At 56.3% G+C, this 57,353-nt stretch carries 55 protein-coding genes (1 of these 55 running past the window's edge); 35 read left to right on the plus strand and 20 right to left on the minus strand.

Annotated features, from left to right (window positions below):
• Nucleotides 1-349: 349 nt before the first annotated feature.
• Nucleotides 350-664 carry a nitroreductase family protein gene (locus HQL52_02530; GenBank protein ID MBF0368309.1) on the minus strand — a complete coding sequence of 105 codons (315 nt, stop codon included), beginning with the start codon at nt 662-664 and terminating at the stop codon, nt 350-352.
• A 267-nt stretch (nt 665-931) separates the two neighbouring features.
• Here HQL52_02530 and HQL52_02535 point away from each other — a divergent pair, with 267 nt between their 5' ends.
• Nucleotides 932-1,408 (plus strand): putative molybdenum carrier protein, encoded by a 477-nt coding sequence (locus HQL52_02535; GenBank protein ID MBF0368310.1) that lies wholly within the window; start codon nt 932-934, stop codon nt 1,406-1,408.
• 223 nt (nt 1,409-1,631) lie between these two features.
• Here HQL52_02535 and HQL52_02540 read toward each other — a convergent pair whose 3' ends face one another.
• Nucleotides 1,632-1,937: a YciI family protein gene (locus HQL52_02540; protein ID MBF0368311.1), complete on the minus strand. Its 306-nt coding sequence runs from the start codon at nt 1,935-1,937 to the stop codon at nt 1,632-1,634.
• A gap of 228 nt (nt 1,938-2,165) precedes the next feature.
• Between HQL52_02540 and prfB the strand changes: the two genes are divergently transcribed.
• From prfB to HQL52_02595, 11 genes are all read left to right on the plus strand, one after another.
• Nucleotides 2,166-3,267, plus strand: a protein-coding gene (gene prfB, locus HQL52_02545; GenBank protein MBF0368312.1) for a peptide chain release factor 2 whose coding sequence is annotated in 2 segments (ribosomal slippage) — nt 2,166-2,234 and nt 2,236-3,267 — 1,101 coding nt in all. Because the reading frame shifts where the segments join, the coding sequence is not laid out codon by codon here.
• A gap of 230 nt (nt 3,268-3,497) precedes the next feature.
• Complete coding sequence (lysS, locus tag HQL52_02550; GenBank protein ID MBF0368313.1) at nt 3,498-5,027, plus strand: lysine--tRNA ligase; 1,530 nt, start codon at nt 3,498-3,500, stop codon at nt 5,025-5,027.
• Nucleotides 5,028-5,200: 173 nt separating this feature from the next.
• On the plus strand, nt 5,201-6,445 hold the full coding sequence (locus HQL52_02555; GenBank protein ID MBF0368314.1) for a lipoprotein-releasing ABC transporter permease subunit: 1,245 nt from the start codon (nt 5,201-5,203) through the stop codon (nt 6,443-6,445).
• On the plus strand, nt 6,438-7,238 hold the full coding sequence (locus HQL52_02560) for an ABC transporter ATP-binding protein (GenBank protein MBF0368315.1): 801 nt from the start codon (nt 6,438-6,440) through the stop codon (nt 7,236-7,238). The genes HQL52_02555 and HQL52_02560 overlap by 8 nt, the downstream gene beginning before the upstream one ends.
• A complete protein-coding gene (locus HQL52_02565; GenBank protein ID MBF0368316.1) occupies nt 7,235-8,299 on the plus strand; it encodes a response regulator in 1,065 nt (354 codons plus the stop codon). Before HQL52_02560 ends, HQL52_02565 begins: the two co-directional genes overlap by 4 nt.
• 198 nt (nt 8,300-8,497) lie before the next feature.
• Nucleotides 8,498-11,947: a response regulator gene (locus HQL52_02570; protein ID MBF0368317.1), complete on the plus strand. Its 3,450-nt coding sequence runs from the start codon at nt 8,498-8,500 to the stop codon at nt 11,945-11,947.
• 144 nt (nt 11,948-12,091) lie between these two features.
• Nucleotides 12,092-12,769: a site-2 protease family protein gene (locus HQL52_02575; GenBank protein MBF0368318.1), complete on the plus strand. Its 678-nt coding sequence runs from the start codon at nt 12,092-12,094 to the stop codon at nt 12,767-12,769.
• Between the two features lie 108 nt (nt 12,770-12,877).
• Nucleotides 12,878-13,993, plus strand: a complete 1,116-nt coding sequence (gene trpS / locus HQL52_02580; protein ID MBF0368319.1) for a tryptophan--tRNA ligase — start codon at nt 12,878-12,880, stop codon at nt 13,991-13,993.
• Complete coding sequence (locus HQL52_02585; protein MBF0368320.1) at nt 13,986-15,569, plus strand: pseudouridine synthase; 1,584 nt, start codon at nt 13,986-13,988, stop codon at nt 15,567-15,569. The genes trpS and HQL52_02585 overlap by 8 nt, the downstream gene beginning before the upstream one ends.
• Before the next feature lie 346 nt (nt 15,570-15,915).
• Nucleotides 15,916-16,335 (plus strand): hemerythrin family protein, encoded by a 420-nt coding sequence (locus HQL52_02590; GenBank protein ID MBF0368321.1) that lies wholly within the window; start codon nt 15,916-15,918, stop codon nt 16,333-16,335.
• Between the two features lie 76 nt (nt 16,336-16,411).
• Entirely contained in the window at nt 16,412-17,764 is a 1,353-nt protein-coding gene (locus tag HQL52_02595) for an AmpG family muropeptide MFS transporter (GenBank protein ID MBF0368322.1), read from the plus strand.
• A gap of 239 nt (nt 17,765-18,003) precedes the next feature.
• Here the strand turns inward: HQL52_02595 and HQL52_02600 are convergent, their stop codons facing one another.
• The 7 genes from HQL52_02600 to HQL52_02630 form a co-directional block, all read right to left on the minus strand.
• Nucleotides 18,004-19,932 carry an HAD family hydrolase gene (locus HQL52_02600; GenBank protein MBF0368323.1) on the minus strand — a complete coding sequence of 643 codons (1,929 nt, stop codon included), beginning with the start codon at nt 19,930-19,932 and terminating at the stop codon, nt 18,004-18,006.
• 20 nt (nt 19,933-19,952) lie between these two features.
• Entirely contained in the window at nt 19,953-20,999 is a 1,047-nt protein-coding gene (locus tag HQL52_02605) for a hypothetical protein (GenBank protein ID MBF0368324.1), read from the minus strand.
• 5 nt (nt 21,000-21,004) lie between these two features.
• Entirely contained in the window at nt 21,005-22,018 is a 1,014-nt protein-coding gene (locus tag HQL52_02610; protein MBF0368325.1) for a formylglycine-generating enzyme family protein, read from the minus strand.
• A gap of 500 nt (nt 22,019-22,518) precedes the next feature.
• Nucleotides 22,519-23,472, minus strand: a complete 954-nt coding sequence (locus HQL52_02615) for a class I SAM-dependent methyltransferase (protein MBF0368326.1) — start codon at nt 23,470-23,472, stop codon at nt 22,519-22,521.
• A gap of 66 nt (nt 23,473-23,538) precedes the next feature.
• Complete coding sequence (locus HQL52_02620; GenBank protein ID MBF0368327.1) at nt 23,539-23,961, minus strand: VOC family protein; 423 nt, start codon at nt 23,959-23,961, stop codon at nt 23,539-23,541.
• A gap of 325 nt (nt 23,962-24,286) precedes the next feature.
• Entirely contained in the window at nt 24,287-25,984 is a 1,698-nt protein-coding gene (locus HQL52_02625) for a hypothetical protein (GenBank protein MBF0368328.1), read from the minus strand.
• Between the two features lie 105 nt (nt 25,985-26,089).
• Complete coding sequence (locus HQL52_02630; protein MBF0368329.1) at nt 26,090-27,217, minus strand: glycosyltransferase; 1,128 nt, start codon at nt 27,215-27,217, stop codon at nt 26,090-26,092.
• 48 nt (nt 27,218-27,265) lie between these two features.
• Here HQL52_02630 and HQL52_02635 point away from each other — a divergent pair, with 48 nt between their 5' ends.
• Genes HQL52_02635 through HQL52_02645 form a run of 3 tightly spaced genes read left to right on the plus strand, consistent with a single transcriptional unit; the run spans nt 27,266 to nt 30,716 of the window.
• Nucleotides 27,266-27,652, plus strand: coding sequence for a thioredoxin family protein (locus tag HQL52_02635; GenBank protein ID MBF0368330.1), 387 nt, complete (start codon nt 27,266-27,268; stop codon nt 27,650-27,652).
• Between the two features lie 5 nt (nt 27,653-27,657).
• Entirely contained in the window at nt 27,658-28,686 is a 1,029-nt protein-coding gene (ftsY, locus tag HQL52_02640) for a signal recognition particle-docking protein FtsY (GenBank protein MBF0368331.1), read from the plus strand.
• 38 nt (nt 28,687-28,724) lie between these two features.
• Complete coding sequence (locus HQL52_02645) at nt 28,725-30,716, plus strand: lytic transglycosylase domain-containing protein (protein ID MBF0368332.1); 1,992 nt, start codon at nt 28,725-28,727, stop codon at nt 30,714-30,716.
• Nucleotides 30,717-30,763: 47 nt separating this feature from the next.
• On the opposite strand, the gene HQL52_02650 is transcribed toward HQL52_02645, so the two are convergent.
• Entirely contained in the window at nt 30,764-31,204 is a 441-nt protein-coding gene (locus HQL52_02650; GenBank protein ID MBF0368333.1) for a DNA-binding protein, read from the minus strand.
• A 367-nt stretch (nt 31,205-31,571) separates the two neighbouring features.
• Here HQL52_02650 and HQL52_02655 point away from each other — a divergent pair, with 367 nt between their 5' ends.
• On the plus strand, nt 31,572-31,781 hold the full coding sequence (locus HQL52_02655) for a type II toxin-antitoxin system HicB family antitoxin (protein ID MBF0368334.1): 210 nt from the start codon (nt 31,572-31,574) through the stop codon (nt 31,779-31,781).
• Between the two features lie 58 nt (nt 31,782-31,839).
• On the opposite strand, the gene HQL52_02660 is transcribed toward HQL52_02655, so the two are convergent.
• From HQL52_02660 to HQL52_02670, 3 genes are all read right to left on the minus strand, one after another.
• Nucleotides 31,840-32,100: a type II toxin-antitoxin system Phd/YefM family antitoxin gene (locus tag HQL52_02660; GenBank protein ID MBF0368335.1), complete on the minus strand. Its 261-nt coding sequence runs from the start codon at nt 32,098-32,100 to the stop codon at nt 31,840-31,842.
• A 115-nt stretch (nt 32,101-32,215) separates the two neighbouring features.
• Complete coding sequence (gene thiE, locus HQL52_02665) at nt 32,216-32,836, minus strand: thiamine phosphate synthase (protein ID MBF0368336.1); 621 nt, start codon at nt 32,834-32,836, stop codon at nt 32,216-32,218.
• Nucleotides 32,833-33,471 (minus strand): 7-carboxy-7-deazaguanine synthase QueE, encoded by a 639-nt coding sequence (locus HQL52_02670; protein MBF0368337.1) that lies wholly within the window; start codon nt 33,469-33,471, stop codon nt 32,833-32,835. Before HQL52_02670 ends, thiE begins: the two co-directional genes overlap by 4 nt.
• 224 nt (nt 33,472-33,695) lie before the next feature.
• Here HQL52_02670 and HQL52_02675 point away from each other — a divergent pair, with 224 nt between their 5' ends.
• The 9 genes from HQL52_02675 (at nt 33,696) to tgt (ending at nt 41,803) form a co-directional block, all read left to right on the plus strand.
• Entirely contained in the window at nt 33,696-35,627 is a 1,932-nt protein-coding gene (locus HQL52_02675) for an ATP-dependent DNA helicase (GenBank protein ID MBF0368338.1), read from the plus strand.
• Nucleotides 35,624-36,379: a tRNA (adenosine(37)-N6)-threonylcarbamoyltransferase complex dimerization subunit type 1 TsaB gene (gene tsaB / locus HQL52_02680; protein ID MBF0368339.1), complete on the plus strand. Its 756-nt coding sequence runs from the start codon at nt 35,624-35,626 to the stop codon at nt 36,377-36,379. Before HQL52_02675 ends, tsaB begins: the two co-directional genes overlap by 4 nt.
• Nucleotides 36,376-36,825, plus strand: coding sequence for a ribosomal protein S18-alanine N-acetyltransferase (gene rimI / locus HQL52_02685; GenBank protein MBF0368340.1), 450 nt, complete (start codon nt 36,376-36,378; stop codon nt 36,823-36,825). The genes tsaB and rimI overlap by 4 nt, the downstream gene beginning before the upstream one ends.
• Before the next feature lie 213 nt (nt 36,826-37,038).
• Entirely contained in the window at nt 37,039-37,479 is a 441-nt protein-coding gene (locus HQL52_02690; GenBank protein ID MBF0368341.1) for a CBS domain-containing protein, read from the plus strand.
• Nucleotides 37,480-37,484: 5 nt separating this feature from the next.
• The gene (locus HQL52_02695; protein ID MBF0368342.1) at nt 37,485-38,069 is read left to right on the plus strand and encodes a hypothetical protein; all 585 of its coding nucleotides are present in this window, start codon (nt 37,485-37,487) and stop codon (nt 38,067-38,069) included.
• A gap of 187 nt (nt 38,070-38,256) precedes the next feature.
• Nucleotides 38,257-39,000, plus strand: a complete 744-nt coding sequence (locus HQL52_02700; protein MBF0368343.1) for a hypothetical protein — start codon at nt 38,257-38,259, stop codon at nt 38,998-39,000.
• A gap of 203 nt (nt 39,001-39,203) precedes the next feature.
• Nucleotides 39,204-39,674: a CYTH domain-containing protein gene (locus tag HQL52_02705; GenBank protein MBF0368344.1), complete on the plus strand. Its 471-nt coding sequence runs from the start codon at nt 39,204-39,206 to the stop codon at nt 39,672-39,674.
• A 19-nt stretch (nt 39,675-39,693) separates the two neighbouring features.
• Nucleotides 39,694-40,563 (plus strand): symmetrical bis(5'-nucleosyl)-tetraphosphatase, encoded by an 870-nt coding sequence (locus HQL52_02710; GenBank protein ID MBF0368345.1) that lies wholly within the window; start codon nt 39,694-39,696, stop codon nt 40,561-40,563.
• Nucleotides 40,547-41,803, plus strand: a complete 1,257-nt coding sequence (gene tgt, locus HQL52_02715; protein MBF0368346.1) for a tRNA guanosine(34) transglycosylase Tgt — start codon at nt 40,547-40,549, stop codon at nt 41,801-41,803. The genes HQL52_02710 and tgt overlap by 17 nt, the downstream gene beginning before the upstream one ends.
• A 204-nt stretch (nt 41,804-42,007) precedes the next feature.
• Here tgt and HQL52_02720 read toward each other — a convergent pair whose 3' ends face one another.
• Nucleotides 42,008-42,895, minus strand: coding sequence for an MBL fold metallo-hydrolase (locus tag HQL52_02720; GenBank protein ID MBF0368347.1), 888 nt, complete (start codon nt 42,893-42,895; stop codon nt 42,008-42,010).
• 33 nt (nt 42,896-42,928) lie between these two features.
• Nucleotides 42,929-43,741 (minus strand): HDOD domain-containing protein, encoded by an 813-nt coding sequence (locus HQL52_02725; protein ID MBF0368348.1) that lies wholly within the window; start codon nt 43,739-43,741, stop codon nt 42,929-42,931.
• 491 nt (nt 43,742-44,232) lie between these two features.
• Here HQL52_02725 and HQL52_02730 point away from each other — a divergent pair, with 491 nt between their 5' ends.
• The 6 genes from HQL52_02730 to HQL52_02755 all read left to right on the plus strand — a co-directional run bounded on the left by HQL52_02730 (nt 44,233) and on the right by HQL52_02755 (nt 49,150).
• Entirely contained in the window at nt 44,233-45,036 is an 804-nt protein-coding gene (locus tag HQL52_02730; GenBank protein ID MBF0368349.1) for a PilZ domain-containing protein, read from the plus strand.
• A gap of 106 nt (nt 45,037-45,142) precedes the next feature.
• The gene (gene yajC, locus HQL52_02735) at nt 45,143-45,547 is read left to right on the plus strand and encodes a preprotein translocase subunit YajC (GenBank protein MBF0368350.1); all 405 of its coding nucleotides are present in this window, start codon (nt 45,143-45,145) and stop codon (nt 45,545-45,547) included.
• Nucleotides 45,548-45,633: 86 nt separating this feature from the next.
• On the plus strand, nt 45,634-47,223 hold the full coding sequence (gene secD, locus HQL52_02740) for a protein translocase subunit SecD (protein MBF0368351.1): 1,590 nt from the start codon (nt 45,634-45,636) through the stop codon (nt 47,221-47,223).
• A 53-nt stretch (nt 47,224-47,276) separates the two neighbouring features.
• Nucleotides 47,277-48,182, plus strand: a complete 906-nt coding sequence (gene secF / locus HQL52_02745) for a protein translocase subunit SecF (GenBank protein MBF0368352.1) — start codon at nt 47,277-47,279, stop codon at nt 48,180-48,182.
• A gap of 24 nt (nt 48,183-48,206) precedes the next feature.
• Nucleotides 48,207-48,578, plus strand: coding sequence for a hypothetical protein (locus HQL52_02750; protein ID MBF0368353.1), 372 nt, complete (start codon nt 48,207-48,209; stop codon nt 48,576-48,578).
• A 200-nt stretch (nt 48,579-48,778) separates the two neighbouring features.
• A complete protein-coding gene (locus HQL52_02755; protein MBF0368354.1) occupies nt 48,779-49,150 on the plus strand; it encodes a response regulator in 372 nt (123 codons plus the stop codon).
• 416 nt (nt 49,151-49,566) lie between these two features.
• Here HQL52_02755 and raiA read toward each other — a convergent pair whose 3' ends face one another.
• The 5 genes from raiA to HQL52_02780 all read right to left on the minus strand — a co-directional run bounded on the left by raiA (nt 49,567) and on the right by HQL52_02780 (nt 54,192).
• On the minus strand, nt 49,567-49,872 hold the full coding sequence (gene raiA, locus HQL52_02760; GenBank protein ID MBF0368355.1) for a ribosome-associated translation inhibitor RaiA: 306 nt from the start codon (nt 49,870-49,872) through the stop codon (nt 49,567-49,569).
• Nucleotides 49,873-49,973: 101 nt separating this feature from the next.
• Nucleotides 49,974-51,107 (minus strand): sodium ion-translocating decarboxylase subunit beta, encoded by a 1,134-nt coding sequence (locus HQL52_02765; protein MBF0368356.1) that lies wholly within the window; start codon nt 51,105-51,107, stop codon nt 49,974-49,976.
• 13 nt (nt 51,108-51,120) lie between these two features.
• Complete coding sequence (gene oadA, locus HQL52_02770; GenBank protein ID MBF0368357.1) at nt 51,121-52,920, minus strand: sodium-extruding oxaloacetate decarboxylase subunit alpha; 1,800 nt, start codon at nt 52,918-52,920, stop codon at nt 51,121-51,123.
• 75 nt (nt 52,921-52,995) lie between these two features.
• Nucleotides 52,996-53,235 (minus strand): OadG family protein, encoded by a 240-nt coding sequence (locus tag HQL52_02775; protein MBF0368358.1) that lies wholly within the window; start codon nt 53,233-53,235, stop codon nt 52,996-52,998.
• 78 nt (nt 53,236-53,313) lie between these two features.
• A complete protein-coding gene (locus HQL52_02780; GenBank protein ID MBF0368359.1) occupies nt 53,314-54,192 on the minus strand; it encodes an ATP phosphoribosyltransferase in 879 nt (292 codons plus the stop codon).
• Between the two features lie 498 nt (nt 54,193-54,690).
• On the opposite strand from HQL52_02780, the gene HQL52_02785 reads away from it, so the two are divergent.
• From HQL52_02785 to HQL52_02800, 4 genes are all read left to right on the plus strand, one after another.
• Complete coding sequence (locus HQL52_02785) at nt 54,691-55,095, plus strand: magnetic particle specific iron-binding protein (protein MBF0368360.1); 405 nt, start codon at nt 54,691-54,693, stop codon at nt 55,093-55,095.
• A gap of 251 nt (nt 55,096-55,346) precedes the next feature.
• Complete coding sequence (locus tag HQL52_02790) at nt 55,347-55,682, plus strand: hypothetical protein (protein ID MBF0368361.1); 336 nt, start codon at nt 55,347-55,349, stop codon at nt 55,680-55,682.
• 344 nt (nt 55,683-56,026) lie between these two features.
• On the plus strand, nt 56,027-57,064 hold the full coding sequence (locus HQL52_02795) for a rod shape-determining protein (GenBank protein ID MBF0368362.1): 1,038 nt from the start codon (nt 56,027-56,029) through the stop codon (nt 57,062-57,064).
• 120 nt (nt 57,065-57,184) lie between these two features.
• A protein-coding gene (locus HQL52_02800) for a D-alanyl-D-alanine carboxypeptidase family protein (GenBank protein MBF0368363.1) crosses the window boundary here: on the plus strand, nt 57,185-57,353 show its beginning. Its footprint extends 680 nt past the window's final position; the window shows 169 of its 849 coding nt (coding positions 1-169); its start codon is at nt 57,185-57,187; its stop codon lies beyond the right edge, outside the window.

A 57,353-nucleotide genomic window follows, 5' to 3' on the forward strand; every position in this document is an offset into this window, starting at 1 on the left:
GAGGTCATGGCGGGGGAAAGATTTGTCTCCCGCGCCATTTGTTCCCTAAGCTTGCGCACCATTGCTTCGACGTCGATGTTGTCGATGGTCACCAGTTTGTTCCCATGTCGTTGTCCATATGAACAGTTTATCACGGTTTTTTATGAGGAAATTTCCGGCCTTGGAAGACCGTATGTGGCGAAATCGCGTTTCGGGTATAGCCCCCCCTGCACGCCACATTAATCAGGGCGAATAGCGCCTCTCAGGATTGCCTGTGAGGGAAAACACAGGGATACTCTCTACGAAGTCAGCAAAACATTTTCAGACCAAAAAGGCTGTCAAGTCTTATTTGCGGCAGGGTGCTGAATAGTTACAAATCCTGCACCTCTTTGGGGGCCTCACGCCAATAGCGTTGTGGCTCTTTGTCCCAGGCTTTCAGGTCGGCACAGAGAATGACCAGCAGGGAGGCGTCTGTGACCTGGGCCTGATCCCAGGCAACGTTGCGGATTTTTTGACGCAGTTCAGGGTTTCGAACCAACACAAACCGCCAGTGTTGGATGTTGAAGGCGGTGGGGGAGAGAATGGCCAGATTGAGGAGTTGATCGATCTGGGCCGGGCTCATCTGGTGCTGGGGGTCGAAATGTTTGACTGCACGCCGGGTCGCTATGGCTTCCAAGGTATCCATGTCACGCTCCTGGATAAGGGTCCATGAAGGGGGGCTTGCCGGGTCGAGACGACCCAACTCAAGCTTAGCCCAGGCTGGCAGTGGTTTGAAAGAGGCGGTGAGAGGGGGGAGGCGTAAAAAAATTCTCAATGTTGTTTATTCCGTCAGTTTTTTTATTGACCTGGAGTGGACGTTTGGTGGATCATTTTTGACATTATCCTGCATCCATTTCAGCCCGCCCGGGCGTTTTTTCAATTTTTCTCAGTTAATCCGTACGGGAGATTATGGATGGTCGGAAAAATCATTTCCGGTGGGCAAACAGGTGTGGATCGGGCAGCTTTGGATTTTGCCCTGGAGAGTGGCATTCCCTGTGGGGGGTGGTGTCCCAGAGGACGACGGGCTGAGGATGGGCCGATACCGGAGGCTTATCCCCTGAAGGAGACCCCCGCTCCCGTCTATCCCCAGCGTACCGCCTGGAACGTGCGGGATTCCGACGGCACCTTGATCTTGACCCGGGGCGGTCTCAGTGGCGGGACGGCGCTCACGGAAAAGAAGGCCAAGGCCATCGGTATGCCCCACTGGATCGTGGATATGGATGGTGAGGCTGATATCGTTGGCACCCGAGCCTGGTTACGGCAAAACAGGGTCGAGGTGTTGAACGTGGCGGGCCCCCGGGAGAGCGAAAATCTGGGTATCCACGATCAGGCTCTGGCCTTTTTGCGAGCCCTACGCCCTGAAAGCGTTGTGCACACCGTGGTTGAATAGATCCAGAAAAGCCCTCTTGGTGTTTTTTCCATTTGTTGCCGTCAGGTCAACGATCTGATCAAGCTCTCCCTTTTGGCACCCTCTCCCTTTCAGGCGTGGGCCACTCCGGGTTTTGCCTGCGTTGTGGCCCACGCTTGAATTTTCCTTTGTTGTGACCCATGCCAAGCTCTATTTTTGTTGTAGTCCACCCTTGGCCGAGCTTGGGTTTCCGGGTTCTCTTCCCCTAAGAATTGGGTAAAACTTTCTTGAAAGGCTTTACCGTCACCCGGGCATAGACCCCTGCGGCGACATAGGGATCGGCATCCGCCCAGGCTTGGGCGGCGGCCAGGGAGTCGAAACGTGCGATCACCAGGCTGCCGGTAAAACCAGCTTCCCCGGGATTGTCGCTATCGATGGCGGGCAAAGGGCCTGCTACCAGAAGGCGTTGTTCCTGGTCCAAAGCAGTCAAACGGGCCAGATGGGCTGGGCGGGCTGACTGGCGCAGGGGCAGGCTTTTTTCCACATCCTCACTGATGATGGCGTAATACATGGTCGATCAACTCCCTGGGTGGTCGTGGTGTAAGCGGGTTTTGGCAGATCGCGGGGAATGATATAGTGTCGGGTTTGGGGTGGAAACCATTATTTGCGGCCAGGGTTACCTGATTTGGTTGCAGTTGGTGATGCCTGTTGGTTTCAGTTGGGGATGGGATCAAGATAATCATGCCGACCCGGGCCGGGCTTAAGGGCTGGCTTGAGGGATCCAACGGAGAACAGATTGATGGAAGAAAAAAGTGAAAAGGTGTTCGATGCCATCCAGGAGAAGCTGGTTCTCCTAAGGGGGCATCTTTGACTACGACAATGGCAAAAAACGCCTGGAGGAGCTGAATGCCCTCAGCGAAGATCCCGATCTATGGGCCAATCCTGATCGAGCCCGGGATATGATGCGGGAAAAGAGCCTGCTGGAAAAATCCATTGGCGAGTGGGATGCGCTCTCGGCTGAAGTGACCGATGGCCAGGAAATGTTGGCCCTGGCCGGTGAAGAAGAGGATGAGGAGGTGCTGGCTGAGGTGCGGGATCAGGCCAATGCCCTCTTGAGCCGGGTGGAGGCCCTGGAGCTACAGCGCATGCTGTCAGGGGAGGTGGATGCCAATAACGCCTTTTTTGAGATTCATCCCGGGGCTGGAGGCACCGAATCCCAGGACTGGGCGGAAATGCTGCTGCGGATGTATCTGCGCTATTGTGAAAGTCACGGCTACAAGACCGAGGTGGTGGATTATCAACCAGGGGATGAAGCTGGCTGCAAGTCGGTGAGTGTGCGGGTGGAAGGGGATTTTGCCTACGGTTATCTCAAGACCGAGGGGGGCATTCACCGCTTGGTGCGCATCAGCCCGTTTGACGCCTCAGCCCGGCGCCACACCTCTTTCAGCTCGGTTTATGTCTATCCGGAAATCGATGATTCCATCGAAGTGGAAATCGACGATAAGGATCTGCGCATCGATACCTACCGGGCTTCGGGCGCAGGGGGGCAGCACGTCAATAAAACCTCCTCCGCCATCCGCATCACCCACCACCCCACAGGGATTGTGGTGCAGTGCCAGAGTGGCCGCTCCCAGCATCGCAACAAGGAAGAGGCCATGCGGATGTTGACGGCTCGCCTCTACCAGTTGGAGCTGGATAAGCGGGCTGAAGACGCCAAGGCGTTGAACGACGCCAAAACCGATATCGGCTGGGGACATCAGATCCGCTCCTATGTGCTCCACCCCTACCGGATGGTCAAGGATGTGCGTACCGGGGTGGAAAAGAGCAATGCCGACGCCGTGTTGGACGGCGACCTGGACGAATTTATCAAGGCGGCTCTGGCTGACCGGATTGGCGAATAAACCGGTCGGATCGACGGCTTGGGGGGAAGCCGTCGTGGGCCGATCAGGGAAAATGGATCCGGATGAGAGGCGTTTTGAGCCTCCCATGCTGCTTCGGATTGAAACCCCTGCCCGGATTCAAAAGCACGATTCCAGGGGAGCCCGAACACCCAGGAACCCATCGAACCTGATTTTTTTATGCCGCAACGTGGCTCGGGTCCACACCGGCAAACCGCTTATGGAAGAGATTCATGGCCAAGGAAGAAAACCCCCAAATCGCCGCCCGCAAAGTGAAGCTCGATGCCTTGAAGGAAGCAGGCGTCAACCCTTATCCCAACAATTTTAAACCAGCCAACCCCCTGGGCGGTATCACCGAAAAACACGATCATCTCCAAGAGGAAGCCGCCCTGGCCGATGTGCGGGTCAAATCCGCCGGGCGGATCATGCTTTTGCGCCATATGGGCAAGCTGACCTTTGCCCACATCGAAGATGAGAGTGGCCGGATGCAGATCGCGGTGATGCGGGATCTGGTGGGAGCTGATCTCTATCGTACGGTGTTTCGCAAGATCGAGGTGGGAGATATTCTGGGGGTTGAAGGGTTTCTGTTTCGAACCCGTACCGGCGAGTTGACCATTCGGGTGGAGCGGTTTCAACTGCTCTCCAAGGCTGTGCGTCCCCTGCCGGAAAAGTGGCACGGCCTGGAGGATCTGGAGACCCGCTATCGCCAGCGGTATGTCGATCTGATCGTCAATCCCGGCGTTCGGGATCTCTTTCGGGTGCGCTCCAGGGTGATTCACCTGATCCGGGAATTTTTGGTGGAGCGGGATTTTTTGGAGGTGGAAACCCCCATGATGCATCCCATCCCCGGAGGAGCGGTGGCCCGGCCCTTTGTCACCCACCACAACGCTTTGGATGTGGATCTCTATCTGCGTATCGCCCCGGAGCTGTATCTCAAGCGGCTCATTGTCGGCGGTTTTGAGCGGGTGTTCGAGATCAACCGCAACTTTCGCAACGAAGGGCTCTCCGTTCGCCACAATCCCGAATTCACCATGATCGAATTTTATCAGGCCTATGCCGACTATCGGGATCTGATGGATTTGACCGAATCGATGCTGGTTTCCATCGTGCGGGCAGTGAAAGATGGGGCGAGTCAGGTGACCCATCAGGGGCGGGAGATCGATTTTTCGCCCCCCTGGCCCCGTTTGACCCTCTCTGAAGCCCTGGTGCAGCGGGCTGGGGCTGATCCGGAGCGGGTGGGGGAGCGGGATTATCTGCTGGCCTTTCTCAAGGAAAAAGGGGTATCGGTAGATCCCGCCTGGGACGATGGCAAGCTGCTTCTGGAGGCGTTTGAGGCGTTGGTGGAGTCTGACCTGATCCAGCCCACCTTCATTATCGACTATCCGGTTTCGGTCTCCCCTCTTTCCCGGCGTTCCGACAGTCGGCCGGAGGTGGCGGAGCGGTTTGAACTGTTCATCGGCGGCTGGGAAATCGCCAACGCCTTTTCGGAGTTGAACGACCCTGCCGATCAGGCCGAGCGGTTTCAAAAGCAGGTGGAAGCCAAGGATTCGGGGGATGTGGAGGCGATGCACTATGATGCCGACTATATCCGCGCCTTGGAGTATGGCATGCCGCCGACCGGGGGGGAGGGGATCGGTATTGACCGCCTGGTGATGCTCCTGACCGATTCTGCGGCGATCCGGGATGTGCTGCTCTTTCCCCAGCTGAAACCCGAGGTGGTTGATACCAGGCAGGCCGATGCCAAGGAAGCTGGTAAATCCTGAGGGGTTTGGCGGTTGGTTTTTTCAGCGCATGATTTATCCTCTTGGGTGATGGGCGGTTTTGGTGGTTTTTCAGGGGGGAGCCGTTTTGGTGGATCTGGTGGATCTAGTGGCAAACAGTCGAGGTGTGATCGATATCGAAAGGTGTGTTCGAATCGGTCAGGAAGAGAGCGGGTGTGCTCAAAGAGCGCTATGAATGGTTCATCGGTCTTCGCTATCTGAAGGCCAAGCGGAGCCAAAAATTTATCGGTGTCATCACCTTTCTCTCCATGGGGGGCATCGCCCTGGGGGTGGCGGCGCTGATTGTGGTCCTGGCGGTGATGACCGGATTTCGGGCAGAGCTGCAAAAGCAGATCCTGGGGGTGACCAGCCACGTGGTGGTGCAGGCCTATGGGGGCCGGATGAGTGGCTATGAAGGGGTGCTCCAGCAGGTCAAACAGAGCGATGGGGTGGTGGGGGCCTCACCCTTTATTTTGGGGCAGGCGCTTCTCTCCGCAGGGGGGCGTGCCGCAGGGGCCGTGGTGCGGGGGATTGTGCCAGCCCTGGATCGGGGAGTCTCTTCCCTGGCTAAAAATATCAAATATGGCGACGTGGCCCACATTCCCGGTTTCGGTATCGTTCTGGGTCGCCATCTGGCCTCTTCCCTCGGCGTGGGGCTGCGGGATTCGGTGACGGTGACGGTGCCGGTGGGCAATGTCACCGTGATGGGGGCCATGCCCCGGATGAAACGCTTCCGGGTGGTGGGTATCTTTGACTCCGGCATGTACGAATATGACAACACCCTGGCCTATATCCATCTACCGGACGCCCAGGCCCTTTTCCAGATGCGGGATCGGGCCACGGGGGTTGAGGTGCGGGCTGAAAGGCCGGCACTCGCCATGGGTGTTGCTGAAAATCTGCGGACAAAGCTCGGGGAGTCCTTTTGGATCCGGGATTGGATGCAGATGAATCGGAACTTTTTCAGGGCATTAAAGCTTGAAAAGGCCACCATGTTCGTTATCCTCCTCCTGGTGGTGCTGGTGGCGGCTTTCAATATTGTATCAAGTTTGATCATGGTGGTGATGGAGAAGGGCCGGGATATCGCCATACTCAAAACCATGGGGGCTTCGGAATCCGGCATCATGGCCATTTTTGTCATCAATGGCGGGGTGATCGGGCTGTTTGGCACCCTGGCGGGTTTGGGGCTGGGGCTGCTGCTCTCCTTCAACCTGGAAGCGGCATTGGGCTTTATCGAAAAACTTTTCGATATCCAGATCCTTTCGGGAGATGTCTACTATATCGACCATCTACCCAGTGTGGTGACCTTTGCCGATGTTGCTTGGGTGACGGGATTGAGCCTTGTGATCAGCCTTCTTGCAACCCTCTATCCGGCCTGGCGGGCCGCCCGGGTGGACCCGGTGGATGCCCTGCGCTATGAGTGATTCCCCTGAGATCAAGACTCCGGTAAAATCCACCGGTGGGTTGGTGGAAAATTCCCTGGACGGGCTGGAAAAAAATCCCCCTGCCAGCCGAAGCGATACTCCCCTGCTCAGGGCTCGGGGCGTGACCCGAACCTTTTTCACCCAGGCCCAGGAGGTGACGGTTCTCCAGGGGATTGATGTGGATCTCTACCGGGGAGAGATGGCGGCTCTACTGGGCATTTCCGGCTCGGGGAAGAGTACCCTGATCCAGATCCTGGGGGGATTGGACCATCCCACTTCCGGGCGTGTGGAGCTGGATGGAAAAGCGCTTTTCGATCTTTCCAGTCCCCAGCGGGCGGCACTGCGCAACCGACGTATCGGTTTTATCTATCAGTTTCATCGGTTGCTGCCGGAATTTGACGCCTTGGAAAATGTCCTGATGCCCCTCCTGATCGGTCGCATGGATCACAAAAGCGCCGCCGACCAGGCCAAACAGGCCTTGGCTGAAGTAGGGCTTGATCATCGACTCCACCACAAGCCGGGAGAGCTTTCGGGTGGGGAACAGCAGCGGGTAGCCATTGCCCGGGCCATTGTGACCAAGCCTGATCTGCTGCTGGCAGACGAGCCCACCGGTAATCTGGATCGTCAGAACGCTTTGGGGGTTTTCGACCTTCTCAAGCGTCTGAACCGGGAACGGGGTTTGACCTGCCTGATTGTGACCCATAACCATGAATTGGCAGGCGCCATTGGTCGCCGGGTACGTATTTCCGATGGCCGTCTGGTGGAAGATGTCCCAGTGGAGATGGAATCGTGAACGTGGAATTGCTCCTCAAACAGGCTCGGATTCTCATCGTCGATGATCAGTTTCCCAATGTAAAACTCCTGGAAAAGCTGCTGCGCAGTTCCGGCTACACCAACGTCACTTCCACCACCGACCCCCAGGAGGGGGTTCGGCTTTATGGGGAGCAGGGTTTCGATCTGGTGTTGCTGGATATCCGCATGCCCGTGATGGACGGTTTCGAAGTGATGGCCCGGCTGGCGGAGATCGAGAAGGAGGGTTACATTCCGGTATTGGTACTCACCGCCCAGACCGATCGGGAAACCCGGGTGCGGGCTCTGGAAGGGGGCGCCAGGGATTTTCTCACCAAACCCTTCGACCGGCTGGAGGTACTCTCCCGTATTCGCAATCTCCTGGAAGTGCGGCTTTTGCATCGGGAGGTGCGGGATCACAATCTGCAACTGGAGGAGAAGGTCCGCAAGCGTACCGAGGCGCTCTATCAGGCCCGGCTTGATCTCATCCGCCGTCTGGGTCGTGCTTCGGAATATCGGGACAACGAAACCGGCCTGCACATCATTCGCATGAGCAAATGCACCGAGGTGATCGCCCGCAACGCTGGTTGGAACAAAGCCGATAGCGAGTTGATTCTGAATGCCAGCGCCATGCACGATGTGGGTAAGCTGGGGATTCCCGACCGGGTGCTGCTCAAACCCGGCAAGCTGACGGCTGAGGAGTGGGAAGTGATGCAGTCCCATACCTCTATTGGTGCGGCTCTGTTGGCCGGTAGTGAAGATCGCCTGATGGAAACCGCTCGCCAGATCGCCATGAGCCACCACGAACGCTGGGATGGTTCGGGATATCCCTTGGGGCTTGCCGGTGAGCAGATTCCCCCCGAAGCCCGGATTGCCAGTGTTTCCGATGTGTTTGATGCCCTGCTTTCAGAGCGGCCTTATAAAAAACCCTGGACTCTGGAAGAGGCTGTGGCAGAAATCCGCGCCCAGGCTGGTCGGCAGTTCGATCCTGATTTTATCGCGAGCTTCGACAAGTCACTGCCAGAGATGCTGGAGATTCAAAAGGAATTTGCCGATCCGGGGTGAAAATCAGTTTTCAGGGGCCAAGAGAGGTGCCTGTGATCACGATCTCAGGAGGTCTGTTTCTGCCTGAGAAGTGCGTTTTTAGGAAAATATTGAGAGTGATTTGATCGCTTCCCTGCCGGGGAGGATCGACAGCATTTTTCAAGCCTCTGTGTACCAAGAATTATTGGTTATGCAAAAATTTTCAGGGGATAGTTGTCCGTGGTGAGCTTTCAGGAACAATTTCAACAGCTCAGAAGTCGTTTTGCCTCAGGCCTGCCTGGCAAGATTCAGCGGATGGTCGAGGTGGGCCATGAGCTGCAAGCGGGGGAAGCCAACGGCTCGGCGCTGGAGGAGATTCACGTCCTCTCCCATGGTCTGCTGGGAACCGCTGCCTCTTTTGACTATCCAGAAATCAGTGGCTTGATTCGACCGGTCACCCTGCTGGTTCGCAAGTGGATGGAAAATCGGGATACCCTGACCGGGGAGGCGCTGGCCTGGCTCAAAGCCCATCTGATGGAATTGGGCCGAATGGCCAAGGTGATTGCCGATGGGCGGGAAAATGCCCCCTCCCACAATCCCATCCACTATCAGATCGAGGCTTTTCATCCCAGCCGCCCGGTGCTGTTTTATTCTACCGATGACCTCTGGGCTGAAAATTTGGCCCGGGAAATTCAGAAGCGGGCCTGCTCCCCGGAGCGTTGTGACTCTTTGGAAGTGTTACATCGGCGAAGCCATGAAATTTCCCCAGTGGGTATCATTATCGACCTGGACGGGGTTGATCTGCCCGCTTTGACGGCCCTTTTTTCGCCGGATCCCCACAACCTCAAACACACCCCGGTACCCATGGCGGTGGTGGCTGATCGGGAGGATCTCGATATCCGCCTGGCTGCCGTGCGGCTGGGCTCTACCCATTTTTATCCTCGACCGGTGGATCTGCATAAGCTGGTGCGCAACATCGCCCCTTGGAGTCGGGAACCGGTGGAGCGGCCTTTTCGGGTGCTGGTGGTGGATGATGACGACGCCCTTTCGGCGCTCTATCGCACCATTCTCCAGCGTAGCGGCATGGAGGTGGCCACCCTCAATCAGCCCGCCCAGGTGCTTGAGGAGATGGCCCGGTTTGATCCGGAGTTGGTGGTGTTGGATCTCTTCATGCCAGGGTGTAACGGCATCGAGCTGGCCTGTGTGCTACGCCAGCATCCGGGGTATGCCAACCTGCCGGTTTTGTTTGTTTCCGCAGAGCAAAATTTGGGTCGTCGTCTTTCCGACCGTAATCTGGCCCACGAGGATCACCTGATCAAGCCGATCCGTCCCGCTGCACTGGTTCAGGCGGTTTTGGGCCGCATCCGCAAAAACCGCAATCGGGTTCAGGTCACCGAACACCTGCATGCATCCTTGCAGGAGTTGGAAAACATGCAGTTTGCTCTGAACCATCACGCCAGTGTCTGCGCGACCGATATTCGGGGGCGGATCACCTTCGTCAACCAGCGGTTTTGCCAGATCAGCGGCTATTCCCCTCAAGAAATCATCGGTCAGGATTTCAGCCTGCTGCGTTCGGATGATCACCCGCCGGTCTTTTTTGAGCAGATGTGGCAAACCATCAGCCAGGGGCAGGTGTGGCACGGCCAAATTCGCAACCGGTGCAAGGATCAGAGCCATTTTTGGGTGGATGGGACCATCGTGCCCTTCCTGGACGAAGCGGGTCAGCCGTTGGAATTTGTCGCTATTTTTACCGATATCAGTCGTCAAAAGCGGGCTGAGGAAGAGGCCCGGGGCATGGCGCTTTTTGCGGTGATGAACCCGGAGCCGGTGCTGCGCTTTGACCGGGAGGGGATCATCCTGGAGGTCAATCCCGCAGCAACCTCCCTGTTTGGGGTGATCGAAAAAAGCGGGCAGCACCTGGGACAGGTGGTGCCGGGGTTGGCGGGGGTGCGTCTGGATGCCCTGATCCGGGATGACCAGGAGGTGGCACTGGTGACTGAAATGGGTGGGCGCCACTATCATTTGGTGATCCATGGGGTGGGGGATATGGGGGTGGGACACCTCTATAGCCGGGACATTACCGAATGGAAAATGGCTGAGGAGACTCTGGAGGAGAACGAAAATCGCCTTCGGGCCATTGTCGCCAGCGCCCGGGAAGGGATTATCGTCACCAACGAAGAGGGGCGTATCGAGCTTTTCAATCCGGCCGCAGAATGCATCTTTGGCTTGAGTGCCCGGGAGCTTCTGGGTGAACCGACGACCCGGCTGTTCAATCTACCCCCAGGGGCGACCGAAGGGGGGTTGCCGCTGGCCTGTCTCGCCTCTGATGAGGAGGGTGAGGGGTGTGGTGGTGGCTGTGAACTGGAAGGGATTCACCAGGATGGCAGCCGGATTCCCCTGTGGTTTTCAGGGGGCTCCTTTGGCCTGGGTGGAAAACGGATGTATACCGGTGTGGTGAGTGATATCACCCCCCGTAAGCGGGTGGAGACCGAACTGCGCCTGGCCAAGGAGTCGGCGGAAAAGGCCAACCGCGCCAAATCCCTTTTTCTTTCCAGCATGAGCCACGAGTTGCGCACGCCGATGAATGCGGTGTTGGGGTTTGCGCAGTTGTTGGAGTCCGATCCCCTGGAGCCGTTGAGTGAATCCCAGTTGGAGAGTGTGGAGGAGATCATCAAGGCGGGTAACCATCTGCTCTCCCTGATCAATGAAATTCTCGATCTGGCCAAGATTGAGGCGGGGCGGGTCCAGATTACTCTGGAGGAGGTGGCCCTGCGGGATGTGGTGGAGGATTGTTTGAGCCTGGTCTCTTCCCTGGCCAATAAACGGGGTATCACCTTTTCGGTGCCGGACCCCTCTTGTCACTGTGATCGCTTCATGGTCCAGGCGGATCGAACCCGCTTAAAACAGGTGCTGCTCAATCTCCTTTCCAACGCGATTAAATATAATGAAGAGGAGGGGGGGGTCTCCATCTGCTGTGCCCGGGTTTCGGAGGCTTCGAAAGAGGGGGAGAATGCTCGGGTGCGGATTACCGTTTCGGATACGGGGCGGGGTATTCCCGCTGCCGTCATCGACCAGGTGTTCGAGCCTTTCAATCGCCTGGGGGCCGAGGAGTCTGATCTGGGGGGAACGGGGATAGGGCTCGCTATCAGCAAGCGGTTGGTGGAGCTGATGGGGGGAACCATCAATGTCGAAAGCCGGGAGGGGGAGGGGAGTACCTTCTGGATTGATCTGGTATTGTTGTTGAGTCTGGATGGCAGTGAGGATAGTGAGGATGGTGCCGGTTCGGAGAGGAAAAAGTGGGGAACCAAAAATACCTTTACGGTACTCTATGTGGAGGATAACCCGGCCAACCTGAAGCTGGTGGGGCAACTTTTAAAAAGGCGTGCCGGGGTGGAGTTGCTGGCGGCACCGGCTGCCAATCTGGGGCTCGACCTGGCCCGGGTTCGACGCCCTGATCTGATCCTTCTGGATATCAACCTTCCCGGAATGAATGGTTTTCAGGTGTTGGAGCGGCTACAAAAGGATTCCCGAACCCGACATATTCCGGTGGTGGCGTTGAGTGTACTTTCCTCTCCGTCGGAAATCCGACAAGGGATGGCCGCCGGATTTTTTCGCTATCTGACCAAACCCCTGGAGGTTTCCGAGCTGTTGGCCGCTCTGGATGATGCCGCCAAGCTCTCTGTGCGGTGAGTGGATTTGGATGTCAGCTGATTCGCGGGCTTGATCCTCTTGGAGCCCTCTTTCGGACCACCTCACTGAGAAATATACTGGATTGAACTTAAAGCCCAGCCTCCCTGTCTGATTCCGGGAGGCCTTTTGTTTCTGGAAATCTCAATGAACAGCCAACTGACCGAGTTGATTTCCGATATCATCATCTGGGCACCGGGGATCATTTTTGCCATCACCCTCCATGAGTGGGCCCACGGTTTTATGGCCGTTCGGTTCGGGGATTCAACCCCCCGGGTGATGGGGCGTTTGACCTTGAACCCCTTGCCCCACATCGATCCGGTCTGGACCATTCTGATTCCGGGTTTAATGTTGGCTACTTCTCTGCTCACTACGGGCCACCCGTTTGTGTTTGGTGGGGCCAAGCCGGTGCCGATCAATCCCCGTAATTTTCGGCGGGGATCCCTACGGATGGCGATGTTTTGGGTCTCTGTGGCGGGGCCGCTGATGAATCTGGCTCTGGCGCTTTTGTGCGCCATGCTGTTTCGGCTGGTCCTGCTCTTGCCCGATTTTTTTATGCTGCCCATGGCGCAGATGCTGTTGGCGGCGATACAGATGAACGTGTTACTGGCCGTCTTCAACATGTTACCGTTACCCCCGTTGGATGGTGGGCGGGTGGCGGTGGCGCTGTTGCCCTCCCCCTATGACCGCAAACTCGCAGGGCTTGAGCGTTATGGCCTGCCCATTATCATGATTTTGGCCTTCAGCGGTTTGTTGGGCAAAATCATCTGGCCGGTGATGGTCTCTCTGAACCGCTTTTTCATGGAGATGGCCGGGCTCCTCTGACCGCGTAAAAATAGAGATGGAACGACGCTTTGAAGGTGTGCCGTTTTTCTTGATGGATACCTCTGAAGCTTGAGTTGAAACGAAAATATTTTGTCTGATCTGAAGCCGATGACCGGCAGGTGGAACCGGCTGATCTTGTCGGTTTTACCGCCAGCTTCCCAATCGAACCTTCCGCAACACCGGAGAAATAACGTGACGACCGAAAACAGCCCTTCCCGCCCCATTGTCTTGAGCGGTGCCCAACCTACGGGGGAGTTGACCCTGGGCAACTATCTGGGGGCTCTGCGTAACTGGGTGGCGGTGCAGGAGGAGAGTGACTGCATCTTTTGTGTGGTGGATCTCCACGCCCTCACCGTGCGTCAGGATCCCGTAGAATTTCGTCGTCGCATCCACGACCTGGCCGCCCTCTATCTGGCGTGTGGCATTGATCCCCAGAAGAGCATTATTTTTATCCAGAGCCATGTGCCCGCCCATGCCGAGCTGGCCTGGCTCCTCTCCACCTTCACCCAGGTGGGGGAGTTGGAGCGGATGACGCAGTTTAAGGACAAGGCCCAGCGCCACAAGCAAAACATCAATGCCGGGCTCTTCACCTACCCGGTATTGATGGCGGCGGATATTTTGCTCTATGGCAGCCACAAGGTGCCGGTGGGGGATGATCAAAAACAGCACCTGGAGCTTTCCCGGGATATCGCCACCCGTTTTAACGGTCAATATGGCCCGGTTTTCCAGGTGCCTGACCCCATGATTCCCAAGGGGGGAGCCCGGGTGAAGGATCTCCAGGAGCCCACCAAAAAGATGTCCAAGACCGCCCCTTCGGATTTGGCCAAAGTGATGATCTTGGATGAGCCGAAAAAAATTCTGAAAAAATTCAAAAAGGCGGTCACCGACAGCGAAGGGGTGATTCGCTACGATGAGGAAAACCAACCGGGGGTAGCGAACTTGCTCAATATTTGGCGGGTGGTGTTGGATAAAAGTGAAGAGGAAGCCTTGGCTCATTTCAGCCACAATATGTATGGCAAACTGAAGGTGGAGACTGGAGAAGCGGTGATTGAGTTGCTCACCCCGGTGCGGGAGCGTTACCACGCCTTGCGGGGAGACCAGGCGGAGCTGGAACGCATTTTGGCTGATGGAGCCCAGCGGGCCGGTGCCCGGGCGGAAGCCACCATGAAAAAGGTGATGGATGCTTTGGGTCTACCCTTGGATACGAGGCGTTTCCGTGGCTGACCCGGGTTTACGGCTCCAAAAATGGCTGGCTGAAGCTGGACTCTGCTCCCGCAGGGAGGGAGAGCGGTGGATTGAGGCGGGTCGGGTATCGGTCAACGGCGAGGTGGTTTCCGGGCAGGGCAGCCGGGTGATGCCGGGGGATCGGGTGGCGGTGGATGGCCGGGTGGTGCAGCGGGCTGTCAGTCGCTATCGGGTGCTGCTCCTCAACAAGCCCACCGGTTATCTCTGTACCCGGCGGGATCCGGAGGGGCGTCCGACCATTTTTGATCTTTTTCCCAAAGGCACCGGGCGGCTGATCTCGGTGGGGCGTCTCGACTATAACTCCGAAGGGCTTCTGCTCCTCACCAACGACGGTCGTCTGGCCCATGGCCTGATGCATCCCAGCCGGGAGGTGGAGCGGGTCTATCGGGTGCGGGTTCATGGTCGGGTGGATGACGAAATGTTGGCCAGGCTGCAACAGGGGGCGCAACTGGAAGATGGCCCGACGGGACCGGTGCAGGTGGTTCTCGATCAGGTGCCGGGGGCCAACAGCTGGCTGACGATTACCCTCAAAGAGGGTCGCAACCGCATGGTGCGGCGTTTTTTTGAGGCCTTCGAGATGGAGGTGAACCGCTTGATCCGCATCTCCTATGGGGGGGTGACCCTGGGAGAGTTGGAGCGGGGTCGCTGGCGGGAGACCAATCGGGATGAGATGAAACGGTTGATGGAGGCGGCCCAGGCAGCACCCAAGGCCAAGCCCCAAATCGATGGGGACTCTCTTGCCAAGGTTGGTGGGGGGCTGGGAGATGACGGGACTTCCCCAGGTGATTCCACTTCGGATCCCGGTAAATTATCAGCGGGGGGATCCAGAGGACGCGGGGATTCGGTTAAACGTCCCTATCAGGGGCGCTCCAATACCCCCAAACCTGCTTATCAGGGCCGATCCAACACCCCCTATCCATCGGGAGATGAAACCAAAAAGCCTGATGAGGGTGCGGTGGGGATGAAGCCCCCAAAGAGAGATGGTGAGAGCAGCGGCCGGAAACCCTTTCGTAGCGGTGGTGATTCAAAACCTGCCCGTAGTGATGGCGGTAGTGGCTACTCGAAATCTTCCCGTAGCGATGGTGAGAGCAGCGGTCGGAAACCCTTCCGTAGCGGAGGAGATTCGAAACCGGCCCGTAGCGATGGTGGCAGTGGAGATCGGAAACCCTTCCGTAGCGGAGGAGATTCGAAACCGGCCCGTAGTGATGGCGGTGGTGGCTATTCGAAATCTTCCCGTAGCGATGGTGGCAGTGGAGATCGGAAACCCTTCCGTAGCGGAGGAGATTTGAAACCGGCCCGTAGTGATGGCGGTGGTGGCTATTCGAAATCTTCCCGTAGCGACGGTGGCAGTGGAGATCGGAAATCCTTCCGTAGCGGAGGAGATTCGAAACCGGCCCGTGGCGGTGGGAGTGGTTCAAAGTTTAAAAGTGGTGGTGGCTCAAAATTTAAAGAGGGTGGCCAGAAATCCAAAGGTGGAGGCTCGAAATTCAAAGGTGGCAGCGGCTCAAAATCGCCACGTCATCGAGGGAAAGGTGGTAAACCTTCCGGCCAATAAAGTCTGAGTTTGTGACAATGAAATTGATTGCCTAAAAAAAATTTGATTCAGTAAAGTTGGGTCCAGTTTGGCGCTTGAATGGGATTGGAGTTTACTTTTTCAAGGAAGGTGTTTTTTTTAGGCCGTCAGAAAGGCAATAACAAACAATAGGTTGCATTTTTTTGCCCCGCCATGTTTGAGCCGATTGGCCAACCGAAGTGTGGCTCATTTTTGGCCATTTTCTTGTTCTATCTTCCTGTTGAAACGGCCCGTTGTTACAAAACGTCATTTGACGAATCGTGACGAACGTGAATATATACGTGATTTTCCGGGGAGGGGGCCCCCGTTCCAAGGAGATGGACTTTAAATGGAATTTCGAGCGATACCGTGGGATGACCGGTTCAATGTGGATGTTGAAGTGTTGGACATGGAGCATAAAAAACTGCTCGACATGATCAACGAGCTGGGCTTGGCCATGGCCGAATCCAGAGAAATCAGAGAATTGACCAAGCTGTGGGAAGCCTTGATCGACTATACCGCTTATCACTTCAAGCGGGAGGAGACGCTGCTGGACAAGCATGGCTATCCGGGTCTTTTTCAGCACCAGGAGGTGCACCGGTTCATGCGTCGCAAGGTGCGTGTTTATCGGGAGGAGTTTTTGGTGGAAAATCCCGGCCCGGAAAAAGCCCGGGAGCTGATGGTCTTTCTGGAAGATTGGCTTTTTCTGCACATCCAGGGGATGGATAAAAAATATTGTCCCCACTTGGAAAAGTGTGGTGTGCGCTGAGTATTGAGCCTGTAAGATGGCCACAGCCTTAGCCCGGACCCTATGATGGTCCCAAACCGGATGGAGAGCAGCTGTCATGGTTCAAAAATGGATCGAGGCTTCCGCTGTCTATCTGGAACGGCGGGTGGTGGCGATCCTTTTTTTGGGATTTTCCTCCGGTCTTCCCCTGGCCCTCACCTTTGGCACCCTCTCCCTGTGGATGGCTGAATATGGGGTGAGCCGCACCACCATCGGCCTGTTTGCCCTGGCTGGCACCCCCTACACCCTGAAATTTCTCTGGTCTCCCCTGATCGATCGCATGCCTCTGCCCTTTTTGACCCGTTGGTTGGGGCGCAGGCGGGGGTGGGCGATATTTACCCAGTTGGGGTTGATCGGGTCCATCCTGGGTCTTGGTCTGACCGATCCGGCGGTGGATCCGGGACTCACCGCTCTCTTTGCCCTGCTGACCGCCTTTTGCTCCGCCAGCCAGGATATCGTGATCGATGCCTATCGGGTGGAAATATTGGAGGAGCGCCAATATGGGGCCGGGGCTGCGATGATCGTTCTGGGCTATCGCATCGGCATGTTGGTTTCGGGGGCTGGGGCGCTCTATCTGGCCACCTTTACCAGCTGGTTTGTCACCTACGCCGTCATGGCTGCTCTGATCGGGGTGGGGATGGTAACGATTTTGCTCAATCCGGAACCGGATCAAAAGCCTTCTGCCGACGCCCGGGCACAGGAAGAAAAATCAGCCGCTTGGATCAAAGGCTTTTCCGGCATGAGCGAGGGGTGGCAGCGGGCTTTTCAGTGGCTGCATGGCGCGGTGGTGAGCCCTTTTGCTGAATTCATGACCCGGCCCAGCTGGGGCATGATCCTGCTCTTTATCCTGCTCTATAAATTTGGCGATGCTCTGGCCGGGGTGATGAGCAATCCCTTTTATGTGGACCTGGCTTTCACCAAAATTGAAATTGCCAACATTTCCAAGGTATTCGGATTTGCTGCCACCCTTGTCGGCACGGTGGTGGGGGGGGTGATGGTCAATCGGATGGGGATCCTTAAGAGCCTGGTCTGGTGCGGCATTCTACAGATGCTTTCCAACCTGATGTTTGTGGTGCTGGCGATGGTGGGTCACAATCTGTCCATGCTGACACTCACGATTGCTATTGAAAATTTAAGCGGGGGCATGGGAACAGCCGCCTTCGTGGCTTATCTGTCGAGCCTCTGCAACGTCGCCTACACCGCGACCCAGTATGCGCTGCTATCGTCGTTCATGGCTTTCGGTCGCACGTTGCTGGCCTCTTCCGGTGGGTGGGTGGCGGATCATCTGGATTGGGTGGGATTTTTTCTCATCACCACAGGCGCTGCGGTCCCAGGGCTGGTGGTGCTTTGGTGGATGATACGGCGCTTTCCAGAGGATTCGGGGGAGGTGTCGCACTCTTCATCCGGATAGCTGGATGGCTGTTCATGGCTATCCTGATCTTGACTTTATTGCCACGGGTGCAGGGTGATTATCACCCTGCCGGGTGTGGGCAGCGCCCACGGTTTGTCTTTTGATCTTGTTTTTTCACCAAAGCGACCACGATGTGCCCTATTGGTTTAGAATAACCCTAATAGCCGGTAAGGGTTACTGACAGAAACAAAAAGATAAAAAGGTGGGTGTTGAATAGCATACAGGTTGGCGGATTTCTGTCAGGCCGGATCGGTCACAAGGTGGATGGGGGGAGCGGGAGGGGGAGGCTTGTCGGTATCAAAATGCCACTCCGTTTTGCCGCTGCACGCTTCAAAAGGGGTAAAGCCGAGTTGGGCATAGTGCTCTTTCACCAGGCCGTTGCGGGGGGTGGGGATGTGGCGGCCTGTGAGGCGCTTGATCCCCAGCGCTCGGGCTTGGTGCAGGAGCTGGATAAAGAGGGCTTTTTCCACCTGGCGATTGATCACCCGGCAGCTCATGAGCCAGGTGTCGATCTCCCAGTTTGTCTGTTGGCGGCGGCAGATCACCAGGCTGATCAGGCCGTTGTCGCCAAAGCGATCCGTCAGGCGCATCTGCCAGGTGGTAAAATGGGGATTTTCCATCACGGCACGAATTTCCGCTTCCGTGCGACGACGGGTGGTGAGATTAAACTGATTGGTTTTGTTGATCAGCTGGGTGATGCGCTGGATCTCCAGGGGGTTGAAGGGGGTTATCTGGGCGGACATCTGCAGGGCCTGTAAAAAATCATCCAGGGAGCGGGTGGTTTTTTGTAGAGATTGGCGCTTGAGATTGCCCTGATACTGGTGAGTGCGTTGTTGATCGTCCGCGGTGAAGGCGATCGCCTCAAAATAGCCCCCGGCGTTGATCCAGCGGGGATAGAGGGAGGCATCTTCGGGGAGTTCGGGCACCCCTACCTGGGGGAGCGCTCCGCGCACCTGGGCCCGCTCTGCGGGGTTGTCGTCGGCCAGCACCAGGGCGTCAAGACCGATGTTGAGGGTGGCGGCGATCTCTTCCAGGTTGGTGGCCTTGTCCTGCCAATTGGCCACAAAGAGGGCGATGTGCTCCTCCTTCAGGATCATCTCCGGATGGTGGCGAAAAGGCAGAAGGGCGGTCTCCTGGTCGTTTTTGGAGCAGACCGCCAGAATCACCCCCCGTCTTTGCAGGTTGAGGGCATGGCGCTGCATGGCCACAAAAGCCTCCCCCTCTGCACTTCCCTGTCCCAGCCGAATCCCTTCCAAACCATCATCCCCGATCACTCCACCCCAGAGGGTGTTGTCCAGATCCAGCACCAGACATTTGCGGCTGCGGCCCCTGATCCCGGCAATGAGCCGGGAGAGATGATCGCACGCCAGGGGAATCATCGATTGGGCAAAGGGCATTTTTCCCCAGTGCCACTGCATGGGGTCGAACCAGCTGTAGAGCCCCACCCCCTCCGCCAGGGAAGCGGTATCGAGAACAAAGCAGCCCTCGGGCGTATGGCGGGTGAGCTGCTGGTTGAAATCCTGGATTTGGCGTTGCAGGCTTGCGGGGTGGCAGGCATCGAAGCTGCCGAAGAGGGGTTCCGGCGGGGTGGGAATGGTCTCCAGAATGACCGATTTGGCTCCGTGATCGATCAAATGGTGGTGCAGGGTCTTTAGATGATTCCAAGGGGTGTCGGTGGCTGGTGCATCCGGGGTTTGTGCTGATTCCGAATTGACCGTCGCATTCTTTTCAGGTGCTGAGAGGGGATCCAAAAAGGGCAGCCCCCGGTGATCCATCTGAATATAGACCCCGTCAGCCCGGGCCTGGTTGAGGGTGGAGCTGGGATCCAAAGCCTCCTGGGCCAGCTGACCAAAACCGGAGGGGATCACCGTGAGATCAAGGCCGTAGCGCAAACCCGCCCCAGGCAGCGCCCCCGCCAATAGATTCAAGGTGGCATGACCGGTCACTCCCAGGCGGAAGGGAGTCAAGCCCTTGGGTGTGCCCTGGGCGCGCTGGCGAAGGGCTTGGAGCGTTCGGCCCAGGAGAATCAATTGGTTGAGGTCCAGGCGATGCTGGGCCAGATGAATCAGCTCACTGCCATCAATCCCTTCTCCCAGCCGCAGCGCTTTGCAGCGGGCCTGAAAATCTGGGGGAGGCTCGGGGAGCCAGGGCATCTTTGCCATCTCCATGGCCAATCCCTCCTTACGGGTCAGGTGGATGATTCAATGGTTTCAGCAGATGCCGTGGAAGCAGCAGATGCCGCACACATCTCCCGCCGGGCTTGCAGTTCATCGATCAATTGCAGGGTGGGAATCCCATTGGATGGTATCAAAGCATCATGCAGCAAAGGGGCTTTGGGGTGCAAAAAATCGTGAAAATGATCGCTATGGGCTTGACGTTCATCCTCAAGGGGCAGCCGCTGAATGAAGGGGACGAACTCTGCCAGTTGGTAGAGATATTCCCGCATGGCCTGGGGATCGTGGCGCATCAGCAGGCCAATGGGTGCGGGGCTCAGCACCACGGTGGGGGTGATGTCGTGGTTGTGGGCGGTGCGGATGATCTCTCTCAGCTTGTTGTGATAGCGACGTATTTCTGAATTTTTGAGTTTTTTTGTGGCGGGTGGGCAGGGATCGATGGAAAACGTATGGTCCCAGTGATAGCTGACATTCCCCCGGGTCAAATCATAATCAAAACGGGTTTCAGGAAATGTGCCGGTCAGATCAGCTGCGATCAGGTTGAGGTTGAAGAGAAAGACATCGGCATTAAAATAATACTTTACAAACAGATCACTCCAGCCAATAGCCGGATTGATCTCCGGAGGCTCCAGGCGAATGAGGTCGTTGTGATCGTGGGCATAGTCGGTGAGGGTGATGTGATCAAAGGAGAGGGGGATCAATATCCGCTCGGGGCGACACCCCCGGGAGAGCAGCCACTCCAGCTTTTTCAGCATGCCGGTGAGGCTTTCGCCGTTGACGCTGAAGTTATAGGCGCGGGTGTTGAACAGGCGATCAAAATAGCGGCTGTCGTAAAGGGCATCCCGGGAGGTGCCAAAGAGAATGGCGTCGAATTCCCCGCAGTGCTCCTTTAAATAATTCAGCTTTAAAAATCGGGTGTTGGGCTCAACGGCAGTGGCAAAACGATGCACCTCCCCCTGGTGCAGCCGGTAGGGATCCATCAGCCAGTTGGTGGTGAGGACTGCGGCGAACAGGAGTGCGATGAGTGCGCTCCACACAACGACATATTTTTTTTCCACCATGGGGCCTATCTCCTCCCTGACGATGAATCGGCAGGGGGCTGGTAAACCAAGCGAAAACCGATGCCGTTATCGTGTTCACCGGCATGGGCGCTGTTGCGGTTGGCGCAGCGCAACCAGCGACCGATCCCTTTCCAGGAGCCCCCCCGGATAACCCGGCTTCCCCCTGCGGATGTTTCATCGCAGTCGTTACAGGGGTTTTTTTGGGTGGCCACCTCCTGGCCATAAAATCCTTCGTCATAGCGATCCCCCAACCACTCCCAGACATTGCCGTGGAGGTCATGGAGCCCAAAGGTGTTGGCTGGAAACGATCCCACCGGTGTGGGGCTTGGGCGTTGGATCTCCTTGGGAGCGTTGTCATAGGGGTGCTGGCCGTTAAAATTGGCCTGGGTTTGGGCGCTGATGGTTTTGCCAAAATGAAAGGGGGTGGTGGAGCCTCCCCGGCAGGCATACTCCCATTGGGCTTCGGAGGGGAGGTGAAAGGTGCCGGGATTTCGTTGGGAGAGCCACTGGGCAAAAGCTTGCGCCCCGTGCCAGCTGACATCGGTCATGGGGCCTCCTTCCTGGCCGCTGATGACACCAAAACGCCCCATGCCGCCGATGATGTGGTGTTGGACGTCGCGTTTTTTGCCCAGGGTGGCAAACCACGGTTTGTCCTTGGGATTTTTTCGTCCTATCAGGTTGAGAAAGAGGATAAATTGGCTGTTGGTCACTTCGTGCTGACCCATCCAGAAGGGATCCAGACAAACCTCGTGCACCGGCTGCTCATCATCTTCCCGGCCTGCTTCGGAGTAGGGGGCGCTACCCATGGCAAAGCAGCCGCCGGGGAGAGAAACGAAGCCCATGCCGGTTGTTGGTTCAATCCAGTTTTTGTCAGCTGACCGGGGGGAGGTGGGGGCTAAAGTGGATGATGTTTTGCGTGGTGCCGACTCCTGGAAATTTGAGGTTGCCAGGGCGCTTGCCGTGAAGGCAGGCAGGAGGCCAAGCCCCCCCCAAAGCAGGATTCCCACGAGTCGCATCACCTGCCGCCTCCTCTGTTGCGGATTATCCATCATGGCTTTTGAAAGACGCATCAGTGGTCATGTCACGGCTCCCCAGGGTATTAAATTTTAGTCAGATGTAGCCAGCCGACCAATGGGAAATTTGAGCACGATCAGGGGCAATTCTTCAAGAGTTGATAGACACTCTTTTTTGATAACCTCCCCGCTGGGTGAGTGGTTTTTGTTCTTGGGGATGGCGGCTCCAGGCTCGGGAGTATCCTGCAAGTGGCGTATATAGCACTTCTATCTCAAAATTGGACACTCTTCCCTGACTCGTCATCCCCGCGAAGGCGGGGATCCAGGGAGTTGATGATTGCCCTCAAGGAAAAACCAAATCTTCAAGAAAGGCCGGTATTTTGCTGAAAGTGATGCAAGATTTGGAAAAGGTTTGCGCCAGACTCCCTGGATTCCCGCATTCGCGAGAATGACGGTAAAAATGCAACGGCATATGTCCAATTCTTGATTTGAATGGCTATATAAGTTTATCCAGGCCGTCTGGCAATCACCACACAGGAGATGAGCATTTTTCGTTTCAGGGCCTGCTCCAGGGTAAAACCGGTCGCGGGAAATTGACGGGTGATTTCGATCTCAAAGCCTGCCCCGGCCACCAGGGAAGTGACCCCTTCCAGATCATGAAGTTGATAGATGTGGTCTGGGGCCGGGCTGTTGACCGGCAGGCCGACAAACAGGCGGCCACCGGGTTTTAGCACCGAGTAGAGATGTCTTAGGGCCTTTTCGGGGTGCTCCAGATGTTCCAAAACTTCGTTGATGGTGAGGGTGTCGAAGGGCTCATCAATGGGGGGAAGGGGCGCTTGGATATCCCGTTCAAGCAGGGGCGGGGGTTGGTCGAGGCCCAGGCTTTTGAGAGCGTTTCGGGTCATGTCGAGACTGGTGGCGCTGATATCCCACCCTTCGGCCTGGTGGCAGCGTGGGTCGGCGGCGGCCAGATGGAGATAAAAACCGTGTCCGGGCCCCACCTCCAGATGGCGAAAAGGGGTGGGTGCCAGAGCCAAAAAATCCCGCTCAAAGCTCAAACGGGAATGGACATGATTGCTGAAGAGCACCCCGGAAAGCAGCAACCCACGCATATAGAGGGTCATCTTTTCCCGGTCGCTGTAGAGATCCTGCTGCACCTGGGCGAAGGAACTCAATCGATAGCGCCCGGTACGACGAAAGTGGAGCTCCTCTTCCAAAAACCGATCGCACATCCAGCGATAGCCCTGGATGAAGGGGGTCAGATCTGGGCCACTCAAGCGCAGGACAGCATCTGCCTGGGAGAGAAGATGGGGCCAATCTCGGGCTTCATAGCGGTCAAACCCCCGCTGCAAAAAAGGGGCGTGCTCGGGCCAGATGGCGAGCAGTTGGGTGAGAATGGTCTCCAGAGATTTGGCTTCCGGGGCCGATAGACGGGATTGCAGTTCAGGGGAGAAGGCCATGGCGCTTTCCTGCCGGGGTGGGCCGTGAAGAGTGAAATGAAGGGGACGGTTCCTGGCTGGAAAGGGTCATGCCGGGTCAGTGCATTGCAGCAGTTCGATCACCCCAAAGCCCGCCACCATGAAAAAGGCCACCAAACGGTGATCGAAGAGGATGGCGGGTTTGGGGGGGGCGAGGGGCAGCAACCGATTGCCAGCGGCTTCCAGTTCAGCCACAGCGGCTTCGATAGAGGCCACCTCATAGCAGGTGTGGTAGATGTGGCTGCGGTTTTTTTTAATGAGAGCATCAATGGGGGAAGGCTCCTCGCCGGGGGAGATGATCTCCACATCCGGCATCACCTCCGAGCGGCCCCAGCTGAGATGGACCTTTTGCAAGGGATCCCAGATCGTCTCCCCGAAACGGTAGCCGAGCCCGGTCAAAAACCGTTGGGCCTCCTCCGGTGTGGGAGTGGCCAGCCCCAGATGGTGAAAGGTTAGCTGGATATCAGCCATGCCTGCTCCTCAATGACGCCTTGGGTGTTGATATGGCAGTTCTATTTAAAAGTTGGACATGCTCTTCTGATTCGTCATCCCCGCGAAGGCGGGGATCCAGAAAGTCCAGCACAAATGTTTCCTGATTTTGCGTTACTTTTAGCCCGCGTCAGGCGTCTTATAAGAATAATAAAGTTTCTTTTGAGTACAAACTTTACCTCCCCTGGATTCCCGCTTTCGCGGGAATGACACCTCAAGGGGGGGACTGATTTTCAGTTGAAATTACAACATCAAAGCACAGTCTCTCGAATTCAGTGGGGCCAGGGTGGATGCTGCGGTCATGGCATCAGCTGGGCGGTTGACTGTCTGCATGTTCTGTTTCCAACAGCCGCCGGGTCATGTGTAGACGCACTTCGGCCCGTTCGGTGAGTTGATGAAAGAGATGGTGGGGACCGGTCGCCTTGGCCACCCGCTCCTGGAGATCTTCTTTCACCTCACCATAAAGATCCAGCAGACGGGCGTCGAATTTTTCCAGGGCGCGTAACAGGGGATCCTTGCGGTGGCGGGCGAGAACCACCTCGGGCGTTTCATTCAGCACGTTGCCAAGGGCGATATGAATGGCGGAAAAGAGGGTCACCAAACCATCGTGGCGCACCATGAGATCGGTATCAAAGGGTTCCTGGGCTCCTCCCCCCCGGCTGAGAATTTCTTCCAGCCAGATTTTTTCCGCGACATATTCACTGGGATCCAAAAACGCTGCCCGGCCATAGGCGTCGATGGTGGAACTCATCAGGTGAATGGGTGAATCCGGATGGCTGGTGAGTACAAAGATCGCATCCCGCAGCACGGCGCCTTGGTGGCTGGGGTCTGTCGGATGGGCTTTTTGTCGCTGGGAGGGGGCGGTGGAGAGTACCTGAATCTGCAAACCCCGCTGCCCAAGCTCACGAGCCAGACGGGCAAACACCCCTTTGCGAAAGAGATCGTTGGAAAAATTGAGGAGGTTTTGCTTGTGCAGCAAACTCACCCGCACCTGGGGATAGAGGGGAGCGCACTGGACGATATTGGCGATATGGCTGACCGGTATTTTTTCCTTGAGCACCCCTTTGCGGTTGGCGGTAATCTCCTGATGAAACTCATCGAAGCTGATTTGCAGCGCCACCGTGGCCGGGGCAAAGTGGGCCGGGCGGCTTTGGATGGCCTGCTGGAGGGCTGCGAAAATCTCCTGGGTGTGGCCGATGGTGTCGGCAAACGCCCCATTCAGCAAAATCGCAAAGGTAGTGATGCGATCCATGGTCCGCACCGCTTTTTCGAATCCAGCCAGCTCTCCCGTCAGATCCCCACCGGTAAAAAGGACATTTTCAGTGAGGGTGTTCACCCAGGTCATCAGGGGGGATGGATCGGGGTGCTCTTTCAGAGGGGGGCGCCAGACAAACATGCAGTGGCGGCACCCTTGGGTGCAGGCCATGGCAGGGATGAGGCCGAGTTTGGCAAAGGGGAGGGGGGGATCGAGGGGGGCGGGCAGGGCATCGATGAGGGTCAGGCGTTCTTGATCCTGGCTGCCCAAAATTTCCCGAAAGATGTTTTTTTGCTCTTTTTGGCTGCGGCGTACCGCAGACTGAAAGGGCTCCTTAAAATAGCCCAGCTCCCGCCAGGCGGTGAGAATTCCCTGGGTGGTTTTTGCTGGATCTCCATCATGGTGGACCAGCCACTGCCGGACCTCCTCGATCCGGGGGTCGGGATCCTCTTGCTGGAGCCAATGTTCCAGATAGCGGCGGACGAACTGGCCGGGGGTGGCGGTTTTGAGCAGGAGGGGGATGAGATAGTGGTGTTCGGGATTGCGGGAAAGCCCGGCGACCTCTTGCCGATAGTTTTCGTGGACGTGGGTGGTGAGCCAGTTCCAGGCAAAGAGATAGCCGAAAAGATGGCTCTCCCCCCCCCGGGAAGCCAGATCCCGGTTGCAGCGATTGACCGCCGCCTTGAATCCCCGCTGTTTGGTGGCGACATACTCTTTTTCCAGAGGCGAGGATGGAGGGCGTTCAGACATGGGCCAATCAATGGACTCGAAGGAATTTCCGATGGTTGATTCATCGGTTGCAGGATCTATTCAATATTCAAGTCAGAGTAGTTCACCTGGGGTAAATTGTAAATATCAGCGGTCGGTATGGTCAAACCAGGCCCAGGAGAGGAGAAACCAGATCCACAACAGCGGCTGCATGATAAGATCGAAGAGGGGATGACAGAGGATCGGGCGCAACCAGCGGTCATGGAGCTGCAACCAGAATCCCTGGTCAGGCGTGGTGTCCCCATTGTCAGAGGGGGCTCCCCAGGGGGGTGTCACATCCAAAAAAAAGAACAGCTGCCAAGCGGAACAGCTGGCATATCGGCTACACCCCCGCCATCTGAAAAAGGCGGTTTTGATCCCGGCCTCTCGATTCAGGCGCTGGATGAGCGCGAAAAAAGGGGCAAGCTTGAGGGGACCGGCACGCTGTTGTTGCCGGTAAAGCCTGGGAGCGGCGTCGAAAAAATCCTGGAACCCGATGGCGTTGGAGGCCATGATCAAGGCGTTGAGAATTTGGCGCCGGGCCAACCCTTCGCTCTCAAAACGCCGGGCTGAGGTGGTGAGGGTGCCGGGGAGGGTGATCCAGTGGCCCTTCTCGCGGATTTTGGCAGCCAGCCGTTGATCTTCCAGAAAGGGCAGGGAGCCATCAAACCCCCCCAGCTCCTGAAACCAGGCTTTTGCAAGCAACAGTCCCTGGTCACCATTGGTGCAGTCCGGGCGGTTCAAGGCGCTTTTCAGCTCATAATAGCGATATCCCCGGGAGCGGCCTTCAGGGGAGCCCTGATGCTGGAATCGAATGGCAAAGTGGCCCGCTATCCGGTGGTGCCCCTGGTGCTTGCGGTTTTGGTCGAGGGTTGCCAGGGCGCGCTTAAGTTGTGACACTTGGGTGAGGGTCGAGTCGGCATGGAGGAAGAGCAGATCCTTGCCTCGGGCTGATTGTGCCGCCCGATTCATCTGGTTTGCGCGCCCGGGGGGGGCTGGCACCCAGATTGCTCTGCCCCTGCGAGCGGCTTCCCGGGTTTGATCCTGTGAGCCGCCATCCGCTACCAAAATCTCCATGGGCGGGGGGGTGTTTTTCAGCTGGGTCGTCTTCTGAAGTAGTTCAGCTGCTTGCCAAAGTTGCTCCAGAAGTTTTGGGAGCGTGCCGGATTCGTTGAGAGTCGGTATGATGACGGAAAGCCTGGGGGGGGCATTTTCTTGGAAGGGGCGCGTCACAATCGCCTCCAACCCGGGATAAGCCCGGTTACCAAATGGATTCTGGAACCCATGAAAAAAATCCTTTTGCTGTTGATCATCCTGCTGCTGCCAGCCCAGGCTCCAGCCGAACCCACGGCTTTGGCTGCCGAACCCATGGGAAAGCTGCTGGTTTTCACTAGCGAGGTTTGTATCTACTGTAAAGCCTTCATGCGTGATGTGGGGTCGGTTTATTCCCGCACCGATGCAGGTCGGGCCCTGCCTCTGACCGAGGTGGATACCTACGATCCTCCGGAAAATTTGGAGGATTTGGCCTGGGAAATGCGTTTTGTACCGACCTTTCTCATCGTTGATCGCAAGGGGGTCGAAATGGCCCGGTTTCGAGGCTATCGGGGTGAGGAATCTTTTTGGGGGGAGCTTGAACGGGTGCTTGTCCAGATGAAAAAAGAGGGGAATTGATTGGCATGTCTATTCTGAAACGTTTCCAGGAAGGGATTGCCAAAGCCAAGGAAAAGACCCGGGAAAAAGCCCTGGAGGGGATTGCCAAAGCCAAGGAAAAAACCTTGGAGGGGGTGGTCAGGACTCGGGAAAAGACCAAGCAGGGATTGGCCAAAACCCGTCAGGGGTTTACCCGGCGCCTGGATGGTTTGATCCCGGGCCGTGAGGTGGATGAAGATCTCATTGAGGATCTGGAAGGGCTTTTGATTACGGCTGATTTTGGGGTGGAGTCCACGGGTCGAATTTTGGCGGAGGCTCAAAAGCGTCTGAAAAAAGAAGCCAAACAGGATGGCGAAACCCTGCGGGAGATGATCCGCCTGACTGTGTTGGATTCCCTGATCTCCTGTCAGACCCCTTGGGAGCTGACCAGCGACAAAAAGCCCCACGTGATTCTGGTTGTCGGCGTCAACGGGGTGGGCAAGACCACCACCATCGGCAAACTGGCCGCTCACCTGAAGAGCGCTGACCAGGATGTGGTGTTGGCTGCGGGAGACACCTTCCGGGCGGCGGCGGTGAATCAGCTGAAAATTTGGGGTGAGCGGGCCGGTTGCCCGGTGATATCCCAGGGGGACAGCGCCGACAGCGCTTCGGTGGTGTTTGATGCCTACGCTTCGGCAGCAGCGCGTGGGGCTGATTTTTTGCTGGCCGATACTGCCGGTCGCCTCCATACCAAGGTCAACCTCATGGAGGAGCTGAAAAAAATCAAGCGGGTGCTCTCCCGCAAGGATGAGACCGCCCCCCACGACATCCTTCTGGTGTTGGACGCCACCACCGGCCAAAATGCGGTCTCCCAGGTACGCCAGTTTCACGAGGCGTTGGGTTTGACCGGTCTGGTGGTCACCAAGCTGGATGGTACGGCCAAGGGGGGAGTGGTGGTCAATATCAGCGAACAGTTCCAACTGCCCATCCGTCATATCGGCGTGGGTGAGGGAATCACCGATCTGAGACCCTTTTCGGCGGAAGAATTTGTAGAGGCGCTCTTCGATGCAGGTTAGGGGTATTTTGGTGGAAGATTTTGGGGGGGTGCTTTTCGATGCGGGTTAAAAAATATTTGGTGGGTTTTGTCGCCTTCGTGGTTTCGGTGGTGGCGGGCTTTCTGTTTGCCGCCATGGCCTGGCCTGGGGAACGGGGGGATGCCGAAGCCTTTGGCAAGCTCTTCGCGCGCCTGGAAGGGAGCGGCTCGATTCGTTCGGTACTTAACCGCAACAACTGGCCCGATAACGATTTTTTGGCCTCCTACCTGGAATATGAACTTCTCTATCACCCCAGCACCAAGACCAAACTCAAAGACCTGCAATCCTTTCTCCGGCGTTGGCCCAACCATCCCCAGGTGGTTCGGGTAGAGGATTTTGTCGATCAGCTGATCACCACCCAAGGGAGCGATGCCGAAGCCCTCGCCTGGTACGACCGCTCCCCCCCCTCTGACAGAAATGGCCGCCTGCGCTATCTGAAACTCCTGCTCATGACCAAACGCGAGGCTGAGGCCACGGTTCTCTGGCGGGAGCTCTATCGGGAGGGGGTGGGCTTTTCCAAGGAGTTGGACCGGCAGCTCAACAATATCTGGAAAAAATTGACCCAGACGGATCGAGAGGTCCGGGCCAGGGTTTTTCTCAGGAGAGGCAAGGATAAGCTCTTTGATGCCCAGATTTACGGTTTTTCCAAGGATCGCAAAACCTTTTTTCGTGCCTTGAGGGAAGCCCGGGAGGCCCGCAAAAAATTCAATGCCCTGGTCAAAAAACTTCCCAAAAAAATGGCCCGGGATCCGGAACTCTGGAAAGCCCGGATCAGCGGTCTGCGCAAAAACGGCTATCGGCAAAAGGCCGCACGCCTGCTCATGGGCCGGGAAGGCAAGCGCCTGACAGAGGAAGCCCGCCAAAAGCTGCGCTACTATCTGGGTCGGGATTTGATCTACCTGGATGAGGACTATGATCGGGCTTTTGAGCTGCTGGATGCCAATGTCCGGGAAAAGGGGGGCAAGTTGCAGGACTCCCTGTGGCTCGCCGCCTGGAGTGCCTATCAGGGGGGGAAGCGTTGGGAGGCCCAGGAGCGTTTTATCCGGCTCGCCCTGGAAGCCAGCGCCACCCGCCGCCGCAGTCAGGGGGCCTATTGGGCCGCCAGAACCTTCACCACCCGTAAGCGGAACAGCAAGGAAAATAGTGCTGATCGGGCGGTCTGGCTCAAATATGCCACCAAATTTCCCGAAACCTTCTATGGTCTTTTGGCCCAGGAGGAGCTTTATGGTGAGCTGAAACCCCTCGTGGAGGCTCCCAGGCAGTGCCGTTCTTTTGACGATAACCGGGAGATCATGGGGCGACTTGCCAGGTTTGAGCTGTTGGAGCGGGCCGGGCGGGGATTTTATAAGGGCATGGAGCTGGATCAACTGGCCCAAGAGTTCAACCTGACCGCCATGGATCGCCTCTGCCTGGCTCTGGACTATGACACTCCCCACATAGCGACCCAGGCTGCCCGGGATAGCGGACAAAAAAATGGCTACCACTGGCGGGGAATGTATCCCAAACCCCCGTGGAATCCAGCTGTCGGTTGGAATCTGGAACCCAACCTGGTGCTGGCCATGGGGCGTCAGGAGAGCCTCTTTTTTCACCGGGCGCTCTCCCGGGCCGGCGCCATGGGGGTGCTGCAACTGATGCCCGCCACTGCCCGGGAAGAGGCGGAAAAAATTAAAATGCCCGAAGCCACACGCTTCCGCCTACAGCTCCCCCCTTACAATCTTTCCCTGGGGCAGTCCTACCTCAAGCGTATGTTGAGATACAATAAGGGGGATCTGGTGCAGGCATTTGTCTCCTACAATGCCGGCCCCGGTCGGGCCAAACGTTGGCGACCCCGGCGTGAACGGGAAGAGACCATCACCTATATTGAAAATATTCCCATCACCGAAACCCGTCTCTACGTCAAAAAGGTGATCCACGGCTTTGCGGTCTATGAACTCCTGGATAAAGGTCAAGCCTCCCTCGATGTGGCGTTGCGTAAAGCGGGTGAGGGGAATATCAACTACCACCTGCAATGAGCCAATCTGATCTCCCCTGGGGATCAGACGGGTTTTTCGGTTTTGGTTCAGCTGGAGGATAAAGCCGAATCGCTCCAGAGGGGCAGGCCGGTCTGTTCATCAAACCCCCGCTCCAGGGGTTTGCCGCCATATTTTTGCACGATCACCTCACAGGCAAAGACAATGGTGCCCGGCATCAGATGTCCGCCGAAAGCCAGGCCGGCATGATCCCCCAGGGTGAGGTGGGCATGGACGAAGGGCTCTCCGTCCTTGATGGAGACGTTGCCGGTGAGGTTTAAGATTTCCAACCTTTGTTCCCGCTCCACAAAGCGATAGCTCCGGTCGCTCTGGTCATAATATCCCAGCCGGGCTTTTTTTACCGCACCGATGGCTTCCACCCGCCCCAGCTTGATTTTGTTTACCCGGCAGATCCGATTCAGCTCTTCCTGTAGATCCACTCCGTAGGGGAGGCGGCCCATGTAGGTTTTTTCAGGGGTTACGCTCAGCATCTGGTATTCTCCAGGAAGGGTGTTTTTTCCAGTGGTGCAGATTTTTTCAGAATTTTAAAGAAAATCATCCGTTCGTGCTTAACTTTTTTTTTGAATTTGTTATTGTAAATTCATATGGGAAAACATGAAAAAATTTTGTGGCGGATCCTGTCAGGGGTCGCAGACTCAAATATTCCCTTTGCAGCTTTGCGTCAGCTTTTGCTCCATATGGGGTTCGAAGAACGTATTCGGGGTGATCACCACATTTTTTCCCGGAAAGAAGTAACTGAAATTTTGAATCTTCAACCCAGATCCGGTAAAGCCAAGCCTTATCAAGTCAAGCAGGTCCGTCAACTGTTCCTCAAGTATCGTTTGGGAAATCTCCTCTATGAATAAATATGAGATCATTATCTACTGGAGCGAAGAGGATGAATCCTTTATCGCCGAAGTACCTGAACTTCCCGGTTGCATGGCGGATGGGTCAACCCATCAGGAAGCACTTGCCCATGTAGAGGTTATCATTCGGGAGTGGATCGACACGGCACGGGAGTTGGGTCGAGCTATTCCAAAACCCAAAGGTCGTTTAATGTTTGCGTGAAGAAAATGTTCGGGGCAGTTTGCGGGGGGGGAGCGGCTATCTCCAGCTGAGGCAGCCATTATTTTTTATTGAAAAGCTCTTCTCCCCCGTTGAACCGGCAGGTTAGATCATCCGGCAGAGGGTCAAAAAAAGCCGAGGTCACTTCAAACTCTCCCTTGGCCAAGCCGATGGGGCGTTTTCCTTTGGGGAGGTGGGGCAGGGGGTGTACCTCGGCGATGGGTTGGCCGTGCTTGGTGAGCAGGATGATCTCCCCAGGGGGTAATTGTTTCAGATGGCTGGAAAGATGGGTTTTGAATTCGGAAAGTGTCAGGCGAATCATGGCGTTATTTTACCTGCAAGAAAAGTCGACAAACCCAAAATAACCGATATTTCAGTGAGATGGTCAGAAAAACAGCGATCCATTCCATCAGGTCAAAATTTCAGCCCCCTCTCCTCTATTTCGATCCATCCAAACAGCCCAAAATTTCCCTGGCAGCCTTTCCCGGATCAGGGGCATCCAGCACCCCACGAATGAGCGCTACGCCGTCAGCTCCTGTTGCGGGCACTTGGGCGGCATTTTCCGGGGTGATTCCTCCCAGAGCCAACACCGGGCCGGGGATTTGGGTTCTCAATTGGGTAAATTCGGTGATGCCCAGGGGAGTGGCATGGGGGTGGGAGTGGGTGGGAAAGAGGGGGGAGAGGGTGACATAATCAGCCCCTTCCACCAAAGCGTGGCAAGCCCCTTCCAGATCGTGACAGGAGCGGCCTACAATTTTTTCTTTTCCCAGTAATTTCCGGGCAATATGGGTAGGTAGCCCCGATTCCGGCAGATGCACTCCCTCAGCCTCCACCGCCAGAGCCACATCAACACGGTCGTGGATCAACAGCTGCGCCCCCTGCTGACGGGTCAAGCGCCGAAGCGCTTCAGCCAGGGTCAACAGGGGAGCGCCGGTGAGCCCCTTTTCTCTCAATAAAATATGCCGACCCCCCCCCCGAATGGCTGAAGTAATCCCTGCTGTCAGATCGGGGCACACGTCGCGATCGGTGATCAGAAGGAGTCGAATGGGGGAGATCATGGCATGCCGATCCATTTGTGCATCTGCATTGAGAGCCTCAGCCTACCACCACTTTTCATCACCATCCCAACGCAGCGAGCCACAGCGGTGGGATCGATTTTATTGCCCTTGGCCCGGGGTTGCAGCCAGACGTTGGCGTGGGATTCCTGGCGTTGGTGAATCTCCCGTAAAATTTTTTTTGAAGGGGTCGCCCCCACCACATATTTGATCTCATGGGCAGCCTGATAGATCTCTTCGGGTGGGGAGTGGTTTTTTTTGGGGGAGAGGGTGATCCAGTCGAGGTTTTGTGGCAAAACACCCCCGATACCGCTGGTCTCCATGGCGACCCACCAACCGGCTTGCTTGAAAAAATCCACCAGCTGCTCCAAATGGGCCAAGGCCAGGGGTTCTCCACCGGTGAGGAGGAGATTTTTGTGGCCGGGGCGCAATTTTTTGATCTGGGCGAAAATTTTTTCAGCACCCATGTGTTTTAAGCTTTTGGGGTCTCGATGCAGGGGTTCATCACACCAGGTACAGGTGAGGGGGCAGCCCCAGGCTCTGACAAAGGCCATGGGGCGACCACTCCAGGTGCCTTCTCCCTGAAGAGAGGAAAAAATATCGCAGATGGGGTAACGGGTGGCTTTTTGTGGGGTCATGGGGGGGAAGTTTAACCCAAGGCTGGGAAATCTCTCCAGGGTCGGCAGTGGTGAGGCTTTGAATCCATGGGCCGACTTGAGATGAGGGGGGTAGGGGGACTATGATCCGACACCGGCATCGATAGAGGCGTCCCTGGTGGTTATCAATCATGGGGGGATGGACTGTTCTGCCGGAAGCATTTGGGTCGAAAGGCCTTTCTTTTATCCAGTCCGTGGTTTGGGTCATGAACGATTTGCAAGGATTCATCGATCATCTGTTCGGGCCGGAGAGTCGTCTGGCGACGGAAATTTCCGGCTATGAACCCCGACCGGTTCAAGCCCATATGGCGCGGGTGGTGGCGGAAACCGCTGAACAGGAGAGCAAGCTTCTGGTGGAGGCGGGGACGGGTACCGGCAAGACTTTGGGCTATCTGTTGCCGCTTCTGGCCATGGGGGAGCGGGTGATCGTCTCCACGGCTACCAAAGCCCTTCAAGATCAGATTTGGGATGTGGATATTCCCCTGCTGCGTCGGGTGGGGGTGGGCAACTTTCGTGCAGCGGTGTTGAAGGGGCGGAGCAACTATCTCTGTCTCCATCGGTTTCGGGAATTTCAGGATAACCCCATGCTCATCGGCCAGGATGAACGCAACTGGTTCAAACGGGTGAAAGAGTGGGTGCTGCAAACCCGGGTGGGGGATCGGGATGAATTGGCCGACCTGCCCGAACAGCTCTCTTTTTGGCACGAAATCAACGCCGGGGGAGAGCGTTGTCTGGGGCGCAAATGTGGCGACTATAAGGAGTGCTTTCTCTTTAAAACACGAGAGGTGGCCCGGCATTCCGATCTGGTAGTGGTCAACCACCATCTCTTTTTTGCCGATTTGGCGGTCAAGGAGGGGGGCTTCGGCGAAATTTTGCCCCAATATAACGTCGTGGTGTTTGACGAAGCCCACCGCATTCCCGATGTGGTGACCCATTTTTTTGGGGTGGAGGTGAGCAACTATCGCCTGCGGGATCTGGTTCGGGATGGGCGGGAGGCGTTTCAGGAGGTGGGGCCGGACGATACGGCGGTACTGGATGCCTTCGACCGGGTGGAGCTGGCCGCCGCCAGCCTGCGCAGCGCCTTTCCCGCTGAAAATATTCGGGATGCCCTGACGCCGGAGGAGATCCAAAAAGGCCCTGGGCGGGCGTTGGTAACAGTGGAAGGGGCCTTGTATGCCCTCAAGGAGGCGTTGGAGCCCCATCGGGAGCGGAGTGTGGCTTTGGCCAGCTGTGGCCGTCGGGCTGAATCCCTGTTGGTGGATGCGGGGATCATTCGCGCTCTGGACGATCCCGAGCGGGTCTATTGGTATGAAACCCGAAACCGGGGGATTTTTTTGCAGGCCTCTCCCCTGGAGGTGGGCCCCACCCTGCGGGAATCCCTCTACCCAAGAGCCAAATGTATCGTTTTCACCTCTGCCACCCTGGCGGCGGGTCGCGGCCCCAAGGCGTTTGATTATTTTCAATCGGAGATGGGCCTGCTGCCGAATGAGGTGACCCGGGAACAGTTGCCCCCGGCCTTTGACTATCCCAATCAGGCCCTGCTCTATCTACCGGAAGATCTGCCGGAGCCGGAAAATCGGGATTTTGGTCAACTGGTCGTGGCTGAGATTGTCGCCTTGCTGGAGGCCAGTTCCGGGCGAGCGCTCTGTCTTTTTACCAGCTATCGCATGCTGGAGATCGTTCGCATGGGGCTGGAGGGGCGGATTCCCTATCCGATCATGGTCCAGGGGGAGCGGCCCAAGGGGGCGTTGCTGGCGGCTTTTAAAAGTGAAACCGCTTCGGTTTTGTTGGGGGTGGGGAGCTTTTGGGAGGGGGTGGATGTGCCGGGGGAATCCTTATCCCTGGTGATTGTTGATCGTCTGCCCTTTTCTTCCCCGGCGGATCCCCTGATGGCTGCCCGTTTGCGCCACCTCAAAACCAAGGGCGGCAACCCCTTTATGGAACTTTCCCTCCCCAGGGCAGTCCTGGCATTAAAGCAGGGATTGGGTCGTCTGATCCGACGGGGAGGGGATCGGGGGGTGATGGCGGTAATGGATGCCCGGCTGACCCGGCGTCGTTATGGTGGTATCTTCCTGGCGGGATTACCCCCAGTCCCTACAACCCGTGACAGGGAGGCGGTAACACGCTTTTTTTCGTGAATATATTGGCTTTGGATACGGCTACCCCTCTGGGTGGTGCAGCTCTCCTGCTCCGAGGGGAGCCGGTGGAACATGTGCGTTTTGAAGCGGGAGAGGGGCATGTAGCCAAGCTTCCGGAGGCCGTGGATGGTCTGCTCTCCAAGGCGGGTTGGTCTTATGAAGAGCTGGGATTGATTGCGGTCACGGTGGGTCCGGGCTCTTTTGCCGGGGTGCGGGTGGCGTTGGGGTTTGCCAAGGGGTTGGCGTTGGCCAATAACACCCCTTTGGTGGGGGTTTCGACTTTAATGGTGGTGGCGGCTGGCGCTGGCATCGGCTCTGATGTGATGCGCCCGGATGTGGTGGCGGTGATGGATGCCCGCAAGGGAGAGGTTTTTTCGGCTCGCTATCGGTTTGACGAGACGGGTTTTCCTTCGGAATATTGGCCCCCCGGCTGCTGGCTGCCAAGCTCTTTGGCCTCCTCTCTGGGACCAGCGCGTACCCTGATGACGGGGGATGGTTTGAGAGCCCACGAGGCTGTTTTCAAGGAGCATATGGGTAAACGCTTCAAAACCGCCCCGGAGGAAAACTGGGCTCCCCACCCCATGGTGCTGGGGGTGCTGGGCTTGCGGCTTTTTGAGGCCCGGGGGGCGACCCCGGCTGAGGAGTTGGAGCCGGTCTATCTTCGGGTGCCGGAAGCAGAGCGCCATAAAAAGGCTGCCCAAGCCCAGGCGGCGGCATCGGAAGCCAAATCAGGAGATGCCCCCTCCCAATGATTCTGCGCGCCATGGTTGAGGGGGATGCCAAAAAGGCCGCTGCTCTCGATCTGGCCATGGGGACACCACCCTGGTCGTCAGGTATGTTTTTGGAAGAACTCAGGCTCGGCTCCCACTGTCGGGTGTTGGTTGGGCCTCAGGGGGATTTGGCTGGATTTTTGGTGGCCCGCCCCCAGTTTGACGAATGGCACATCATGACCCTGGGGGTGGCCAGAACCCTGCGCCGCCAGGGGTGGGGACGGCGCTTGGTGGAAAACCTCCTGGAGGAGGCCGATCAAGCGGGCTGCCCCAAGCTGCTGCTGGAGGTTCGGCGTTCCAATGTGGGGGCGCAGGCGCTCTACCGGGCCTTGGGTTTTACCTTGCTGCACACCCGCCGGAACTACTATGCCACCCGGCAGGGGCGGGAAGATGCCCTGGTGATGACCTACTGCTGTGGGAGAGGGTAGGGGGCAGTGGGCTGCGAGTGGGATATAAATTGTGACAAATTCGTATCATAAGGCCTTTGACGCATAGACTGGCTGGACTTTGGGCCGAAAAATTGCTGTGATTGTCGGGGGATTCCAGGGGAGTGACCAAAGCTTTCCGTCCATCGAAGAGGACGGGGCTTTGTGTCCATCAACAAGAGAGAGAGGAATAGAAACATGTTTGTCCAAGATGTGATGGTTAAAGAAGTGCGTACCAGCCGGGCCGATGAAGCGGTTCGTTCTGTGGCGGGTGTCATCTGCACCAATAAAATCAGTGGTTTGCCGGTGGTGGATGACAATGGCAAGCTGCAAGGGGTCATCTCGGAAAAGGACATTTTGAACGCGCTTTTGCCCAGCTATTCGGAATTTTTGGATGATCCCATCCGGGGTCGGGATTTTGAGTCCATGGAGACCTCCTACAAAGAGGTGCTCTCCAAGAGCGTCAGCTCCCTGATGACCTCCCGGGTTTTTACCGTATCACCCACCGACCCCATCATGATGGCCGCATCTCAAATGGCCCTGCACAACTTTCGCCGCATTCCCGTGGTGGATAATGACAACACCCTGGTGGGTATCATCAGCTTGGGAGACATCCACAAGGCCATCTTCAAGCGGGAACTGGGTATTCGGGAGTAGTTCACATGGCTGAGGTGGTTCCACGCTGGGAGTGGCGGACCTTTGGTGCTGATTTTTCCGAAGCTGCAAAACGCTTGGCCCAACTGGGCTCTGCCAGGGTTCGGGAGAGCGCCGAGGTCTATCTCATTTCCTCCAAAAGCCACGAAAATACCAAGATTCGCCAGGGATTGATGGATATCAAAACCCTCTGTCAGGTGAATGATCAGAAGCTTGAGCAGTGGATTCCGGCACTTAAAACCGGTTTCCCACTGCAACGGGATCTTCTGGATCGTCTCTTTAAAACCTGGCAGGTGGAGCCATTGGCTCTATCGGGGGATGAATGGGATCTGGATTCTTTCCTGAGCCAGGTGGTGGATAGCCATCCCCACCTGGCCCGGGTGGATGTTTTCAAGGAGCGCCACGGTTATCTCATTGAGGATTGCATTATCGAGGTGGCCTATCTCAAGTTTGATGGCGAGCCGATCCAGACGGTGGCGGTGGAGATGGAAGAGGCGGACCGGGTGTGGGAGAGGGTTGTCTCCCTGGGGTTGGCGGATCGGGAAAATGTCAATTATGTCTCCGCACTCAAGCGGTTTAAGGGGATTGGTTGATTTTGGAATGGCTTGCCGGTCAAGGAAGGCAGGTGTCCGGCGGACCATTGGTGATGAAAGAGGGTAAGCTGGGGAATGGGTTGATCGAGGAGCTCTGGGGGCTTCGGTGAGCTTGGTTTGTCTCAAGAAGGGTCGGGTTTCCGGTCTGACAAGAGGAGGGGTTTGTGTTTTTTCGGGGAGTAGGTGAATGAACAAGCTGGTTGTTTTGTCGGGGCCTTCCTGCATTGGCAAGGGGCCTCTGTTCCAGGCTTTGCGTAAGTTTTTTCCGGAATTGGCAGGAAATTTTCAGCAGTTGGTGCTCTACAATGATCGCGCTCCCCGGCCTGGTGAGGAGGATGGGGTCGACTACCATTTTCGCTCCAGAGGGGAGATCGAGGATCTGCGCAGCAAGGATGGTTTTATCCTGGCAGATGTTCGCGGCGACCTGCAAGCGCTGGAAGTGGCTCAGATTGACCGGATTTTGGAAGCGGGCAATGTGCCTTTTTTTGAGGGCAACCCCTTTGTGCCGGCCAAGTTGAGAGAGGCCGGGCTTTTTGATCGGATCCCCACTCTATCGGTTTTTCTCTCCCCTCTCTCCCGGGAGGAGATTCTCTATCTGAGAGCCCCGGAGCGGCGGGTGGATCTGGCCAAATTTGTCGCCGACGTCCAGGGTCGCAAGCTTTTGCACCGCAACACCCGGCAAAAGATCAATCTTTCCCTGAATGATCTGGAAAACATCGAAAAATGGGCGGCAAGCGCCTTGGTGGAGATGCGGGAAGCGTGGAAGTTTCAGTATATCATTCATCTCCACGATGCCGAGGGCAACGATAACTGGGATGCCTTTTATTATCCCATCGGCAGCGCCCGCAAGGCCCTGATGAACTTTGCCTCCCTGTTGCGGGGAGAAGAGCCCGCCGGAGTGGAAAAGTGGGAGCAGGAGCTGATTCCCTGATCTGCTGATCGAATGGATCGGGGGGGGGGGTGGTTTTTCCGGCAGAGAACAGGGAGTGGCAGCTGACTGAGGTGTTTGGTGGCCCGATATGTTTGGTGGCCCAATAGGTGTTTGGTGGCCCAATAGGTGTTTGGTGGCTAATCTCAGTCAGCTGGAGCGGGCGTTTGGGGCTCGCAACTGAATCAAAACAAAAGAGGGCTTGGATGGGCGTTGAGATCGAAAGAAAATATCTGGTCAAAAATGATGCTTGGCGGGACGGAGCCCAAGGGGTAGCCTTTCGCCAGGGGTTTCTCTCCACCCAAAAGGAGCGGGTGGTGCGGGTCAGAATGGCCGGGGAAAAAGGCACCCTCACCATCAAAGGGGTCACCCGGGATGTTTCTCGGGTTGAATTCGAATATGAAATCCCCAAGGCCGATGCCGAGCAACTGCTGGATCAACTCTGTGAGCGTCCCCTGATCGAAAAAACCCGCTATAAGATTGAACACGCCGGATTGATCTGGGAAGTGGATATTTTTGAAGGGGAAAATGCCGGTTTGATCCTCGCCGAAGTGGAGCTTGAGGACGAAAATCAAGCCATTGAACTCCCCGATTGGGTGGGGGAAGAGGTCTCCTCCGATGCCCGCTACTACAACTCCAACCTGGTAAAAAATCCCTTTAGCAGTTGGCGGGATTGAGGCCTGGGGAAGAGACGCTTTGGCCCTTTATGCCATAGGGGACGTTCACGGCTGCTGTGAACCTCTCGTTGAGCTGCTGGATCGGATCCACTTCAAGCCGGATCGGGATCGTTTGTGGTTCGTGGGGGATCTCATCAACCGGGGGCCCTGCTCCATGGAGGTGCTGCGCCTGGTGCGGGATCTGGGGGATAGGGCTATTTCCCTGATGGGCAACCACGAGGCCCGGGCGGTGGCCGCCTTAAGTGGAGACCCCCGCCAGGCCGCTTTCAAGTCCATGGACTATCTTCGGGATGCCCCGGCTGCCGATGGTTGGGAGGAGTGGCTGCGAAAACGTCCGTTTTTCCATTGGGATCGGGAATCCGGGTTCGCCATGGCCCACGCCGGTCTCTATCCTTCCTGGAGCCTGAAAGAGGCTGAAAAGCGCTCCCGAAAACTGACCGATTGTTACCAGGATCCCAAAAAAATTCGGGCGCTGTTTGCCGGGTTTGGCGGTCCACTCCCGGAAGAAGAGCCCTCAAAAAAGATTCGGGCGAAGGATCCTTTGGCCCAGCTGCGTTTCGACCAGACCGTTTTTACCCGTATCCGTCTTTCCAACCGGGAAGGCCACCTCCTCTGGCCCAAAAAAGCCTTGGCGGCGGGTCTCAGCGATCCGTACTCTCTTCCCCCGGAAAGCTCTCCCTATAAACCCTGGTACGAGCTTTGGCAGACGCCCAAAAAGCAAAAAGTGATCCATGGCCACTGGGCGGCGGCTGGGCTCCAGCTGGGGGAGCAGGTGATCGGTCTGGATACCGGTTGTGTCTATGGGGGGCGACTCACGGCGATTCGCCTGGACGATCCCACGTTACCCATCACTCAGGTTGATTGTCCCGAATATGTCCCCCACAAGTGATTCCTCCCCATCGACCGCTTCGTCGGTTGTGAGCAGCTCTTCGGAGGCTATCAGCCCTGTGGATTCGGTCGTTTCTGGGGATGGCTTGGATGGTTCTACCTCCATTGATTCCGGAACGCCCCGACCTTTCCGGTTTGAGCTACGCCATACCGACCCCACCGGGGCCCGTTTGGGACGCCTGATAACCCGTCGTGGGGAGGTGGAAACCCCAGCCTTCATGCCCGTGGGGACAGCAGCTACCGTCAAGACCCTCACCCCCCGTGAGGTGCTTGAAACCGGCTCCCAGATCATTCTCGGCAACACCTATCACCTGATGTTGCGTCCCGGCCACGAGCGCATCGCCCGTCTGGGGGGATTGCACCACTTTATGAACTGGTCCGGGCCGATTCTGACCGACTCCGGCGGCTTTCAGGTCTTTAGCCTGGGGGCGTTGCGGACTCTTTCGGAGGAGGGGGTGGCCTTTCGCTCCCATATCGATGGCTCGGCCTTTTTTTTGAGTCCTGAAGGGGCCATCAAAGCCCAGGAGGATCTGGGGAGTGACATCATGATGCAGCTGGATGAGTGTCCTCCCTATCCCGCTGAAAAGGATTATCTCGCCCGCTCCATGGCCCTCTCTTTGCGATGGGCACGCCGTTCCAAGGAAGCCCGCAATCCGGATGGTAGCAGTGGCGCTCTCTTTGGCATTGTCCAGGGGGGGATGAACCTGGATCTTCGGGCCGAGTCGGCTGAGGGGCTGATGGATATTGGCTTTGATGGTTATGCCCTGGGGGGATTGTCGGTAGGGGAGCCGCCAGCGTTGCGCCAGCAGGTGCTGGATCACACTCCCCAGCGTCTACCCCCCGATCACCCCCGCTATCTCATGGGGGTGGGCAAGCCCCAGGATCTGGTGGCGGCGGTGGGAGCGGGGGTGGATATGTTTGATTGTGTTTTACCCACCCGCAACGCCCGCAACGGCCAGCTTTTTACCTGGAACGGTACCCTCAACATCAAGGGCGCGCGTTTTCGAGAAGATCAGGAGCCGGTGGCTGAGGGGTGCGGTTGTGAATGCTGCCGCCACTACAGTCGGGCCTATCTCCATCACCTGTTTCGCAGCCGGGAAATATTGGGCTTGAGGCTGATGACTCTGCACAATCTGCATTTTTATCAGGAGTTGATGGCCGGGATGCGCCAGGCGATCTCAGAGAACGGGTTTGAAGGGTTCAGAAAAGAGTTTGCCGCCCGGTTGGCTGCTGGGGGATAGTCGATGACAGGGGAGGCGAATTTTTAAGGTTTGAAAGTCTTTTCAAGTGGGCAGGTTGGCAGGTTGATAGGTCACTTTAACTTTTAAATTTTAAAGCAAGAGCTTATATGGTGTCTTGGTCAGCCCTTGTTTTTTTGATCGTTTTAAAATTAAAAACAGCAAATACCACTCTACAGCTCAAACTCCAGCCCTTCCAACGCCACTCTACAGCTCAAATTCCAACCCTTCCTGCGCCAGCAGATATTCAGGATCACCCGGTTTTCTGGGATGGCGGTCCAGAGCTTCCTGAAATACTTTTTCCAGGTTGGCATCGTCACGGGTAGGTTCGTGGTGGGTGAAAAACATGGTTTTTACGCCAGCTTCCTTGGCCAGACGCATGTTGCCGTCAAAAGTGCCATGCCCCCACCCCTGTTTGGCAGGATAGTCGTCCCGGGTGTAGGAGGTGTCGGCGATGAGGACATCCACCCCCCGGACAAAATCGAGAATGGCCTTGTTTTTCTGGGTCATAAATTTTTCATACTTGTGATAATCCTCATCTTCGGGGGCATAGAGGTTGTAGAGTTCCTCGTGATCTCCGGTGAAGAAGACTGTTTTGCCGTTGCATTCGATTTTGTAGCCGAAGTTGAGCACCGGATGGTTCATAAAAATATTGGTCACTTTGGCTGATCCCGCCTGAACGGTCTGATGTTCGGCCAGGGTGACATATTTGGTGGTAGCTTTGAGTTCTTCCTCCCGGACTGGAAAATAGGAATATTCCAGCTGGCGGGCCAAAATGGAGCTGATCCCCCGCTGCTCTACCGGATCAAAGGCGCCATAGATGTTGAGGTTGTTGCCGGGGATGAAGGAGGGGATAAAAAACGGCAGACCCTGAATGTGATCCCAGTGGGTATGGGTGATAAAGATGTGACAGGTCAGCGGCAGCTCCGGAAACAGGGTCTGGGCCAGCTGAAAAATGCCGGTTCCCGCATCCAGGATAATCAGATCGTTGTCATCGCTGCGGATTTCGATACAGCTGGTATTGCCGCCATATTTGAGGGTCTTGGGACCGGGACAGGCAATGGAACCACGCACGCCCCAAAATTTGATTTTCATGGTCGGCTGTTCCATTTCATGGCTGTCATCCCCTCACCCTTGATGCAGAATGAACCAGGTTTTTTTCCACTCATTGGAAAAATCCCCCAGTGAGTTGATGAGTTCCCCGAGATCCATGTTGAACCGACTGGCAATAGGGGGGGGCAGTTGTTCCACGACGGGGTTGCCGCTTTTACCGATACGCAGTTTTTTGACGATCTGGTTGGCTGCAAACACACAATCCCCCATGGGGGATGGGGAACCTTTGCCTCTGGGGGCGTGGTGATTTTGAATGCTGGCGACCAGTTCGTTGGGTAGATGCCATTTTTTGGCAAGCATCGCGCCAACCCGGGTGTGGTCGGTGCCCAGCAGCTTTTTTTCCGCCTTCAGGAAGGGGATGTTTTTTTTGGAGGCCCTTTTAATCGCTTTGGCGTACTCCTTGGGCATATAGCGGGCCAGGACCACCTTGCCAAAGTCGTGGAGCAGTCCCGCCACGAAATAATCGGCTGATTCCAGCTCCGAGGCTCCCAGACGCCGACTGAGGCGTTTGGCGACGATAGCGGTGCCCAGGGAGTGCATGAGCAGATTGGTCAGATATTCGTCGTCTTTTTCTTCGTTCGTCAATACACCAACAGGGGCGATGGTCAGGGCAATGTTTTTAATGGTGTTGATCCCCACAAAAACCACGGCCTGATTGATGGAGAGAATGGTCCGGGAGAGCCCGAAATAGGGGGAGTTGAGAATTTTCAGAATTTTCAGAGTGAGCACCGGATCGTGGCCGATGATCTCAATCAGTTCCTTGGGGGGACAATTGATATCGGTGGTGAGTTGCAAAATGCGATAGACGCTTTGCGGGAAAGCGGGCATTCGCTCAACCATCTGGACCAATTTTTTATTCGAAATGCCCATGTATTGCCAATTACGGTGTCAGAGCTGCATCGCCAATGGAATAACGTACCTTTACAAATGGTCGGCTCCATCCTAGCGTCAGGGTCGGATGAAGGGGGGCGTTGCCCGGAAAAAAAACCAAACGTAAAGGTTTAGTCGGTCTGGAAGCAACTGCAAAACCCAAGCCAGGATGGTTTTTTTCTGATTCCGGTTTTTTTGTACAGTCCGCTCCTTGCCGAGTATCCGGGGTTGTCGCTACCATGAGAGGCTTACCCGGAACCTTGATACCCAACCACTGAAACAATACCTTGAACCATAGCGCGTCGAAACGGTTTTTGAAAGGTTGGGGGAAAATGTTTGGATGGGCGGATCATTTTTGCAAAAAATGACCATCATTTCTCTCGAAAATCTAAAATGGGGTGGAACCTGCCGGAATCTATTCAGGCGGTTGTCCACAACGGTGTCGTGACATGTCAAAGGGTGATATCCGAGAGATTTTGAAAAACAGCGATCTGCTGATGGATGGTCGGGAAATCAGCAAGATTGTGGCGGTGGCCATTACCGGGGATCAACCCCTTGAAATCCGGCTGGAAGATGGCCAAGGCCCTTTTTCCTCCCACCTGCTCAAGTCGGTCAAAGGGCGGCGGGGCAAGCCCGATTTATTGCAGATTTCCCCTCTCGATCCATGGCCTGGCAAAAAAAGAATCCGGCCAGGAAAAAGCGTCGACGTACGTCTGTTTATGGGGGGGTATGCCTTGATTTCCCGACTGACATTGTTGGAAGGTGAGGATAAAGGGGGGAGGGAATCTCCCTTACAGCTGAGCTTTCCGACCTTTTTCAGGGTGGAGGCCCCCAGGCAGGTGAGCCGCTATCCCGTACCTGGGCAATTTCCCTGTACCGTGATTTTGACCGATTCCGACAATACCCCCATCAAAGGTATTCTTCAGGATATCAACCAGGAGGGGGTATCCTTTTCCCTGGCCATGGGGGAGTTGGAACTTCGCCAGGGAGACGAAACAGTCCTGACCATCCAGCCCCAGGAGCCGAACCAAACCGAATGTCGTTTAAGCGGCAGGGTTTTATTTGCCCGGGAAGAGGACGAACCCGATGAATCATCCGGCAAAAAATGGATGCGCTATTCCCTTCGGATTGGCGAAATAGAAGATGAACAAGCCTTTGAAAGGCTTTTTGCCAACATTAAACTATTCGCCGAGGAACGTTTTGGTAAGTCTGTTCTGACGGCTAATTCCTATATCAACGCCGTGGCTATCTGAAGGTTGCATCACTGGTTGCTGGATATTCGCCAAATGCGAAGGATATCCGAAATATATCAAGCTCCGGTCGTGCTGCGGCGGCCGGGTGGTCAATGAGGAGAGTTGAATGTTCGATCTGATTCCAAACGCTTATGCCCAAGGAGCTCCCGAGGGTGCCCAAGCGGCCATGGGCAATATCATCTTCATGGTTTTGCTGTTTGCGATTTTTTACTTTCTGTTGATCCGGCCCCAGCAAAAACAGGCCAAGCTGCACAAGGAACTACTGGAAAACCTCGGTCGTGGGGATTCCGTGGTGACCAGCAGCGGTATCCTGGGGCGGATCCACAAGATTGACGACGAGGATGTCCTTCTGGAAGTGGGGCAGGTTGAAACAGCCAACCGCCAGTTTAAAGCCGTCCGTATCAAAATTCGCAAAACCAACATCGCCACCGTGACTGCCAAGTCCGGTGCACCGGCTCCGGAAAAATCGGACGATAAAGATTCGGACGAACCAAAATCGGACGACAAATAGCCAGACCATCCCAAGCACTCACCGAATAACGCCCCAAAGGACGCCCCGGAAGTGGTTCGGGCGAAAAGTCGAGGACGGTAACAACCATGCGTCAACTGCCCTTGTGGAAACCCCTGTTAATTCTGGGGATTGCCCTGACATCTCTGTTCTATGCCCTGCCCAGTCTGCTGGGAGGAGTGGATGAGGAGTGGCCTTCCTGGCTGCCCAACCAAGTGATTCTCAGGGGGCTCGATCTCCAAGGGGGGCTCTACCTGCTACTCCACGTAGAGACCGATAAGGCGGTGGAGCAGACCGCTGAAAATTTGGTGGATGAGGTGCTGGGGGTGTTGCGCGAAAAGCGTCTGCGCCACCTGGGGGTAAAGCGTGCTGGCATTTCTGCTGTTGAAATGCGCCTCTCCAAAGGGAGTGACCCGGAGGAGGTCCGCAAGGTTTTAAGAGACGAGTTTCCCGATCTTTTGCTGGAGGACATGGCGGAAGGTGCAGGAATCAGGCTGGCCATCACGCCGGATAAACAAAAAGAGATCAAGGGATTCGCTGTTGAGCAGTCGATCCAGACCATCCGCTCACGGATCGATCAGTTCGGTGTCAGCGAACCCACCATCCAAAAGCAGGGCCAGGAACGCATCCTGATCCAGCTTCCCGGTCTCCAGGATCCGGCCCGGGCTAAAGCCCTGATCGGTCGGACTGCTCGCCTGGAATTCAAAATGGTGGACGAAAAAGGGGATCTGGCTACGGCCCTGGATGGTCGCGTACCCCCGGGGGATGTGGTTCTCTATGGGGATCAACAGGCCCGGGACGGCTCCACCTATCAACAGCCCTACCTGCTTAAAAAACGCACGGTGTTGACCGGGGCCTATCTCAGCGATGCCCGGGTTAATTTTTCCGCCCAATACAACGAGCCTCAGGTGTTGGTCTCTTTTAACCGCCAGGGCGCCCGAAAATTTGCCCAAATCACCGCCAACCACGTCAATGAGCGGATGGCCATCGTTTTGGATGGCAGAGTCTACTCCGCACCGGTGATCCAGGAGCGAATCGATGGGGGGCGGGCTTCGATTACCGGCCGCTTTACCACCGACGACGCCCACGATCTGGCCATCGTGCTGAGGGCCGGTGCCTTGCCCGCTCCGGTAAAAATTTTGGAAGAGCGCACGGTGGGTCCGACTTTGGGTCGGGATTCGGTGGAGCAGGGGTTGGCTTCCATCCTGATCGGTGGTGCCCTGGTGCTGGTCTTCATGGCGCTCTACTATCGCGGTTTTGGTCTATTGGCCAATATCGCGGTGCTGCTGAATATCCTCATCCTGATGGCTGCGTTGACTTTCCTTCAGGCTACTCTGACTTTGCCGGGGATTGCGGGTGCGGTGTTGCTCCTCGGTATGGCGGTGGATGCCAATGTGCTTATTTTTGAGCGCATACGGGAGGAGTTGCACTTGGGCAAGACCCCCTTGGCCGCTATTGATCATGGCTATTCCAAGGCTTTTTCCACCATCATGGATGCCAATATCACCACTCTGATCACGGCGGTAGTGCTCTACCAGTTTGGTACCGGTCCGGTTCGGGGGTTTGCTGTGACCCTCTCCATCGGTCTGGTCGCCTCCATGTTTACAGCTATTTTCGTCACCCGGGTGGTGCTGGCACTGGCCATGCGCAACAGGCCGTTTGCCAAGCTTTCCATCTAAAAGACCAAACTTTCCCGCACCTCAACCTCCAGGACCCATGATCGGCCCGGTATATGGAACTCATCACCAAAAAGACCCACATCGATTTTATTCGCTGGCGTAAGCTTGCCTTTTCTTTTTCAATAGGCTTGATCCTGTTAAGCCTGATCTCCCTGGGTGTTCAGGGGCTCAACTACGGCATCGACTTTTCCGGCGGCACCCTGGTACAACTCCGTTTTCCAGGGCCAGCCCCTGTTGGGGAGATTCGCAAGGCCCTCTCTGACCTTGATCTGGGGGATGTGGTCATTCAGGAGTTTGGCCGCCCGGAGGAAATTTTGGTCCGGGTGGAGCGTCAGGAAGGTCAGGAAGCGTCGAGCAATCAGGCCCAACTGGCCCAGCGGATTGTCGCCTCTCTCAATGGCTTGGCCGGGGAAGAGGGGGTTGAACTGCGACGGGTTGAATTTGTCGGACCCCAGGTGGGTGAAGAACTCACCACCAAGGGGATCATGGCGGTTCTCTACTCCATGATAGTGATTTTGGCCTATGTGGCCTGGCGGTTTGAGTTGCGCTTTGCCTATGGCGCAGTCTTGGCCCTGATTCACGATCTGGCCATTACGGTGGGTTTCTTTTCTCTCCTGCAAAAAGAGTTTACCCTGGTGGTGGTGGCCGCACTCCTCACCGTGATTGGCTACTCCCTGAACGATACCATCGTTGTGTATGATCGTATCCGGGAGGAGATGAAGCGGCTTAAAAAAGAGCCCATGACTCTGATTATCAATGAGGCGGTCAACCGGGTTTTGGCCCGTACTTTGGTAACCTCTTTGACCACCATCCTGGTTCTGGTCGCACTGATTCTTTTCGGGGGTGAGGTGATTCACGATTTTGCCCTGACCCTTTTTCTGGGTGTGCTGGTTGGCACCTATTCATCCATCTTCGTTGCGAGTCCCATGGTGCTGTTAATGGACCGCAAAGGCCGTTGACCGCTTATCTCGCAGGTGCCGCTCATGAGTGATAGTGATAACGATTACGATACACGCTTCCAGGTGATCGATCCCAAGTTTACCCCGGAAGAGGATCGCGTGTATGAAACTGAAATGGCTGCTCTGAAGCGTCGGATCAAGGGGGGGGACTCCTGGAATAAGGCCGTCAAGCAGTGCAAATTGGATGATGGCGAACTGAAAAAAATCATCCTGGAGGATTTTCTCAAGATCACCGTGGCCGAGCGCCACTTTCAAGGGGGGGATAGCCTGAAAAAAGTAGCCAAAACCCTGAAAGTATCCTTGAAAGATCTGATGGCCATCAAGGAAAGCATGCTCAAGGAAGTGCAAGCAGCTGCCGTCAAAGCCTACCATCTGCAACAACCCAAGCCCAACTGATTTGGCAAGCAGGCACTTTTTCTGTTGTCGCTGAACCTGTTCCGATCAGAAAATATCCAGTCCAGAGGGGGGCTGGTATAGGGCTGAAACGGGCGTTGCAAAGTGCGGTGCAGGCCATGCCTGAATTTTTTGCCCAAGGCATTCCTTTCCGGCTTATAATGAATCTCTTTGGATATTGATCGAATCAGAAGGATAAATCAGTGGCGCGGATATTGGTGATTGATGACGATGTGGGGGTTCGGGAGCTGCTGCGGGCATTTCTCGACGAGGCTGGCCACCAGGTTGTAGAGGCCCCGGATGGACGGCAAGGGGTGCAGCTCTTTCGGGATGAACCGGCAGACCTGGTGATTACCGATATCCTCATGCCGGAGAAGGACGGGGTGGAAGTGATCATGGAACTCAAGGAGCGCTACCCCGAGGTGCGTATCCTGGCAGTTTCCGGTGGCGGGCGAGGGCTGGAGGCTGAGGTCAACCTGCGGGTGGCCAAAGAGTTCGGTGCCATGCATGTATTGCCCAAACCATTCACTCAGCAGGAGCTTCAGGAGGCTGTCACAGCACTTCTGGGCGCATAATAGTCTGGTCAGTCAAGTCATTATTGCTTTGGTGGCTTGGGCTTTGGGTTCTTCTGGTGCATGAAGCTGTGGTTTGGCGCTTGATTCGTAGCAACCATCGGTTGGGATTGATAGTCATTCCAATACGCAAGGTACACTCTGATAGAGGCTTTCCAGGAAAACGCACACGTAGGATCTGGTGAGCCGTGCGAACCCCATCAATCAAGACCGATTGCCATTTTAATTTGGAACGACTATATCGGGAATGCTGTGGCCCTGCCGGTGGGGTATGGGGTAGCAGGTTTTATCAGAAAGCATCAGTCTGCTTCTGCTTTGAAAAGGGGTTGCTGATTGATTCTACTTACGCTTCGAACGACACCCCGCCACCGGCTCCATGGATTCATGTACCGGCAGCGGGGCGGGTGGTGCTGTATCCCTTAGCGCCGCTTTTTCTTTGAACGCTCTACGTGATCCTTCAATTCCTTGGTCAGGGTATCCAGGACATCATTAACTGAAGCGACGACCGTGGAGTTTTCCTTGGTGGCGGTAATGGTGGTGCCAGCCACATTGACCACGGCCTTGGCTTCGGCGCGCTGATCGTTTTTATGGGCTTTGACCTCGATGCTCACCCGGGCGTGGGTGATGGGGCCAAACCGTTGATCCAGGTTTTCCATCCTTTTTTGGATCCGCTCCCGCAACTCGTCGCCCAGTTCGACCTGCCGACCTTCCAGTTTAATATCCATTTAGCCGTTCAGCTCCTCTCATAATGCCGATACATGATCCGCCAATTTCCGACGGTTTGTGCTTATCCGTTGTGTCTTGAGTCTACAGGTGTCGTTGCCCATCAGCCTCCGACAATGGCCAACAAAACACCAGCCGCCACTGCCGAGCCGATGACGCCAGCCACATTGGGCCCCATGGCGTGCATCAGCAGGAAATTATGGTGATTGGCCTGCAGTCCTACCTTGTTGACCACCCGGGCCGCCATGGGTACAGCTGAGACTCCGGCAGCACCAATCAGGGGGTTGACCTGACCTTTGGTAATCCGATGCATCAGTTTCCCCATCATCAGTCCCGCAGCCGTCCCAACGCTAAAGGCGATCACCCCGAGGACCAGGATACCCAGGGTTTCGACACTTAAAAATTGTTCGGCCGAAAGCTTGGAGCCCACCGCAAGGCCCAAAAAGATGGTGACGATGTTGATCATCTCATTTTGGGCGGTTTTGGAAAGCCGCTCCACCACACCACTCTCTCTGAGCAGATTGCCAAAGGTAAGCATGCCGATCAAGGGGGCAGCTGTGGGCAGCAGCAGAGCGCAGAGAATCAGCACGGTGATGGGGAAGAGCACCCGCTCCAGCTTTGAGACCGGGCGCAGCTGCTGCATCACCACTTGGCGTTCTTCCTCGGTGGTGAGGGCCATCATGATGGGGGGTTGAATGAGAGGCACCAGCGCCATGTAGGAGTACGCTGCCACCGCAATGGCCCCCATCAGATCCGGAGCCAGGCGTGAGGAGAGAAAGATCGCTGTTGGGCCGTCAGCGCCACCGATGATGCCGATGGCGGCTGCATCTGCCAGGGAAAAGTCAAATCCAGGCAGAACGTTCAGAGCCAGAGCGCCCAGGAGGGTGATAAAGATGCCAAATTGCGCGGCAGCCCCCAGAAAGATGGTGCTGGGGCGGGCAATCAGGGGGCCGAAATCGGTCAGAGCCCCCACCCCCAAAAAGATGATCAGCGGAAAGACGCCGGTCTTGATCCCTGTGTTGTAGACATAATAGAGCATGCCTCCAGGGTCGGAGATTCCCGCGACCGGAATGTTGGTGAGAATGGCGCCAAAGCCGATGGGTACCAAAAGCAGTGGTTCGAACTGCTTGACCACAGCCAGATAGATCAGCAGCCCCCCAACGGCCATCATCAGAACCTGGCCCCAGGTAAAGTTGGCCAGTCCTGTCGTTTCCCAAAGTGTCAGTAAATGTTCCATAGCGGCACTGGGCTCAGGCGATCATGAGGAGGGTGGCGCCCACCTGGACGTTGTCACCCACCGCGACGGAAACTTCAGTTACTTTGCCATCCCGGGGTGCGCGCACCTCGGTTTCCATCTTCATCGCTTCCAGAATCATGATGACATCACCCGATTTGACGGTGCTGCCCACCTCCAGCGGAATGCGGTAGATGGTGCCTGCCAGAGGGGAGGGGACCGGTTCACCACTCCCTGCTGGAGCGGCGGCCGGAGCCGGGGCTGCGGCAGGTGCTGCGGCGGGGGTGGCGGAGCTGACTTCACCCCCCGGACCCACCTCCACGTCATATGCCGTGCCGTTGACCACCACCCGGTATCTTTCCGGGCCGTCAGTGGCGGGGGCTGCGGCGGGAGCGGCCTTTTTGGCAGCCGGAGCCACATCATCCGCACTGGGTACCGGTTCGAAGGCGTCGGGATTGTTGCGGTTTTTGAGAAACTTGAGACCCACCTGGGGGAAAAGGGCGTAGGTGAGAACATCGTCGATTTCGTTTTGGGCCAGTTGAATGCCTTGTTCGTCGGCGATTTTCTTGAGTTCCGCCGTAAGCTTCACCACTTCCGGCTCCAGCTTGTCAGCTGGGCGCACGGTGAGGGGTTTTTCCCCGGGTTCGAGAACCCGTTTTTGGATTTCAGTATTCATGGGGGCGGGGGTGGAGCCATATTCGCCCCGCAGAATGCCTCGGGTCTCTTTGGTGATGGACTTGTAACGCTCACCCATCATGACATTGAAGACCGCCTGGGTGCCGACAATCTGGGAGGTGGGGGTGACCAGGGCGATGTAGCCCAGATCCTTGCGTACCCGGGGGATCTCCTCCAGGACCTCGTCCATTTTGTCGAGGGCCCCTTGCTGCTTGAGCTGGTTTTCCATGTTGGTGAGCATTCCACCCGGCACCTGGGCCAGGAGAATCCGGGAATCAACACCCTTCAGGGAGCCTTCAAATTTGGCATATTTTTTCCGGACTTCGCGGAAATAGGTGGCGATCTCTTCCAGGGGTTTAAGATCCAGGCCCGTATCCCGTTCAGTTCCTTCCATGATGGCGACAATGGACTCGGTGGCGGAGTGTCCGGTGGTCATGCTCATGGAGGAGATGGCGCTATCCACCATGTCGATGCCCGCTTCGGCCGCCTTGAGGATGGCGGCGGTGGACATGCCGGTGGTGGCGTGGCACTGCATGGCCAGCGGTATGTTGACCGACTCTTTCAGGCGGGTCACCAGCTCTTCGGCGATATAGGGCTTCATCAAGCCCGCCATATCCTTGATGCAGATGGAGTGGGAGCCGAGATCTTCCAGGCGCTTACCCATATCGACCCAATAGTCCACATCGTGAACCGGGCTGATGGTATAGGAGAGGGTTCCCTGGGCGTGCTTGCCAGCCTTGATGGTGGCGGCGACCGCCGTGCGCAGGTTGCGGACGTCGTTCATGGCGTCAAAGATGCGAAAGACATCCATGCCGTTGGCCGCTGCCCGCTCCACAAAGCCTTCCACCACGTCGTCGGCATAGTGACGATAGCCCAGGATATTTTGTCCCCGGAAGAGCATCTGGGTCCGGGTATTGGGCATGGCCGCTTTCAGCCTGCGCAGACGCTCCCAGGGATCTTCCCCGAGAAAGCGGATGCAGGAGTCAAAAGTGGCGCCACCCCAGATTTCCAGGGACCAGTAGCCGATCTTGTCCAACTGGGCGGCGATGGGCAGCATATCGTCGATGCGCATCCGGGTGGCCAGGAGAGACTGATGCGCGTCACGCAGAACCAGTTCCGTGATTCCGAGAGGTTTTTTCATGATGATCCGACATCCCTATGAAGAATGTGAAAGGGGTGTGGGGGTTAAAGCCCACACCTTGAGCGTCAGCTTGTTTTAGTTGTTTCTCGTGCGATAACGGTGCACGGCGGCAGCGATGACGGCCAGATGTTCCTGACCTTGAACCGCCGGGGCGGGGCGTGCTGTGGGCGGTTGGGGTAGTTTGGATTCGACCCATTGGGAAAATTTGGACATCTGACCTACAATGACGACCAGTAGTGCCAAAAAGGCAAACACTGTGCCCATGCCGAGGATCATGAGTTCAAACCCGCTTACAATCAGTTCAGAAACCGGCATACGGCTCCTCCCAGTATTAAGTTGCTTGAGATTGTCGCTTAAGCTGTTTGGAGTCCCATCCTGGACCCAAAATCCCTCTTATACCACTTTTTTCAGGCTATATTCCAGGATACCTACCGCACCCGCCTTGACGAGCTTGGGAATCAGGTCCCGAACCCGGTGGCGTTCCACTACGGTTTCCACCGCCAGCCACTCCTTGTCCCGGAGGTGGGCGATGGTAGGGGAGGTGAGGGAGGGGATGAGATCGAGTATGGCCTCGGATCCTTTTGCGGGAATGTTCATCTTGAGGGCCACCTTGTGCCGGGCGGTGAGGGCGGCGGTCAGGAGCAGGGCCAGCTGGTCCATTTTTCCCCGCCGCCAGCTATCCTCCCAGGCCTCTTTGTTGGCGATCAGTTTGGTGCGGGTGACCAGCAGCTCTTCGACGATACGCAGGCCGTGGGCTTTGATGGTGGAGCCGGTTTCGGTGATTTCCACCACCGCATCCACCAGCCCCTCCACCACTTTGGCTTCGGTGGCTCCCCAGGAAAAGTCCACCTGGGCCTCGATGTTGCGTTCCTTGAGAAAGCGACGGGTGAAGTGTTCCAGCTCCGTGGCAATTTTTTTGCCGTTCAGATCATTGATGGAGCGGATGGGGGAGTCTCCGGGCACCACCAATACCCAGCGGCAGGCTTGGTCGGAGCTTTTGGAATATTCCAGGGTGGCCACTTCCACCACTTTATCCTGGCAGTTGCGCTCGATGATCCAGTCCAGACCCGTCAGCCCCATATCCAGGGTGCCGTCGGCCACATAGGGGGCCATTTCCTGGGGACGAACCAGAGAGCAGGTGATTTCCGGGTCGTCGATGGAGGGAAAATAGTTGCGTGAGCGGGAGGAGATGGACCAACCCGCCTGGGCAAAAAGTTCGATGGTGGCGTTTTCCAGGCTTCCCTTGGGAATCCCCAGTTTCAGTTGAGGCATGCGACTTCCTTTTTCTTTAGCACCCCGAAAAGCGGATGGTGCGGTCTTGATTTGGTGATGAACGGGTTTGTGGCTGGTGATTCTTTATGCATCGTTTTGATTGGCCATAATTTAAAAGTCAATCAAACCTATAGATTAACATTGCCCCGGTTGGCTTCACAATGGGCCGTCGGGTTTGAGAGATGCCCGCGTCGGCAGCAATAGATGGAGGGGGGGTGGGCCGATGAGGGTTTGAGCGAATGACAGGATCATGGGGAGCAGGGGGAATGGTTTTTCTGGAGTGAGAATCAAAACTATTAAAGAATACAGTCTGTTTTTAGGTGGCATGGGCGCAATAACCAGGTGCCGCAAGGGTGCGCGGGAGGGGGTGGTTGTCTCTTGAATTATCCATGAATGATGGTACACTCCTGCAGTTGAAGAAAAAGGGGGAGCCAAATTTGCTTTCATGGCCCTTAGTCGAAAAAGGTCTCAATCAATTTTCATGGAGATAACCGAACGATGCCGATGACCAATATGACGGTGGATTTGCTGGCTGGGGAGAGCGTTAAAGTGGTTGGCCCCGGAACCATGGAATTTCATGCCCCTGAGCTGGCCAATGTCGCCAAGGGAGGCGGTGCTGCGGCTGGCAAGGGCAAAGCCGCACTGGCTGGTGGCGGCAAAATGGCCGTTGCGGCTGGCCAGGGCCAAGGGGCCACTGTTGGCGGGGGCAAGCTGATCGCGGCAGCGGGCAGTACCGGTACTGGAGCTGCTGGAAGTGCCGGGACCATCTGGACCGGCAAAGGCTTGAGCCTGGGGCTGGGGTTGGGGTTGGGTGCCTGGGGGCCGGTGATTGTCGCAGGGGCTGCCCTGGGGGGGTATGTCTACTGGCGCAAAAAACAAGCTGCCAAGGTCTGGCCATTCTGATCTGGCTGCCACTCTCCTGAAATCATCCCGGTAACGGGATGATGGTCAGGGGGCACACCTGTTGTACTGAATACACCTAATATAAGACGACTGGTGTGGGTAGCTGAAACAGCGATGTCTGCATCAATCTGAACCCCTGGGATGGAATGGTCCCAAGGGAGGGCCTGAACTGTCTGAAGCACGGACCGGGCTGGGGTTTGCTGATCGGGATTGGCCGTTCCATGTCAGAACATTTCATGTGAGGAGTAGAAATGGCAACATCATCTGGTAAGGTTTTTCTTAAGAGGAGCAAGGGCAATCGCAGCAAGGTGCTGGCCATTTTCAGCTACCTGGGCATGCTCTGCTTTGTGCCGCTTATCTTTAACCGGAATGATGAATATGTCCATTTCCATGCCCGCCAGGGATTGGTCCTTTGGATTTGGGGCGTGCTGGCCATCTTCAGCCTGCATATTCCCCTGCTCGGGGCCTTTATCTTCAGCTCCTCGGTCATCTTTGTCATGATTCTTTCAGTGATCGGCATCAGCTCGGTGGTGCTCTCCCGAGCTTGGCGATTGCCTCTGGTGGCCTTTGTGGCCGACAGGATGTAATATCCCCGACGGGATTATGGCGAAAGCCTTGGGCTTCAGGCGGACCCATTTTTTTCTTAAAGGGGCCGCCAATCTTTTTGTTTTCTGGCCCAGGATGGGCTGGAATTAAACGCAAAACCGGTTTATTGCCGAGACGTAACCCCTCTTGGAACAGCCGGTTTCGTGCGGGAAGACCTGATGCCGGGCCTTCTCTACCCGGGTTGGATCAGACGATGGATCCATCACTTCCGGACGAAACGGAATTCCACACATCAGGATTGAACTAAATCAAGCTTCCTTGACGGATGCATGTGTATTTTTGTATCCAAATGGGCGGTTCTACTCAGGGGATAGTGAGAGGGATAATGGATACGTCTTTGGAAAACGCATCACAGCTGTTTCTGGGAATTGATCTGGGAACTTCCCGGACCACCATCATGTCGAACCGGGGGGCCAAGGAACTGGTTCGCTCCGTCGTGGGCTATCCCCGGGATATCATCGGCGTCAAGCTTCTCAATCGCACCAGCGCCATCGGTGAAGAAGCTCTGGAAAAACGCTCCTATATGAATCTCTATCATCCTCTTGAGGACGGGGTTCTCAAGGAAGATGAAAAACATATCCAGGCAGCCCGGGAGCTGATTCAACACGCCATCAGTCTCGCTGGCCCCCGGCCCGGGGACCAGGTGTGTGGGATTCTCGGTGTACCAGCCCGGGCCTCCATCACCAGCCGCAACCAACTGCTGCAGATTGCCGAGGAGTTGATGGATATCTCCCTGGTGGTCTCTGAGCCATTCATGGTGGCTTATGGATTGGGCAAGCTGAATAACGCGATCATCATTGATATTGGTGCGGGCACTATCGATCTATGCGCCATGAAGGGTAACATTCCCGGTGCGGCTGATCAGGCCACTCTCCTCAAGGGAGGGGACCACATCGACGAATTCCTGGCCAACGCCATCTCCGAGTCCTATCCGGATGTGCAGATTACCAAAGTGCTGGCCAGAAAGATCAAGGATCAGTACGGTTTTGTCGGTGAAGCCAAGGAAGAGGCCATCGTGACCCTGCGGGCTTCCGGTAAGCCGGCCCCCCACGATGTCACCCAGGAAGTGCGGGCCGCTTGCGAAACCATCGTCCCGGATATTCTGGACAGCCTGGAAAAACTGATCCAGACCTTTGACCCGGAAGATCAGGACGAGGCCGTGAGCAATATCATCCTGGCTGGAGGAGGCTCCAATATTGTCGGTCTGGATGTCGCCCTGGCCTCACGCCTCAAGGATTACGGCAACGTCAACGTCTCCCGGGTAGCCGACTCCGACTATGCCGGTTGTGCCGGCGCCTTGAAACTGGCTACCGAACTGCCTCCAGAATATTGGAGCCAAGTAGGAGATGTGGTCGGCAGCTGATTTTTGCGCTGCGAATGAACCTACCGACGGCGGTCGCCAGTTGTCTAAGGCGGTCGCCGATCAGTTTGGTGGGGTGGTGACTCTTAAGTCTGGGAGTTGAAACGTCGAGATGAGTTCGGCATGAAAAGACGCGATTTTTTGAGAATAGCTGGTGCCGGGGCTGCGCTTTGCACTCTCCCTGGACAGGCTATGGCCGGTTATGCGCGTGTTCGTCCCAAGCGTCGTAACCGCCTGGACAGCGATCAGGAATATGCCAACTATCTCGATAAAATTCGCCTGTTTGACCGGG

Source organism: Magnetococcales bacterium (genome assembly GCA_015232395.1).
Taxonomy (GTDB): Bacteria; Pseudomonadota; Magnetococcia; order Magnetococcales; family JADFZT01; genus JADFZT01.

Excerpts from the sequence above, each read along its gene's own strand:
- HQL52_02575 (MBF0368318.1), top strand. The coding sequence starts at position 12,092 with ATGAACAGCCAACTGACCGAGTTGATTTCCGATATCATCATCTGGGCA.
- HQL52_02655 (MBF0368334.1), top strand. The coding sequence starts at position 31,572 with ATGAATAAATATGAGATCATTATCTACTGGAGCGAAGAGGATGAATCC.
- HQL52_02725 (MBF0368348.1), bottom strand. The coding sequence starts at position 43,741 with ATGCCCGCTTTCCCGCAAAGCGTCTATCGCATTTTGCAACTCACCACC.
- raiA (MBF0368355.1), bottom strand. The coding sequence starts at position 49,872 with ATGGATATTAAACTGGAAGGTCGGCAGGTCGAACTGGGCGACGAGTTG.
- HQL52_02605 (MBF0368324.1), bottom strand. The coding sequence starts at position 20,999 with ATGGTGGAAAAAAAATATGTCGTTGTGTGGAGCGCACTCATCGCACTC.
- secD (MBF0368351.1), top strand. The coding sequence starts at position 45,634 with ATGCGTCAACTGCCCTTGTGGAAACCCCTGTTAATTCTGGGGATTGCC.
- HQL52_02600 (MBF0368323.1), bottom strand. The coding sequence starts at position 19,932 with ATGGAGATGGCAAAGATGCCCTGGCTCCCCGAGCCTCCCCCAGATTTT.
- HQL52_02650 (MBF0368333.1), bottom strand. The coding sequence starts at position 31,204 with ATGCTGAGCGTAACCCCTGAAAAAACCTACATGGGCCGCCTCCCCTAC.
- HQL52_02775 (MBF0368358.1), bottom strand. The coding sequence starts at position 53,235 with ATGCCGGTTTCTGAACTGATTGTAAGCGGGTTTGAACTCATGATCCTC.
- HQL52_02750 (MBF0368353.1), top strand. The coding sequence starts at position 48,207 with ATGAGTGATAGTGATAACGATTACGATACACGCTTCCAGGTGATCGAT.
- HQL52_02765 (MBF0368356.1), bottom strand. The coding sequence starts at position 51,107 with ATGGAACATTTACTGACACTTTGGGAAACGACAGGACTGGCCAACTTT.
- HQL52_02540 (MBF0368311.1), bottom strand. The coding sequence starts at position 1,937 with ATGTATTACGCCATCATCAGTGAGGATGTGGAAAAAAGCCTGCCCCTG.
- HQL52_02635 (MBF0368330.1), top strand. The coding sequence starts at position 27,266 with ATGAAAAAAATCCTTTTGCTGTTGATCATCCTGCTGCTGCCAGCCCAG.
- HQL52_02730 (MBF0368349.1), top strand. The coding sequence starts at position 44,233 with ATGTCAAAGGGTGATATCCGAGAGATTTTGAAAAACAGCGATCTGCTG.
- HQL52_02700 (MBF0368343.1), top strand. The coding sequence starts at position 38,257 with ATGAACAAGCTGGTTGTTTTGTCGGGGCCTTCCTGCATTGGCAAGGGG.
- HQL52_02795 (MBF0368362.1), top strand. The coding sequence starts at position 56,027 with ATGGATACGTCTTTGGAAAACGCATCACAGCTGTTTCTGGGAATTGAT.
- HQL52_02625 (MBF0368328.1), bottom strand. The coding sequence starts at position 25,984 with ATGTCTGAACGCCCTCCATCCTCGCCTCTGGAAAAAGAGTATGTCGCC.
- HQL52_02560 (MBF0368315.1), top strand. The coding sequence starts at position 6,438 with ATGAGTGATTCCCCTGAGATCAAGACTCCGGTAAAATCCACCGGTGGG.
- HQL52_02645 (MBF0368332.1), top strand. The coding sequence starts at position 28,725 with ATGCGGGTTAAAAAATATTTGGTGGGTTTTGTCGCCTTCGTGGTTTCG.
- yajC (MBF0368350.1), top strand. The coding sequence starts at position 45,143 with ATGTTCGATCTGATTCCAAACGCTTATGCCCAAGGAGCTCCCGAGGGT.
- HQL52_02660 (MBF0368335.1), bottom strand. The coding sequence starts at position 32,100 with ATGATTCGCCTGACACTTTCCGAATTCAAAACCCATCTTTCCAGCCAT.
- HQL52_02780 (MBF0368359.1), bottom strand. The coding sequence starts at position 54,192 with ATGCCTCAACTGAAACTGGGGATTCCCAAGGGAAGCCTGGAAAACGCC.
- ftsY (MBF0368331.1), top strand. The coding sequence starts at position 27,658 with ATGTCTATTCTGAAACGTTTCCAGGAAGGGATTGCCAAAGCCAAGGAA.
- thiE (MBF0368336.1), bottom strand. The coding sequence starts at position 32,836 with ATGATCTCCCCCATTCGACTCCTTCTGATCACCGATCGCGACGTGTGC.
- HQL52_02615 (MBF0368326.1), bottom strand. The coding sequence starts at position 23,472 with ATGGCCTTCTCCCCTGAACTGCAATCCCGTCTATCGGCCCCGGAAGCC.
- HQL52_02535 (MBF0368310.1), top strand. The coding sequence starts at position 932 with ATGGTCGGAAAAATCATTTCCGGTGGGCAAACAGGTGTGGATCGGGCA.
- HQL52_02620 (MBF0368327.1), bottom strand. The coding sequence starts at position 23,961 with ATGGCTGATATCCAGCTAACCTTTCACCATCTGGGGCTGGCCACTCCC.
- lysS (MBF0368313.1), top strand. The coding sequence starts at position 3,498 with ATGGCCAAGGAAGAAAACCCCCAAATCGCCGCCCGCAAAGTGAAGCTC.
- HQL52_02590 (MBF0368321.1), top strand. The coding sequence starts at position 15,916 with ATGGAATTTCGAGCGATACCGTGGGATGACCGGTTCAATGTGGATGTT.
- rimI (MBF0368340.1), top strand. The coding sequence starts at position 36,376 with ATGATTCTGCGCGCCATGGTTGAGGGGGATGCCAAAAAGGCCGCTGCT.
- HQL52_02670 (MBF0368337.1), bottom strand. The coding sequence starts at position 33,471 with ATGACCCCACAAAAAGCCACCCGTTACCCCATCTGCGATATTTTTTCC.
- tgt (MBF0368346.1), top strand. The coding sequence starts at position 40,547 with ATGTCCCCCACAAGTGATTCCTCCCCATCGACCGCTTCGTCGGTTGTG.
- trpS (MBF0368319.1), top strand. The coding sequence starts at position 12,878 with ATGACCGGCAGGTGGAACCGGCTGATCTTGTCGGTTTTACCGCCAGCT.
- secF (MBF0368352.1), top strand. The coding sequence starts at position 47,277 with ATGGAACTCATCACCAAAAAGACCCACATCGATTTTATTCGCTGGCGT.
- HQL52_02785 (MBF0368360.1), top strand. The coding sequence starts at position 54,691 with ATGCCGATGACCAATATGACGGTGGATTTGCTGGCTGGGGAGAGCGTT.
- HQL52_02790 (MBF0368361.1), top strand. The coding sequence starts at position 55,347 with ATGGCAACATCATCTGGTAAGGTTTTTCTTAAGAGGAGCAAGGGCAAT.
- HQL52_02695 (MBF0368342.1), top strand. The coding sequence starts at position 37,485 with ATGGCTGAGGTGGTTCCACGCTGGGAGTGGCGGACCTTTGGTGCTGAT.
- HQL52_02530 (MBF0368309.1), bottom strand. The coding sequence starts at position 664 with ATGGATACCTTGGAAGCCATAGCGACCCGGCGTGCAGTCAAACATTTC.
- HQL52_02675 (MBF0368338.1), top strand. The coding sequence starts at position 33,696 with ATGAACGATTTGCAAGGATTCATCGATCATCTGTTCGGGCCGGAGAGT.
- HQL52_02595 (MBF0368322.1), top strand. The coding sequence starts at position 16,412 with ATGGTTCAAAAATGGATCGAGGCTTCCGCTGTCTATCTGGAACGGCGG.
- HQL52_02720 (MBF0368347.1), bottom strand. The coding sequence starts at position 42,895 with ATGAAAATCAAATTTTGGGGCGTGCGTGGTTCCATTGCCTGTCCCGGT.
- HQL52_02705 (MBF0368344.1), top strand. The coding sequence starts at position 39,204 with ATGGGCGTTGAGATCGAAAGAAAATATCTGGTCAAAAATGATGCTTGG.
- oadA (MBF0368357.1), bottom strand. The coding sequence starts at position 52,920 with ATGAAAAAACCTCTCGGAATCACGGAACTGGTTCTGCGTGACGCGCAT.
- HQL52_02690 (MBF0368341.1), top strand. The coding sequence starts at position 37,039 with ATGGTTAAAGAAGTGCGTACCAGCCGGGCCGATGAAGCGGTTCGTTCT.